The sequence below is a fragment of the uncultured Dialister sp. genome (genome assembly GCF_900541605.1).
GTDB lineage: Bacteria > Bacillota > Negativicutes > Veillonellales > Dialisteraceae > Dialister.
In genome coordinates this window covers 1-41,125 of sequence record NZ_UQKJ01000002.1, presented here as the reverse complement: position 1 = coordinate 41,125, position 41,125 = coordinate 1, and the positions used below count along the sequence as shown (strand labels likewise).

The 41,125-nt window shown below is 54.3% G+C and carries 37 protein-coding genes and 3 other annotated features; of the genes, 3 read left to right on the top strand and 34 right to left on the bottom strand.

Features of this window, described 5'->3' with window-relative positions:
• A partial coding sequence (locus tag QZR21_RS00385) for an aminotransferase class III-fold pyridoxal phosphate-dependent enzyme (RefSeq protein WP_296973149.1) occupies positions 1–1,315 on the top strand: 1,315 nt, incomplete at its 5' end.
• A gap of 127 nt (positions 1,316–1,442) precedes the next feature.
• Here the strand turns inward: QZR21_RS00385 and hypE are convergent.
• From hypE to QZR21_RS00280, 21 genes are all read right to left on the bottom strand, one after another.
• Positions 1,443–2,426 carry a hydrogenase expression/formation protein HypE gene (hypE, locus tag QZR21_RS00380; protein ID WP_296973146.1) on the bottom strand — a complete coding sequence of 328 codons (984 nt, stop codon included), beginning with the start codon at positions 2,424–2,426 and terminating at the stop codon, positions 1,443–1,445.
• A 1-nt stretch (position 2,427) separates the two neighbouring features.
• The gene (gene hypD / locus QZR21_RS00375; protein WP_296097402.1) at positions 2,428–3,462 is read right to left on the bottom strand and encodes a hydrogenase formation protein HypD; all 1,035 of its coding nucleotides are present in this window, start codon (positions 3,460–3,462) and stop codon (positions 2,428–2,430) included.
• Positions 3,459–3,680, bottom strand: a complete 222-nt coding sequence (locus tag QZR21_RS00370; protein WP_296097400.1) for a HypC/HybG/HupF family hydrogenase formation chaperone — start codon at positions 3,678–3,680, stop codon at positions 3,459–3,461. The genes hypD and QZR21_RS00370 overlap by 4 nt, the downstream gene beginning before the upstream one ends.
• A gap of 9 nt (positions 3,681–3,689) precedes the next feature.
• A complete protein-coding gene (gene hypF, locus QZR21_RS00365) occupies positions 3,690–5,921 on the bottom strand; it encodes a carbamoyltransferase HypF (RefSeq protein ID WP_296973142.1) in 2,232 nt (743 codons plus the stop codon).
• A gap of 251 nt (positions 5,922–6,172) precedes the next feature.
• Positions 6,173–6,826, bottom strand: a complete 654-nt coding sequence (hypB, locus tag QZR21_RS00360; RefSeq protein ID WP_296097396.1) for a hydrogenase nickel incorporation protein HypB — start codon at positions 6,824–6,826, stop codon at positions 6,173–6,175.
• The gene (locus QZR21_RS00355; RefSeq protein ID WP_296097394.1) at positions 6,827–7,171 is read right to left on the bottom strand and encodes a hydrogenase maturation nickel metallochaperone HypA; all 345 of its coding nucleotides are present in this window, start codon (positions 7,169–7,171) and stop codon (positions 6,827–6,829) included.
• Complete coding sequence (locus tag QZR21_RS00350) at positions 7,164–8,240, bottom strand: 4Fe-4S dicluster domain-containing protein (protein ID WP_296973138.1); 1,077 nt, start codon at positions 8,238–8,240, stop codon at positions 7,164–7,166. The genes QZR21_RS00355 and QZR21_RS00350 overlap by 8 nt, the downstream gene beginning before the upstream one ends.
• Before the next feature lie 448 nt (positions 8,241–8,688).
• Positions 8,689–9,774, bottom strand: a complete 1,086-nt coding sequence (locus tag QZR21_RS00345; RefSeq protein ID WP_296097390.1) for a nickel-dependent hydrogenase large subunit — start codon at positions 9,772–9,774, stop codon at positions 8,689–8,691.
• Positions 9,774–10,214: an NADH-quinone oxidoreductase subunit C gene (locus QZR21_RS00340; RefSeq protein ID WP_296097389.1), complete on the bottom strand. Its 441-nt coding sequence runs from the start codon at positions 10,212–10,214 to the stop codon at positions 9,774–9,776. The genes QZR21_RS00345 and QZR21_RS00340 overlap by 1 nt, the downstream gene beginning before the upstream one ends.
• Positions 10,211–10,711 carry an NADH-quinone oxidoreductase subunit B family protein gene (gene nuoB, locus QZR21_RS00335; protein ID WP_296097387.1) on the bottom strand — a complete coding sequence of 167 codons (501 nt, stop codon included), beginning with the start codon at positions 10,709–10,711 and terminating at the stop codon, positions 10,211–10,213. The genes QZR21_RS00340 and nuoB overlap by 4 nt, the downstream gene beginning before the upstream one ends.
• Before the next feature lie 10 nt (positions 10,712–10,721).
• Positions 10,722–11,597 carry a respiratory chain complex I subunit 1 family protein gene (locus QZR21_RS00330; RefSeq protein ID WP_296097385.1) on the bottom strand — a complete coding sequence of 292 codons (876 nt, stop codon included), beginning with the start codon at positions 11,595–11,597 and terminating at the stop codon, positions 10,722–10,724.
• Complete coding sequence (locus tag QZR21_RS00325) at positions 11,590–13,491, bottom strand: NADH-quinone oxidoreductase subunit L (protein WP_296097384.1); 1,902 nt, start codon at positions 13,489–13,491, stop codon at positions 11,590–11,592. The genes QZR21_RS00330 and QZR21_RS00325 overlap by 8 nt, the downstream gene beginning before the upstream one ends.
• A 293-nt stretch (positions 13,492–13,784) precedes the next feature.
• Positions 13,785–14,966, bottom strand: coding sequence for a hypothetical protein (locus QZR21_RS00320; protein ID WP_296097382.1), 1,182 nt, complete (start codon positions 14,964–14,966; stop codon positions 13,785–13,787).
• 77 nt (positions 14,967–15,043) lie between these two features.
• Positions 15,044–15,269: a binding site (T-box leader), on the bottom strand.
• A gap of 151 nt (positions 15,270–15,420) precedes the next feature.
• Positions 15,421–15,960 (bottom strand): hypothetical protein, encoded by a 540-nt coding sequence (locus tag QZR21_RS00315; RefSeq protein ID WP_296097380.1) that lies wholly within the window; start codon positions 15,958–15,960, stop codon positions 15,421–15,423.
• A gap of 270 nt (positions 15,961–16,230) precedes the next feature.
• Positions 16,231–16,890, bottom strand: a complete 660-nt coding sequence (locus QZR21_RS00310) for a YigZ family protein (RefSeq protein WP_296097378.1) — start codon at positions 16,888–16,890, stop codon at positions 16,231–16,233.
• A gap of 463 nt (positions 16,891–17,353) precedes the next feature.
• Positions 17,354–18,181, bottom strand: a complete 828-nt coding sequence (locus QZR21_RS00305) for a MetQ/NlpA family ABC transporter substrate-binding protein (RefSeq protein WP_296097376.1) — start codon at positions 18,179–18,181, stop codon at positions 17,354–17,356.
• Positions 18,182–18,246: 65 nt separating this feature from the next.
• Positions 18,247–18,486 (bottom strand) — a binding site (T-box leader).
• 57 nt (positions 18,487–18,543) lie between these two features.
• A complete protein-coding gene (locus QZR21_RS00300; RefSeq protein WP_296097374.1) occupies positions 18,544–18,846 on the bottom strand; it encodes a hypothetical protein in 303 nt (100 codons plus the stop codon).
• 78 nt (positions 18,847–18,924) lie between these two features.
• Positions 18,925–19,857 (bottom strand): homocysteine S-methyltransferase, encoded by a 933-nt coding sequence (gene mmuM / locus QZR21_RS00295; protein ID WP_296097372.1) that lies wholly within the window; start codon positions 19,855–19,857, stop codon positions 18,925–18,927.
• Between the two features lie 12 nt (positions 19,858–19,869).
• A complete protein-coding gene (locus QZR21_RS00290; RefSeq protein ID WP_296097371.1) occupies positions 19,870–20,646 on the bottom strand; it encodes a basic amino acid ABC transporter substrate-binding protein in 777 nt (258 codons plus the stop codon).
• 37 nt (positions 20,647–20,683) lie between these two features.
• Positions 20,684–21,628 (bottom strand): homoserine O-succinyltransferase, encoded by a 945-nt coding sequence (metA, locus tag QZR21_RS00285; RefSeq protein ID WP_296097369.1) that lies wholly within the window; start codon positions 21,626–21,628, stop codon positions 20,684–20,686.
• Positions 21,629–21,668: 40 nt separating this feature from the next.
• Positions 21,669–21,911, bottom strand: a binding site (T-box leader).
• A 643-nt stretch (positions 21,912–22,554) separates the two neighbouring features.
• Positions 22,555–24,366, bottom strand: a complete 1,812-nt coding sequence (locus QZR21_RS00280; RefSeq protein ID WP_296097367.1) for an ammonium transporter — start codon at positions 24,364–24,366, stop codon at positions 22,555–22,557.
• A 332-nt stretch (positions 24,367–24,698) separates the two neighbouring features.
• Between QZR21_RS00280 and QZR21_RS00275 the strand changes: the two genes are divergently transcribed.
• The gene (locus QZR21_RS00275; protein WP_296097365.1) at positions 24,699–24,911 is read left to right on the top strand and encodes a 4-oxalocrotonate tautomerase family protein; all 213 of its coding nucleotides are present in this window, start codon (positions 24,699–24,701) and stop codon (positions 24,909–24,911) included.
• 58 nt (positions 24,912–24,969) lie between these two features.
• Here the strand turns inward: QZR21_RS00275 and QZR21_RS00270 are convergent, their stop codons facing one another.
• The 13 genes from QZR21_RS00270 to QZR21_RS00210 form a co-directional block, all read right to left on the bottom strand.
• On the bottom strand, positions 24,970–25,467 hold the full coding sequence (locus QZR21_RS00270; RefSeq protein ID WP_296973127.1) for a shikimate kinase: 498 nt from the start codon (positions 25,465–25,467) through the stop codon (positions 24,970–24,972).
• Positions 25,464–26,273, bottom strand: coding sequence for a shikimate dehydrogenase (locus tag QZR21_RS00265; protein WP_296097361.1), 810 nt, complete (start codon positions 26,271–26,273; stop codon positions 25,464–25,466). Before QZR21_RS00265 ends, QZR21_RS00270 begins: the two co-directional genes overlap by 4 nt.
• Before the next feature lie 194 nt (positions 26,274–26,467).
• Positions 26,468–27,304: a prephenate dehydratase gene (gene pheA / locus QZR21_RS00260; RefSeq protein WP_296097359.1), complete on the bottom strand. Its 837-nt coding sequence runs from the start codon at positions 27,302–27,304 to the stop codon at positions 26,468–26,470.
• A complete protein-coding gene (aroC, locus tag QZR21_RS00255; RefSeq protein ID WP_296097357.1) occupies positions 27,294–28,394 on the bottom strand; it encodes a chorismate synthase in 1,101 nt (366 codons plus the stop codon). Before aroC ends, pheA begins: the two co-directional genes overlap by 11 nt.
• A 72-nt stretch (positions 28,395–28,466) precedes the next feature.
• A complete protein-coding gene (aroA, locus tag QZR21_RS00250) occupies positions 28,467–29,747 on the bottom strand; it encodes a 3-phosphoshikimate 1-carboxyvinyltransferase (RefSeq protein ID WP_296097354.1) in 1,281 nt (426 codons plus the stop codon).
• Positions 29,748–29,757: 10 nt separating this feature from the next.
• On the bottom strand, positions 29,758–30,825 hold the full coding sequence (gene aroB / locus QZR21_RS00245; RefSeq protein WP_296097353.1) for a 3-dehydroquinate synthase: 1,068 nt from the start codon (positions 30,823–30,825) through the stop codon (positions 29,758–29,760).
• A complete protein-coding gene (locus QZR21_RS00240; protein ID WP_296097351.1) occupies positions 30,812–31,672 on the bottom strand; it encodes a prephenate dehydrogenase in 861 nt (286 codons plus the stop codon). The genes aroB and QZR21_RS00240 overlap by 14 nt, the downstream gene beginning before the upstream one ends.
• A gap of 125 nt (positions 31,673–31,797) precedes the next feature.
• Positions 31,798–32,814, bottom strand: coding sequence for a 3-deoxy-7-phosphoheptulonate synthase (gene aroF / locus QZR21_RS00235; RefSeq protein WP_296097350.1), 1,017 nt, complete (start codon positions 32,812–32,814; stop codon positions 31,798–31,800).
• A 426-nt stretch (positions 32,815–33,240) separates the two neighbouring features.
• Positions 33,241–34,614 carry an MATE family efflux transporter gene (locus QZR21_RS00230; protein WP_296097348.1) on the bottom strand — a complete coding sequence of 458 codons (1,374 nt, stop codon included), beginning with the start codon at positions 34,612–34,614 and terminating at the stop codon, positions 33,241–33,243.
• A gap of 91 nt (positions 34,615–34,705) precedes the next feature.
• Positions 34,706–35,425, bottom strand: a complete 720-nt coding sequence (locus tag QZR21_RS00225) for an SWIM zinc finger family protein (protein WP_296097346.1) — start codon at positions 35,423–35,425, stop codon at positions 34,706–34,708.
• A complete protein-coding gene (locus tag QZR21_RS00220) occupies positions 35,412–38,042 on the bottom strand; it encodes a DEAD/DEAH box helicase (protein WP_296097345.1) in 2,631 nt (876 codons plus the stop codon). The genes QZR21_RS00225 and QZR21_RS00220 overlap by 14 nt, the downstream gene beginning before the upstream one ends.
• Positions 38,043–38,183: 141 nt before the next feature.
• Positions 38,184–38,828, bottom strand: coding sequence for a trimeric intracellular cation channel family protein (locus QZR21_RS00215; protein WP_296973119.1), 645 nt, complete (start codon positions 38,826–38,828; stop codon positions 38,184–38,186).
• Positions 38,829–38,920: 92 nt separating this feature from the next.
• Complete coding sequence (locus tag QZR21_RS00210; protein ID WP_296097339.1) at positions 38,921–39,550, bottom strand: site-2 protease family protein; 630 nt, start codon at positions 39,548–39,550, stop codon at positions 38,921–38,923.
• 209 nt (positions 39,551–39,759) lie between these two features.
• Between QZR21_RS00210 and gltS the strand changes: the two genes are divergently transcribed.
• Positions 39,760–40,989 carry a sodium/glutamate symporter gene (gene gltS, locus QZR21_RS00205; RefSeq protein WP_296973115.1) on the top strand — a complete coding sequence of 410 codons (1,230 nt, stop codon included), beginning with the start codon at positions 39,760–39,762 and terminating at the stop codon, positions 40,987–40,989.
• The last annotated feature ends 136 nt before the right edge of the window (positions 40,990–41,125 follow it).

Below are 41,125 nucleotides of genomic sequence, written 5' to 3'. Positions count from 1 at the left end.
GGCCAGGGATGAAAAAGTGGTAGCTCCCTGCCAACACCTGTCCTATTATCCCTTTGCCGTGGAAAGCGGAAAGGGTGAAATCCTGAAGGACGCCGACGGTAATGAATATATCGATTTCCTCACCAGTGCGTCTTCCCTGAACCTGGGAAGTTCGAACCCCATTCTCACAAAGGCCATTGAGGCACAGCTCAAGAAGTGCACCCAGTACACCGCAGCCTATTCCTACAATGAACCCATGATTTCCTATGCGGAAAAGCTGACTTCCGTATATCCTGGCGGCGTGAAGGCGAAGATCGCCTTCGGCAACTGTGGATCCGACGGTAACGATGCGGCCGTGAAATTTGCCCGGGCCTACACAGGGCGCACGAAGATCATCACCTTCATCAACGGATACCATGGAAATACCTACGGTTCCTGCTCCATGACCACCTGCACCACCCGGATGCATGCAAAGATGGGACCCTTCCTTCCGGAAATTTATCACTTCCCCTTCTACGGTGAAGATGTGCCAGATGAAATCGTAGAAAAGGAAGCCACAAAAGATATCGAAACCGCCTTCCGCACCTACATGCCGGCAGACGAAGTGGCGGCAGTAGTCATTGAAGCCATCCAGGGGGATGCGGGCATCCTTCCGGCTCACCCCATTTTCCTCAAAAAGCTCTACGACCTCTGCAAGAAGCACGGCATCCTCTTCATCGATGAAGAAGTGCAGCAGGGCTTCTGGCGGGCCGGCCACTTCTTTGCCATCGAGAACTACCCCGGCATCATTCCTGACGGCATTATCATGGGCAAATCCATCGGCGCCGGCCTCACCCTCGGTGCTTTCATGGCCCGGGCAGAAATCATGGACTGCCTCCCTGCACCGGCCCATCTCTTCACCTTAGGTGGCAACGCCATCGCCTGCGCTGCGGGCAATGCGGCCTTCGACTACTATCAGACCGATGAGTTCCAGAGTATTTACAAACGGAACTGCGCCCAGATCAAAGAAGAAATGGAAACCCTGAAGAAGAAGCACCCGGACCGGGTAGCCTTCTACCGGGGCCGTGGCATGTCCTGGGCCATCGGCATCGTGAAGAAAGATGAAAAGGGCAATGCTGTCCCCGACGGTGACGGTACGTTCAAAGTCTGCTTCCGTTCCTACGAGAAGGGACTCATCATCATCACCCTGGGCGAGAACCTGCTCCGGGTACAGCCGCCTCTCAACATTTCCTCCGAAAACCTCCACAAGGCCTTCACTATCCTCGATGAATCGCTAACGGAGCTGGAAAAGGGAGAAATTCCGGACGATGTCTTCGATTACCGCCATGGCTGGTAATGCATAAAAAAACAGGGAAAATGAGAAATCATTTTCCCTGCTTTTTTAGTGGCTGAAAATGCGGTATTCCCCATGCGTATGAATGGGGCTGAAGGTGGTGGGTTGGCATCGCTGCGCTCGCTAACCATCAGCAGATTCTCGGCAGTCCTTCGCCCCTTAATGGCAGAAGCCGTCTCCGACCTCCGAAGGCGGTGATGAGGGTGACGCCGGTTCCTTCCTTTATGGTTCCCACGACGGCGGCATCCCTGCCATGGGGATCTTCGCGGAGCAGGGAGAGCGCCCTTTCCGCTTCTGCCGCCGGAAGAACGATGATCATTTTCCCTTCATTTCCCATGGTCAAAGGGTCCAGGCCCAGGATGCCTGCCAGCCCCTTCACTTCATGGGATACCGGGATCTTTTCTTCCCAAAGCTCCATGGCCTTTCCGGAAGAAGCGGCCAGTTCCCCTGCCACCGTGGCCAGGCCGCCCCGGGTGATGTCCCGGATGGTGTGGATGGAAAGGCCCGCGGAAAGAAAACGCTGTACCAGGCCATTCAGGGGGGCGCAGTCGCTCTTAAGATCCGTTTTCATATGGAGCCGTTCCGTCAGAATCGTGGCGTGGTGGTCCCCCATGGTGCCGGTGAGGAGCACCGCGTCCCCCGCTTCCATGGCGGAGGCGGAAATGGAAAGGTCCTTTCTTCTTTCCCCGATACCGGCGGTATTGATATAGAGGCCCCCTTTTCCCTCGATAACCTTCGTATCCCCTGCCACGATGGAGACCCCCGCTTCTTTGGCCGTATCTGCCATGGAGGACACCACCTTTTCCAGGGTTTCCGTTTCCAGTCCCGTTTCCAGGATGAAAGAGGCCGTCAGATACAGAGGCTTTGCTCCCATGGAGGCGAGGTCATTCACGGTGCCGCAGATGGAGAGGCGGCCAATATCGCCGCCGGGGAAAAACAGGGGCTCCACCACAAAGGAGTCGGAAGTGAAGACCAGATTCCCTTCCATCACCGGCAGCACCGCCCCATCCTCCATGCGATTCAAAATGGGATTAGAAAAGTATTTTTCAAAGATTCCATGGATGAGGCGGCCCGTTTCTTCGCCGCCGGATCCATGGCGCAGTTCAATTTTCATGTCAGCCTCCCCGATAGGTAATGGAACAGGTCCCCTCGGAAGATACCATGCAGGCCCCCACTGGATGGTCCGGGGTGCAGGCTTTCCCGAAGCAGGGACATTCTTCCGGCGTCACGGCGCCGGTCAGCACCTGTCCGCAGCGGCAGCCGGCGGGCATCCGGTCTTCCGTAAGGCCATGGCTGCCGGCGTCCAAAGCTTTGTATGTTTCGGAAATATACAGGCCAGACCCGGGAATCTTCCCGATGCCCCGCCACACCGCATCCCCCGGCGTAAAGACTTCAGAGAGGAGAGCCTTCGCCCGTTCATTGCCCTCTTCTCTCACCACCTGGGGGTATTCATTCCAGAGGCCCCGCTTCTTTTTGGAAGCCTCCAGCACCAGCCGGGACAGGGCCCCCAAGAGAAGGGATGCCGTAAATCCGCCGATTACCATGGTTTCCCCGCATTCCTCCGCCAGCCTGCGGAAAGGCCGGGCTCCCGTAATCACCGCCACGTGGCCGGGGCAGAGAAAGCCGTCGATACGGCCGGTGCCGGAGAGAATCTTCATGGCCTCCGGCATGGTTTTCAGGGCCGTGAGGAAGCGGATATTGGAAATCTTTTCCTCATGGCACCGGCGGATCATGTCGGCCCAGATGGGGGCGGTGGTTTCAAAGCCCACGGCTCCCAGGATGAATGTGGTGTTCCTGTCTTTTTCCGCCAGGGTAAAGGCGTCCTCCGGATTATAGAGGAAATCCACGTGGCCTCCCCGGTCCCGGGCACCGGCCAGGGACATCCGGCTTCCCGGCACCGACAGGAGGTCCCCGAAGGCCAGGACTTTATATCCATCCGTCATGGCATAGGACACCAGCTTATCGATATAGGCCGTCGGCGTCACGCACACCGGACAGCCGGGACCGGAAAGGAGGGTAATCTTTGGGGACAGCATCTGCCGGATACCGGTCCTGTACAGGGAAGACGTATGGGTGCCGCAGACCTCCATGAGGCGAAGCGGCGGCCCGTCATAGGAAGAAAGGTAGCGGGCCAGTTCTTTTTCTATCATTCCTTCTCGGTCTCCTCGATTTCTTTAAACAGGGAAATCCAGTCCCTGGCTTCCTTCTTTTCCACGATCTGGATGGCCATGCCCGCATGGACAAGGACGTAATCCCCGATTTTCACGGGCACCATGGCCAGGTTCACCGGCACCACCGTGCCGGAAAAATCCACCATGCCGTGGGTGCCGGATATGCTGACCACCCGGCCCGGATAGGCTACACACATAGTTCCTCCTCACCCCTGCTGCAGGCCGTACCAAGCCTGGCCCAGGGATATGCCCCCGTCTCCGCAGGGGCCTTTTTCATTTCCATAGACCCTGAAATGCTTCTTTTCCAGGGCATTTCTTGTTTCATTCCATAAGATACTGTTGTGGAAACAGCCTCCCGTGAAGATAACCTGTTCCACGCCCAGAAGCTCTGCGCTTTTCACCACCATTTCCACGATGGCCCGGTGAAAGCCCAGGGCTCCTTCTTTTATTTTACCATCCGCCGCCACCAGGCCATGGATGAGGTCCGCCCTGTTCCAGATGAGCATGCCCTCCTGTTCTGCCAGCGTGAGATGGAGGGGAAGGGGCGCCCGCCCTTCCTCCAGCGCTTCCCGGGCCGCCTTCTCCAGGGCCATGGCACATTCCCCCTTGTACCGGTTTTCATCCTTCAGGTGGAGAATGGCTGAGGCGCTGTCAAAGAGGCGGCCCATGGAGGAATTATTGACGCAGTTCATGCCCTGCCACACGGCATTTTCCACCACCGGGAACCGGGGATCGTCGGATTTCTCCCCGCTGGCCAAGAGGCTGCAGAAGGCGCTCTTCCAGGCCTGGGCCATGGACAGGTCGCCGCCGATCATAGGAATGGCGTCCAGGTGCCCTGCCCGTTTCCACTCCATCCCCTCCAGGAGAAGTATCTCCCCGCCCCAAATGGAATAGTCCGTGCCGCAGCCGGTGCCATCAAAGACAAAGGCCGCCGCCTTTCCCCTGAGCCCATGCTCCGCCATCACCGAAAGGGCGTGGGCATGGTGGTGCTGCACGGAAATGCAGGGAATCCCCCGGTTCCCCGCCATTTCTTCCGCCATAAAGGCGGACTCGTACATGGGATGGAGGTCGCAGAGAATCTTCTCCGGATGGATGCCCAGCATGTGCTCCCAGTCCTGTTCCATATGGAGGAAAGCCTCTTTCGAGGAGCCGTAGAGGAAATCGCAGGGCAGTTCACCGGGATAGAGACGCCCTCCGCCGGTGAGGCAGAAGGAAGGCTCCATATCCGCCCCCATGGCCAGCAGCTGTCCCTCCGGCCCGTTGCGGATCACCGGTTCCGGCAGGAATCCCCGGGTCCGGCGCACCATATCCACATGGGAACCTTCCGCCTTCATGACGCTGTCATCGGCGGGGCGGAGGATGTCCCGGTTATTCGTAAAAAGTCCGGATACCCGGTGCTTTTCGAACCAGTCCCTGGCTTCCCCATCTCCATAGAGCACCGGCTCTTTGGACAGGTTGGCGCTGGTCACGATAAGGGGTGCCCCCACGCCTTCCGTGAGAAGGTCATAAAAACCATTGGACGGAAGAAACAGCCCCAGCCGGGGTACCCCCTCCGCCACGGCAGGAAGGGGCTCTTTCTTCGGCCGGCAGAGCACGATGGGGCAGGCCGGCGATGTAAGGAGATGCCGGTCTTCCTCCGTAAGCTGGCAAAGGGTTTCTGCCTCCTCCAGGGAATGGACCATGAGGGCAAAGGGCTTTCCTTCCCGATGTTTCAGCTGCCGCAGGCGGAGGGCCGCATTTTCCAGGTCCCCCCGGCACACCAGGTGGAATCCTCCCATGGACTTCACCATGATGATATTCCCTTCCTTCACCAGGTATACCGCCTTTTCCATGGCCTCCTCCCCGGACAGGGGATGGCCGTCCTTCAGGTCCGCCGTGAGAAGGGGCCCGCAGGCCGGGCAGCTGATGGTTTCCCCGTGGCAGCGGCGGTCCTTTTCGTCCTTATATTCTTTTTCGCAGTCCGGGCAGAGGGGGAAATCGTCCATGGCCGTATGTTCCCGGTCATAGGGAAGGCGGCGGATGATGGTATACCGGGGACCGCAGGCAGGACAGGATATAAAGGGATACTGGTAGTGCCGGTCCTTCGGATCATGGAGCTCCTTCCGGCAGGTGGGACAGATGCCGATGTCCGCCGGAAACAGGGGCTCCACCGCCTGTCCCCCGCTTTCGATGGCAGAAAATCCATCAAAGGCGGTATAGGGTACCTCATCAGCCCGGATGGATTCTACAAAGATGGGATAGGGCGCTCCTTTCAGGGCTTTTGCCAGCGAAAAAAAGGCTTCCCTTTCCCCGGAAGCCCTGATTTCCACGATGCCGCCCCAGTTCTTCACCCATCCCGTAAGACCCAGGGCCTTCGCCGTCCGGCACACAAAGGGACGGAACCCCACGCCCTGTACACGTCCGGTGGCGGTGAGGCGAAATGTGACAAGATCTGACATAAGGCACCTCCTGATGGTTCTGATGGATGACTAAGTGTCCAATCCTATGGATGGGGCTAAAGGTGGTGGGTGCTTCGCACCGGGGGCATAAGGTAGGCCATCCACCTTTAGCGGCTAATCCACCTCATGCCCCCGCTTCAACGAGCAAGGGGAGTTGAAGCCACCACCCGGTTGGCGAGCGTAGCGATGCCAACCCACAACCCTTATAAACCATTCACGCGATTGGTCCATACATACGCTGCCTGCCCCACTCAGGCCTTTCCTGCAGCGCTTTCAATCCACTCAGCCGCTTCTTTATATCCTTCTCCCGTCTTGCCGCTGACCTTGAAGACCGGGGCGTGCTTATTCAGGTGCCGGAGGCCCTTCATGAAGAAATCTTCATCGAAATCAAGGTACGGCAGGAGATCCACCTTGTTCAGAAGGATGATATCCGCCTTTTCAAAGGCCAGGGGATACTTGTAGGGCTTGTCGCTGCCGTCGGCCACACTGACGATGAGCATCTTGATATTTTCGCCGATATTCAGCTCTGCCGGGCACACCAGGTTTCCCACGTTTTCAATGAAGAGGATGCCCCCTTCCTCGAAGTCCATGGTGTGCACCGCATTGTGCACCAGCGGCGCATCCAGATGGCAGGCGCCGAAGGTATTGATCTGGGCCGCCGTCACATGCTCCTTCCGGAGCCGTTCCGTATCGATATCGGACTCAATGTCCCCTTCGATGACGTAGACTTTGGACTTCATGTGCTTCATGAGACGTTCCAGGGACGTGGTTTTTCCCGTGCCCGGTGCTCCCATGACGTTGATGGTGTATACATCCCGTTTCATCAGGTATTCTCTTACATGTTCCGCAATGTGATTGTTATGGGCATAGATATCTTCCATAACCCCCGCTTTGACCATATGCATTTATGGGACCTCCAGATCTATGGATTCTATATAAAATTCCTTTCCCACCTCCGTAGGCGAACCATCGCCGCCGCAGTAGGGGCAGGTAAAGGAGAAACGTTTTCTTTCAAAAAGGCGGCCGCAGCTGTCGCACTTCATTTTCGGCCGGATATCTTTAATGGTGAGGAGGGCGCCCTCACAGAGGGTGCCCTCGGAAATCACATCAAAATACATCTGTATGGACTCCCCGATGAAGCCGGAGTCCTCTCCCACCACCAGATGGATAGCTTTAACGAGGCCTCCCTTTTCCCGGGCCGTATTTTCTGCAATCCGTACAATTTCCAGGGTTACCGGGTACTCATGCATGGGAATCATCCTTCCCCTGGGCCGGTGGGGTGCCTGTCGGCCTTCTCGGTGGCCGCCGCAGCGCCTTGCCCTGGTAGGTCGCCGGGGTCTCTTTCTTTTCTCCCGCTTCCCAGGCATCCGCCAGGGTCAGGCAGTGGGCCGGGCAGCCGTCAGCGCAGACGCCGCAGGTGATGCACTTCTCCCGGTCGATGGTCCAGGTCCGGTTCTTCCGGTCCAGTGTAATGGCGCCCACGGGGCAGTTGTGTTCGCACTTTCCGCAGAACAGGCACTTCTCCGCCTCCATTCGGATGTGGGCATCCGGCAGGTCTATAACTTTAGAGCCTTCCGGACCCTTTGGAACGGAAACCCCTTTCTCTTCTGCGGCACCGACCGGCTCCTTAGAAACTGTTTCTGCCGGTTTGGCTCCCAGCGGTTTGGCAGGCCTCCGGATAGGCGGCATGGATCCGTGCAGCGTAATTTCACTGGGACTGCCGAGGTAGCATCCCAGGGACAGGCATTTCCGGGGGCAGTTGTCGATGCAGGTACCGCAGTTCACGCAGGCCTCCAGGTTAATGCGCCAGGTCCTGGCCCGGCGGTCCACCGTAATGGCGCCGGAGGGGCAGTTCCGCATGCACTGGCCGCAGAAAATACATTTGATAATATTATTGACGATCTTGCTCCTGTCATCCATGGCATTTCTCGTCATGGCAATGGCCGCCACTTTCCGCTCTACCCGGGCCGTGCCTTCTTCCTGGTGGACGGACAGGATGATTTCTGATTTCTTCACATCCGGCGATGCCGCTTCCGGGTCCATGTGGAGGCACTTTTTCGGGCACACTTCCACACACCCCGCACACTGGACACAGGCAAAGGGATTGATGGTCCAGGTCCCGGTCTTCCGGTCCACCGTAATCGCACCAGCGGGGCAGGTCCGCATGCACTGGCCGCAGAGGATGCACTGGCTGATATCGTTCACCACCCGGCCCCGGTCGCCGGGCAGGAAATGCTTCGGCTTCAGGGGATAGGAGGTGGTGACAGGCGGTTTAAAAAGGTTGGACAGCGCCTGTTTCATGTAGATCAGAAAACTCATAGATCCTCCTTAATAGATGAAATCAGCAACGAAGTAAAATAAGCACACCCTAATCGTTTGGATGGGTTGTGGAAAAGGCTATGACTGCGTCAAGGCTCTGCCCTTTGGGCGAAGGGGTGTACCGCATGATCCCATTAATCCATCCTGCGCCTTTGGCGCGGCCCTTCTCCAAGGGCCTGCATATTTACGGATTATCTTATCATGGGCAGCTTGCCATTACGGAGATTTCAGCGGCTTTGCCGCAAAATACATACTCCGCGGCGCTTCCGGATTTTGTGCGCCGCTCCTTCCCCTTGGCCGCAGGCCATTCCCCCTGCGCCGTCCGAATACCAAAAGGAAGGCACCTTGATGGGCAGTATAGGCGCCAACTTATTCGGATTCGGAGGGTCCTATACAGGACACTCCGCCTCGCCGAAGGCGTTACCCCTGAGCCACCTTGCCGCAGGCATTATCTCTCACAGCAGCTGATGCAGGGATCGATGGTGAGGATGATATTCGGCACGTCCGCCAGTTCACAGCCCTTGAGCATTTTCACCAGGGCCGGAAGGTTGGCATTGGTGGGCGTACGGAGGCGGAAGCGCTCCAGGTTCTTCGTGCCGTTGCCCTTTACGTAGTAGAGAGCTTCCCCCCTGGGCTGTTCCACCCGGGTGAAGAATTCCCCCACCGGCGGAAGGCCCCGTACCGGCGCCTCGATGGCTCCGTCCGGCAGGTTTTCCAGGCACCCCGTAATGATATCGATGGACTGTTCCAGTTCTCCCAGCCGCACCTTCACCCGGGCCAGGCAGTCTCCTGCGGTCTCGGTGATGGGATGGAAATGGAGTTCTTTGTAGGCCCCTTCATCATCGGCCATGCGGTAGTCCACAGGAAGGCCGCTGGCCCGGGCCATGGGACCTACGCAGCCCAGTTCCACGGCGTCGTTCATGGAAAGGGTGCCTACCCCCTCCAGCCGGCTCTGGATGGTATTGTCATAGAGGAAGACGATGGCCATCTTGTGGATTTCCTTCTTCAGTTCCTTCATTTTAGCCAGGATTTCTTTCCGCATGGCGTCCGTAATATCCCGCCTGACACCGCCGATTTTGCAGACCGAGAAAATAACCCGGCCCCCGGTGGTGGCTTCGAAGATATCCAGCACGATTTCCCGGATCCGCCAGGCGTTCATGAAGAGGCTCTCAAATCCCATGGCGTCTGCCGCCAGCCCGCACCAGAGCAGGTGGCTGTGCATGCGGGACAGTTCATGCCACACGGTGCGCAGGTAGCTGGCCCGCTTCGGGATTTCAATATCCATGAGCCCTTCCACCGCCTTGGCGTAGCCCCAGCCATGGCCGAAGGAACAGATGCCGCACACCCGCTCCGCCACGTAGATGAACTGCTTGAAGTCCCTCTTTTCCACCAGTTTTTCCAGTCCCCGGTGCACATAGCCGATGGAAGGCACCGCCCTCACCACGGTTTCGTCTTTCAGTTCCAGGTCCAGGTGGATCGGTTCCGGGAGCACCGGATGCTGGGGCCCAAAGGGTACTGTCGTTATTTCAGCCATCAGTGATCCTCCTTCCCGTTCTTCGATACGGAAGCGTCGATGCCAAGGCCGCTCCGAAGATTGACCTTCACCGCCCGTTTCGCATGGACCGCGCCCGACAGGTCGTGCCAGGGGGTCTTCTGGGCCAGGTGGTAGAAATGGCCGCCATAGTCCACTTCCGGCACAATAAACCGAATGTCCAGGCCGAAGAGGTCATGGATTTCATTTTCCCACACAAAGGCATACCAGTAGAGGCCGGTGATGCTCATGACGGACCCCGTGAGGGGTACCACGAGGCGGAGGTGGTACAGGAAATAGTCCTTATCAAAGGTGTAGGTGAGCTCGTAGCCCTCCTCCACCCGGGTACAGAGAATCTGGACCAGCCGGCACCCTTCTTTTTTGAAGCGGGCCGTCCGTTCCAGCAGGTCCTCCGTGCCGATGACAATGATCTGCTGTTTCATGACTTTCTCCCTTCTTCCGTAAATCCATCAAACTCCTTCGATGGTTCTTCCGGCACCCCATGGTTTCCGGAGGCCTTCAGTTTCCTGTGTTTTTCTTCCAGCACCGAAAGGCCCTTCACCACGCCGGCGATAATAGATTCCGGCCGGGCCGCACAGCCCGGTACATACACATCCACGGGGATGGCTTTGTCCATACCCCCAAGCATATTGTAACATTCCCGAAAGACGCCGCCGGTGCAGGCACAGGTGCCCACGGCAACGACCACCTTCGGTTCCGGCATCTGTTCATAGATCTGCCGCACCACCGGAAGGTTCTGGGCATTCACGCCGCCGGTGACGAGGAAAATATCCGCATGCTTCGGGTCCCCCGTATTCACGATGCCAAACCGCTCCACATCGTAGAGCGGCGTCAGGCAGGCCAGCACTTCAATATCGCAGCCGTTGCAGGAAGAGCCGTCATAATGAATGAGCCAGGGTGATTTCTTTTCAAATCCCATAACGGCCTCCTTATCTGAAATACATGAGAAATGCTACATTAATGAATCCCGCCAGGAAGGAAAAGAGCCAGGTAGAAGCCAGCATCTTTTCCCATTTCATCCGGGCACAGCTGTTGTCCACCAGGATGTCCAGAAAGAATACCAGGGCACATATAAAGAGTCCCAGCGCCAGGGTCCAGGGGGAAGAGGACAGGAAGAAGAGGAGCACCAGTCCCAGAAGAAACACGTCTTCATACCATTCCGCCAGCTCCACCATGCCCAGGGTACGGCCGGAAATTTCCGTCTTCACCCCGCCGATCAGTTCCTGGTGGGCCTCGTGGCTCATGGAAATATCGAAGGGAGATTTCCGGAATTTAATGAGAAGAATATAGCAGAACCCCAGGAATATGCCGGGCATCCGGAGGATATTCATGGTGTCCGAGCGCATGATGTCTCCAATGGTGAAGCTCCCGCAGGACAGGTAGAACCCCAGGGCCACCATAAGCAGCATGGGCTCATAGGCCATGGTCTGTGCCAGTTCCCGTTCCGCCCCTACCTGGCTGAAGGGAGAGTCCGTGGCATAGGCGGCGATAATAAGGCACACGCTGGCCATGGTCAGCGTGAAGACTACGAGGAGAATATCCCCACCGGCAAAGAAGAAGGCCCCCGACAGGAGAACGAAAAGGAGAAATCCGAAGACGTAAAAGCCCTCGGCCTTATTGACGGCAATGGGCTGCTTATCCCAGAGCTTGGCAAAATCGTAGAAAGGCTGCAGGATGGGAGGCCCCACGCGCCGCTGCATGCGGGCGGAAATGATCCGGTCCAGTCCCGAAAGGAGACCGCCGATAAGGGGCGCCAGGACCAGGAAAAGCAGGGCACCCGCTGCATTCATGGTGTAATCAGACATGGAACATACCTCCCGCCGCCAGTGACAGCTCCATGAGCACACAGGCCAGGCAGGCCGTGTAGCCCCAGAGGGTCATCTTCTTTTCACCAAACCAGGATTCCAGATACCAGTTGCGAAGCTGCACCGGCACAATACGGCCGCCGGCGCCGCGGTAGGCCACATCGCTGCCCAGGTTTTCGCCGGACAGGTTCGTAATGACCTGTTTCTTCCTGCGGCTCTTGCCGAAGCGGAGGGGCAGGATAATGATAAGGAATACCATGACCGACATGATCCACAGGTTGCTCTGGGCAATGACGTCATTGATATTCCGATACATCAGTGCCAGATACGGGATAACCATGTACTGGGAAATCAGGGGGAACAGCACGCACACCACCAGGGTCAGGGCGGCCAGGGATTTCAGGGCTGTCCACTGGACGCCGAGAATGCCTTTTTCCCTGTTTTCATTGGTGGGAATATAGGTGGTAATCTTGCCGAGCCACTTGGTCCAGTAGAACAGGGTGGTGGCGGAGCCGTAGACCAGGGCCAGGAGCAGCAGGGGCTGTCCTGCATCCACAAAGGCCTTCATGGCGGCCCACTTGGAAATCAGCATGCCGAAGGGCGCCAGGAACATACCGCAGATACCGATCACCATGCACAGGGACAGGCGGGGCATGGAATTGAAAATGCCGTCGAAGCTTTCCAGGTTCCGGCTTCCCAGCTGCTGTTCCGCCGTTCCCACGGTGAGGAAGAGGAGGCTCTTCGCCACGGCGTGGAAAATGACGATCATAATGGCCGTCCAGGCCGCTTCATAGGACCCGGTGCCGGCGCAGCAGACGATAAGGCCCAGGTTGGAAATGGTAGAGTAAGCCAGCACCTTTTTCCCGTCGGACTGGGAAATGGCGGCGCAGGAAGCAAAGAAGAACGTAATGCCGCCTACCAGCATGGCCATGATACCGGCATGGTTATTGCCGAGAATCGGCGCCAGCTTGATGATGAGGAACACGCCGGCCTTCACCATGGTGGACGAATGGAGAAGCGCCGATGTAGGCGTAGGTGCCACCATGGCCCCCAGAAGCCATCCGGAGAAGGGCATCATGGCGGATTTCGTAAATCCGCAGAATACGAGGAGCGCCACCACCGGTTCCACCGGCATCTGCTGCATGCCCAGGGACAGGAGCTGCGACAGTTCCAGCGTGTAAAAATGGGTACCCAGGTAGGCGATGGCCATGGCAAAAGCCAGGCCCCCCAGCAGGTTCATCCACAGGGCTTTGAAGGAATTATGGATGGCCTCATTGGTTCCCGTATACCCGATAAGGAGGAAAGAACAGAGGGATGTGATTTCCCAGAACGTATACATATAGAGAAGGTTATTCGACATGACCAGGCCGAACATGGCGGACAGGAAGAGGAAGACCACGAAGAAGAAGAAAGACCGCCGGTCCTTCACATCCAGATGCTTCCGGTGGAATACGGCCATGTACCCCAGGGAGTAAATGGCAATGAGGCCGCCGATGATGCCGGCAATGAGGATCATAATGATAGCCAGGTTATCGATGCTGAAATCCCATACGGACCGGGCGTAGCTGCCGGCGTGGAACTCAAAGGCCACGATGAGGCCGAACTGGAGGATACCCAAAAGGGCCGTCAGGTACCGCCGGTACCGGGCGCAGTAGTAGAGCACCGTCAGCGCCGCCAGGCCATCCACCCCCATCATCACCAGCCGCACCAGGGGAGAATCAATGCTGATCTTATAGGGGTGCCCGAAGTACAGGAACCCTGCCGCCACAGAAAGGGCCATGATCAGCACCGCCGACACCCGGACCACCATATTCCGGATGGCCGGACTCCGGTTCATCAGAAGAATCACCGCCGTCACCAGGGGCAGTGCAAAGAGCAATGCCGGTATAGCCATACGCTTCCTTCCCTTCTCTTTTCCTTCCCTCAATGTACACATTAAGTATACATTATATTGCAGATTTTTCGTGTATTAATATATACTTTATCGCAAAAGTTGGATTCCCGCAAGATATAAAATAGAAAAACCGGCAATCATCGATTTTTTCTATAAATATAAGAATATATAATGCATCGGAGGAACAGGAAAACCGGCCACATAAATCCAGGGAAGCACTTCCCCGGTTTTCCCTGTAAAAAAGCCTCCCCGGGAAAAAATCCCCACGGAGGCTTTTCGTAACTTTCTTACATTTATTTTGCAATCACCATATCCGGTGCATCTTCTTCTGCCGTCTTTTCTTCTTTGGATTTCCTGTAAATCTTATAAACCCCTACGGTGAGGAGTGGTACCAGATACAGCAGGATGAAGGCATAGGCCAGGGCGTTGTACCCCTTGGCAATAAGATCAATAATGCCGATCTTGGCAAAAGCCACCGAAACAACAAGGACAGCAATGGTCAGCATGCCGCGGTGTTTCCGGGAAAGCGGCCGGCGGCCCGTATCCTTGAGGCCCGTATCAATCCGTTCCAGCATGGCATGGATAATACCGGTAGCCGTTTCAATCAGGGTCCAGCCCATGACGATGCTGAACAGGAGCAGCAGCCAGCCCGGCGCATTGTCTGCCTGCATCATAGCCACCCAGGGAACCGGGGATGCCAGGACCGCCTTGTCCGGGTAGAATGCCATGACTGCGTAATAGGTCATGAACCAGGGAATGATCATGAGAAGTCCGGCAATAATGCCGCTGATAATCGTATCCTTCCGGCTCTTCTGGGCCCTGATGGTAAAGAAGGATGCAGGGAATACGACCAGGTTATAAGCCATATACAGGATACCGGTCCACAGGGCTGCCCCTACCGTAGCATCAGGGACAAAGGAATGATCCCCAGTTGCCATGACTTCGGAAATATGGGCACCACCGTGGCTGATAACCAGGATGGAAAAGGAAATATAGCCGATATAGAGCAGCACCGTACCGATAGTTTCAAAATAGGAAATAATCTTTTCCCCGTAGTAGTTCAGGATGCCCACGATAATGGTGATGGCTCCTACGCCATACCAGTAATTGAGCCCTGTCATCTGCTCCACGACGGCGCCGGTGGCCGAAGACATGACGGCGATAATGATGACCATGAACAGCAGGTACACCACATCGAATACATGGTACAGCGGTCCAATGAGCTGCTTCAAAAAGGACTTGAAATCATACACTTTGTAGAGGCGGATCAATTCAAACGACAGGATAGCCACCAGGGCAAATCCCACAAACGTAGCAAATCCGGAAAGCCATCCCATGGCACCATACTTGGCCCCGTATTCCACAATTTCACGGCCTGTGGCATAGCCGCCGCCAATCAGGACGGACTGCAGGATAATTCCCGGGAGGATAAGCCTTCCCAGGGCTCCACTGAAAATACCTTTTTTCTCTTCCATACTTCTTCACTCCTTTGCGTGAAACACATCCTGCACCGGTACCGGGAAAATAAAAGCGCCCATCAGAAAATTCATTTCTGAAGGGCGCATCTTTGCGCGGTACCACCTTGTACTTATCACTCCGCCGCATCAATGATCGGAAAACCATGACTTTGGCTTATCCATAACGGGGATATCCGCCCGTCCTACTCGGTTCGGCCGGGATGCTCGCGAGTGAGTAAAATAACAGCTCCTGCCGGTTTCCACCATCCACCGGCTCTCTGAAAGGGTTTCCATCATTTCTGTCTCGTTCCATGCAGGTAATTCTTTAGTTATGAAGCAGTATATACTTATCTGCCTGACTTGTCAACAGGAAAAATGGTGGAGTAGGCAAAAATCCCTTCTTACCCATAGAGCTATTCTCCCAAGAATCCCGGTTTCCCTGCAAATGGCTCTATCCGGATTCACAGTCTCCCTAAAAGAACAGGCGGATCATGTCACCGGCCAGGTTCTTCCCGCCCCGGCCGGAGTCACTGCCGGTGGCGGTCATGGTGACCGTGTACCGGGGATCATCAAAGTAGGAAAGGAGAAAGTGCTTCCGATGCTGCTCATTGCCTGTGATTCCCAGGGCCCGGAGTTTCTTTCTGATTCCCTCGTCCATACCCCGGTATCCCTTCAGAATCACCTTCACCTGGGATGCCCTTTTCTTTGGCTCCCCATTCGTGGGATTCGCAGCCAGCAGATCATCGATGACATCGGCCCGCCGGGAACCATCCTTGAGTCCCTTTCGGGCGTCCTGCAGCACGTCCACCAGAATTTCATGGCGCTCGCTGGGATAGAAATCCCTTTCCTGTCCATCATTCAGTATGGCCGAACTGCCCGAAGCCCCATTGCTTCTGGCATTCCGGACCATCTTCTTCAAAGCTTCATTCTCATCGGTCAGTGCCGACAGCTTCGCCTCCAGCTCTCCGATGCGGTTCGCATATTCCGTTACAATTTCCTGTGCAGTTTTCATCGGTTCCTCCAATGAATATTGTTATTATTGCTCTCCCATCATGAACAGGGTGGGAAAGCTATCCGCTTTCTGCTTACCGCTGTCCGTTTACAGTTTATCGTCTTATGAAAAGATTTGATTGGTTAAGGAAGCACTGATTAAATCGTTGTCAGATTTCATTCTAAGATTTTTATGCAATGCGAGGAATAGCTCGACCCGATTAGCGAGCTATTTAAGGAAAGTTATGACGAAGCAGTGCATAAAAATCCTTATGAAATCTGACTCTGCGAATTAATCAGCGCTTCCCTGACTCCTGATTTTCCTCTCCATCTTCACATACTCTTCCCCCAGTTCCTCTATATCCGCTTTGCCTGCGGTGAGGTCCGTGAAAAAACGGCGGTGGGCATCCTCTTTTTCCGGAAGGCACAGGAAATCCATCACCGCCTTATCCGTGAAGGATCGGTCTTTCACGATGATATCCGTACCTTTAATATAATTTTCAAATCCTCCCACCCCGTTGTAGGGGATGGTGAGCCGCAGGTGTACATGGGGCGTATAGCGGACAATGGGCGCCTCCTTCACCGCTTCCGAGAGAGAAGAACTATAAGCCCTCGTCAGCCCACCGGCTCCCAGTTTGATACCGCCGAAGTACCTTGTCACCACGGCCAGCACATTGGTAAGCTCCTGCATCTGCAGTACATGGAGCATGGGATGACCCGCAGTTCCCTGAGGCTCCCCGTCGTCCCCGGACTTTTCCAGGATCCGGGTGGTCCCAATGCGCCAGGCGTAACAGTTATGGGTGGCATCTTTATACTGCTTTCGGAAGCCTGAGAGCGCCTCCTGCGCTTCCTCCTCCGATGATACAGGTACCAGATGGGCAATGAAAATGGATTTTTTGATTTCCAGCTCCCTGTGAAATGGCTCCGCCGGAGCCGCATAGGCGATAAGCATAGTAATCTCCCCTTATACAAACCAGTTTTCTCCTTGTTGTATTGTAACATAGCCCCATGAAGGAAGCGATGAAGGTATGGAACCTGTGTATCCGGACAGCGCTGTTTTGCATGCCTCGGATAGAATCATTGGCATCCTCGCCTGTTCGCACATCCCCAGCCACGCAGACGCCGCAGGCGGATCCGTTTCCCAGGCGGCTGGAAGCTCCGCGCCGGTGACTCTACCCATTCCCATGCAAAAGCCAAATAAAAAACTGTGAAAAATGGATTTCCACTTTTCACAGTTTTTTATATTCTGCTTTTAGGGAAGCGCTGATTAATTCGCAGAGTCAGATTTCATAAGGATTTTTATGCACTGCTTCGTCATAGCTCTCCTTAAATAGCTCGCTATTCGCGTCGAGCTATTCCTCGCATTGCATAAAAATCCAAGAATGAAATCTGACAACGATTTAATCAGTGCTTCCTTAGAACGCCGGTACCAGACCGTCGCTGAAGTTATCGTTGATATACTTTCTCACAGAATCGCTCTGGAAGATCTTCACGAATTTCTGGTAAGTGGGGTTGTCCTTGTCCTGTTCCCGGGCTGCAATAATATTCACATAGGGAGATGTATTGTCTTCGGTAGCCAGGGCTTTCTTCGTATCCAGGCCGGCGGACTTCGCATAGCCTGCGTTGATAACGGCAATGGATACGTCATCCAGGGACCGGGGCAGCTGGGCTGCTTCCAATTCGATAATCTGCAGGTTTTTCGGATTTTCTGCGATATCTCCCACCACAGCCTTCGTGGGATCCGTGCCTTCCTTCAGCTTCAGCAGGCCCTGGTGGTCCAGGAGAAGAAGTGCCCGGCCGCCGTTGGATGGATCATTGGGGATAGCCACCTTGGCTCCGTCTGGTACGTCCTTCACATCGGCCACTTTATTGGAGTAAATACGGAGCGGTGCGAGATAGGTATTGCCGATGGAAACGAGCTTTGTACCATTCTTTTCATTGAAAGCGTCCAGGAACGGGCCATGCTGGAAAGAGTTCAGGTCGATGTCTCCTGCGGCCAGGGCCTGGTCCGGAGTCACATAATCGGAGAAGGACTTGATATTGACCTTCAGCCCCTGTTTCTCCGCTTCCTGTGCTACGTATTCCATGACCTTTTCGGAGTATCCCGGAGTGATACCTACGGTGATTTCCTTCTTTTCCGCCGGAGCTTTGGCATCTTTCTTATTGTCGGAGCCGCAACCGGAAATGGCACCCACAACGGCAAGGGCTGCCAGGGACAGAGCTAATGTTTTTTTCAGATTCATAATAATACCTCCTGCAGATACATATAAAATAAAAATATTTCCATAAACAAAAAGTCCCCCATCCCGAAAGGGACGGAGGACCGTGTTACCACCCAATTTTATTTCCACGTCACCGTGAAAACCTTGTAAGGTACGCCGGCATAGCCTTGATACCCTGACTCTGTAACGGGAGTTCCCGGGCCGCTTCATGATTCAGCGCACCAGGCTCAGAGGCCATCTTCCATCAAACCTGCCGCTCTCCTTTTCACCACGCGGAGCTCTCTTTGCCGGCTCATTTCATGTACTCTTCTCTTCACTGCCTTTATGAAGTTGCATCTACTATATCATTGCCTTTACAGCAAGTCAAGAAATTTTTTACTTTTTTACCAGTCGATCCAGGTCAGTGCCTTTTCCAGTTCGTAGAAGGTCTTGCCGTCCCACAGGATGTCTTCCGTGAGATGGTCCAGTACCTCATCAGCGTCCTCCGATTCATAGTAGTAGACCAGTTCCATGAATTCCTCAAAGGGTTCCCTGGAAAAGCGGTACTTTTCCACGCTGATGCTGTAGGTATTCCGACCGGGGTGAAATTTCAGTCCCGAAAAACGGTATACATAGCCCCGGTGCCGGACCGAAGCCTCTCCGTCATTCATATAATCAATAAATTCATCTGCATCGCCGCCCTGCATGGTTTTCCAGCTCCTTCAAAAAATCCAGTTACACTGCCATGATTATACCCAATACAGCCGGTTTTTACAACGAAACCTTCAAAGCTCCAGAAGCTCTTTCCTGTATTCCGCCACTTTACGGATATCCGCAGGCGTAGTACGGCAGCAGCCGCCGATGAGCCGGGCTCCGGCAGCGTACCAGGTACGCACATAGTCCGCATACTCCGCAGAAGCGCCGTTCCATGTCTTACTTCCTGCATCGTAATGTTCCCCGGAATTTGGGTACACCACCACCGGTTTATCCGTATGCTTCCTGATTTCCCGAATCAGGGACTCCACATATTCCGGCGCCGTACAATTCACCCCTATGGCCTTCACCTGGGGAAATTCATCGAGGGCTTCCGCACAATCTCCGATAAGGTCGTCACCACAGGTATGGAATTCATCTTTGCAGGAGAAGGAAATCCAACCGGAGGCACCGGGAATTTCGGACAGCACATCCGCCTCCGCCAGGGCCTCCACCAGGGAAGGAATGGTTTCACAGGCAAAGAGATCCGGCCCCGCTTCCGCCAGTACCTGCATCCGCTCCCTGTGGAAATCTGCCAGCTCCTCTCGAGTCTTTCCATAGTGCCCTTTGTACTCGCTGCCATCTGCCAGATATGCCCCATAAGGACCGATGGACGCAGCCACGAGGGGGGCCGGCCGCTTTTCTTCCGGCGCGGACGAAAGATACTCATCCCGAGCTTCCTGCACCAGTTCCACCGATTTCCGGAGAAGTTTCTTCCCCTCGTCCCTGGTAAACCCCTTCTTTTCAAAGCCCTGTAAAGTGGCCTGGTAGCTGGCGCTGGTAACGATGTCGCTGCCGGCCCGGTAATAAGAAAGATGCACCGCCTTCACCATGTCCGGATTCTTGTAAAGGGCAATGGCGCTCCAAAGGTCATCGTTGATGGAAAAGCCCTGACGTTCCAGTTCTGTAGAGAACGCGCCATCAAGGACGATGAATGGATAGGTTTTGAGGATTTCCGTAATCATATATGCCTCCCGCTACTTCATGATTTCTTCCGGCGGTTCTTTGCCGAACCACTTTTTGTAGATTTTCGCAAATTCACCGTTTTTCTTTATTTTAGCAAGGCCGTCATCCAGTCTGGCAAGGAGATCTTTGTTGCCCTTCCTGACCGCAATGGCCAGGTCCTCCGTAGACAGGGCCACCGGCGCCGTCTTCACGGAGTGGTCTGCCGTTTTGGCTACGTAGTATTCATTGGTGGGAATATCATTCACCACGGCATCTACGGCCCCCTGTTTCAGGTCCAGGAATGCGTCGCTCAGGGTATTGTAAACTTTTACATTGGCTCCGTCGATTTTGCGGGCTGCCTCTTCCCCGGTGGAACCGATGGTAACGCCAAGGGTCTTCCCTTTCAGGTCTTCCTTCGACCGGATCGTAGAATCATCGCCTTTCACCACCACGCCGAGTCCGGCAATATAGTAGGGTTTCGTGAAATCCACGGACTTCTTCCGGTCCTCTGTGACAGTGATATCGTTGATAGCGGTGTCCAGATCTCCGGACTGGAGCGCCGGAATGAGACCATCAAAATTTACATTGTGGATATCCGCCTCCAGGCCTTCTTCCTTTGCAATGGCTTTGATAATGTCCACATCAAAACCTTCATAGGACTTTGTTTCCATGTTCTGGAACCCAAAGGGAGGATAGGCAGCATCCATGCCCACCCGGAGAGTCTTTCCGCCGGAAGAGGAACTCCCGCATCCGGAAAGGCCCAGGGTAAGGCCGAAAAGCAGTACAACAAAGAGTAACAGTTTCTTCATAGAAATCCTCCTTAAAGCATAATGACAGCTGCCCTTTTCACACATGCAGTGGATTGTGCACGTTGAAGGGCATGAGATCATCCAGACTGTAAGGGGTTTCCTGGTATACGAAGTTCAGCCAGTTATGGTAGAAAAGGTGGGCATAGCTGCACCATACAAACCGCGGTTTTTCCTGGGGATCATCGTAGGGATAGTAGTTTTCCGGAAGGCGGATAGGAAGCCCCTTCTCCCGGTCCCTTTTGTATTCCCATTCCAGGGTGCGGAGATCATATTCGAAGTGGCCCAGCACGAAGATGCGGCGGGATTCCTTATCCGTCACGATGTTGATCCCGTTTTCCTCAGACCTCGACAGGACCGTAAGCTCCGGCGTTTCATCCACCTTCCTGTCATCAATGGATGTATGGCGGGACTGGGGAATGAAATAGCGGTCATCAAATCCCCGGAGCAGGGGATGGTAGGCAAGAGTCAGGTTGTACTGGTAAATGCCGAAGAGCTTCTGGGGTAGGATTCGTTTCTGCACCCCATAATCCCGATAAAGTCCGGCCTGGGCAGCCCAGCAGAAGTGAAGGGTAGAAAATACGTGGGTATCGGCCCAGTCGAAATATTTCAGCATTTCCGGCCAGTAATCCACCTGTTCGTAGGGCATTTTTTCCACCGGCGCCCCGGTAATGATAAAACCATCGTACCGTTTGTCTTTGATATCATCAAAGGTCAGGTAATTTTCATCAAGGTACGATTTATCGGTGTGGGTAGTCTCCCGGGATGCAATGCGGGCGAAATCCACATCCAGCTGCAGCGGCGTATCTCCCAGAAGCCGGAGCAGCTGCACCTCCGTAGGCTTTTTGATAGGCATAAGATTCAGGATGAGGATTTTCAGGGGACGGATATCCTGGGTCCGTGCCCTTTTTTCACCAATAGTGACAATTCCCTCTTTTTTCAGTTCAGAAATGGCTTCAATACCGTCAGCAATTTTAATAGGCAAAGTAAAACCTCCCGATTTGTAATAAAAAAATCCCGTCCCACCAAGGGACGAGATACTCGTGTTACCACCCAATTTCGTTTCCATGTCGCCATGAAAACCTTATAAGGTACGCCGGCCTGCGCCTTGATACCCTGTCTCTGTAACGGGAGAAACCCGGACTGCTTCACCATTCGGCAGTGCAAGCTCAGAGGCCATCTTCCGCAGGCTTTCCTGTACTCCTTTTCACCGACCGGAGCTCTCTTTGTCATTCTTTCCTGCGTACTCTTCTCTTCCCAGCTTCTTTGAAATTAAAGCTATTTTAAACTGAAATCCCCTAAAAGTCAATAGGGAAACATTTTATTTTTTCTATCTGTGCATTCCATCCTGTGAAATTGTGAAATACGCTGGCGTATATACATTATCCTGTCCTCCATTCCCATGAAATGAGCTGACTATTCTTATATTTACCTTTATCTTTCTACTGGAAATGGACATCCCTTCATTTCAATTTTTATCTGTTTTCTCTATTTTTCTCAGATTTTCACCATCATTACTTCCTTTTACCGTTCTTTGACAGACTCTTTTCCCCGTTTTTTCAAAAGGCCCTGCTTCCTGTGAAAGCAGAATTCACAGGAACTCCGTCTGTGGATAAGTGAGATATCCCTGTACCATGGGATATTCGGCACTCAATTCCAAAGTTTTCCCCAGCCCACTTTTCAATTATTCACAGTTATTCACAGATTTTTGTGTATATCTCGAGAGGACACCTGTCATTTTTTCCATGGTTTCTGAATTCCCGATTCTCAGTATCCATTTATCCACAAGCTGTGAATAACCATGTGAAAAAGTCCATTTGCGCTGCAGGTGCTATTGAAGTATACACTTATAAAATAAAAAAAGACCGGGAAAATGATTTCTCACTTTCCCGGCCCATAAAATGGAGGCCTTTATTTATCTTCGATAGGATAATCCTGGAGAGCATCATACCCTTCTTCTCCGGTGCGGATCTTGACAGCGTTGTCCACGGTGGTGACAAAGACTTTACCATCGCCGTACTTGCCGGTGTAGAGGGCTTTCTTTGCCACTTCAATGACGGTTCTCGGGGAAATCTTGGATACCACAATGTCCACCCGCACCTTCGGCAGCAGTTTCGCAGAAACCGCGGCGCCGCGGTACATCTGGGTCTGTCCTTTTTCGAGGCCGAATCCCAGGGCCTTGGTAACGGTCATGCCGGTGATACCGATGGCTTCCATGGCAGCCTTCAGGATTTCAAAGCGCTTGTCGGAGGTAATAATGGTGACGCACCAGAGCCGGTGTCCGTCGGCAGGCACTTCCTTCGGTGCCACAGTTTCCGGTACTTCCTTATCCATCGGAACTTCCACCGCATTGGCAGGGGCCTTGCCGGCTTCGATTTTTTCTTCCGTCGTTTCCGGAACCATCATGAAGTCTGCATAGGCGGAAGCCAGGCCGTGTTCTTCGAAGTCCAGACCGTTGATTTCTTCTTCCCGGCTCACCCGGAGGCCGATGGTGGCACGGATGATGCGGAATACGATATTAATGGCAATAAATACGTAAATAGCAACAACTACGACACCCAGGATCTGGATGAAGAGGAAATGGGGATTTCCAGTATAGAGGAGGCCGCTTTCTTCAGAGAAGAAGCCGGTGAGGATGGTGCCCAGGGCACCGCATCCGCCGTGGGCCGCAATGGCGCCGACGGGATCATCAATTTTCAGTTTCTGGTCTACAAATTCGACAGCATACACAATGAATACGCCTGCAATGAGGCCGATCCAGAAGGAACCCGGTACCGTCACCGCATCGCAGCCGGCGGTGATGGCTACGAGTCCTGCCAGGCCGCCGTTCAGGGTCATGGACACATCAGGTTTGCCGTATTTCACCCAGGTCACCGCCATGGTGGTGCAGGCAGCAACTGCTGCCGCCAGGTTCGTGGTAATCATAATGTGGCCGGCAGATTCGATGACCTTATCGCCGGTCATGGAGACCGTGGATCCGCCGTTGAAACCGAACCAGCCCATCCAGAGAATGAACATGCCCAGGCAGGCCAGGGTGATGCTGTGGCCGGGGATAGCGTTTACGGTGCCGTCCTTATTGTACTTGCCGATTCTGGGTCCCAGGAGCCAGGCACCGACGAAGGCGCAGACGCCGCCGACGAGGTGGACACAGGTGGAACCGGCGAAATCGTGAAAGCCCAGCTGGGAAAGCCAGCCGCCGCCCCAGATCCAGTGGCCGGAAATGGGATAAACCAGGAGGGAAATGATGATGGAGTAAATGCAGTAAGCGGAGAACTTCGTCCGTTCTGCCATGGCACCGGATACGATGGTGGCGGAGGTAGCACAGAACACGGTCTGGAAGAAAAGGTAGGCCAGTGTGGTGTACCCCGCATCATCGGGTACCTGGAAATGGGTGACGAAAAGATCCGGCGTACCAATGATGCCGCCGATATCGGTGCCAAACATGAGGCCAAAGCCCAGGAACCAGAACACCACGGTGCCAAGGGCAAAGTCCATGAAGTTCTTCATGACAATGTTGCCCGCATTCTTCGCACGGGTGAGCCCCGTTTCCACCATGGCGAATCCCGGCTGCATAAAGTACACCAGGATGGCCCCCAAAAGGACCCAGATCGTGTCCACCGACGAATACCGGCCTTCCGGCTCCGCAGCCAGAGCCACCGACGGCAGGGCCACTGCCGCCAGGAGCAGGGGCCACTTGCCTTTCAGCACTTCCATTTTTTTCATACCAATCCTCTCCTTTTACTTTGGGAAAAAGAAAAGTCTGACCGGAATAGCGGCTTTTCCAAAGACAAAGAGCCCGGGATATCCCGGGCTCCATTGTCCAAAAGAAAAAGCCTGACATGAACCATTCATGATCAGACATCTTTGCCAAAGTATGTAATTGTTCCCCGAAGGGTAAATGATTATGAAAAAATCATACACCCACCGACTCATTCCGTCAAGGGGTAATGGGAATTATTTCTGTTTGATGCAGATGGCTGCCCGCTCTTCCTTTTTCCCTATTGTTTTGCTACAATCAGGAAAACCCCGGATTTTTTAAAGCAAGGAGGTCCATCATGCCTTATGTCAACATCAAAATCACGAAAGAAGGAAATGTGACTCCGGAGCAGAAAGCAAAGCTCATCAGCGGCGTCACAAATCTTCTGGCCGACGTGCTCCACAAGAACCCCGCCACCACGGTGGTGGTCATCGATGAGGTACCCCTGGAAAACTGGGGGCTCGGCGGCGACCCGATTCTTCTGGCCCGGGAAAAGAGAAAGGGCCGGTAAAAAAGAAAGGCCGAATCCCCATGCCCGGCAGGGGACGGTTATAAGACAACCGTCCGTATTACCCCTGCTCCTTCAGGGCTTCCACCAGGTTTTCCAGCACCTCTTCTTCCCTGCCCCGGTTGGCAACGGTGATATCCGCAGCTTCCCGATAAAGAGCTATCCTCTCTTTATACAGCGCAAAGACCCGATCGGGCCCCTCCCTCAGGAGGGGCCTTTTTTCGACTTCCACATCCGTTACAATATCCTCCGGAAGGCGGTCCAGGAAAATAATGAGCCCTCCTTCATGAAGCCGGTCCACATTGGCTTTTCTTTTTATCACACCGCCTCCGGTGGCGATAACAATCCCCTCCATCCGGGATAAGTCCCGGATGGTCCTTTCCTCCGCATCCCGGAAAGCCTTTTCACTTTCCGCGAAAAAGCTTTGAATAGTCTGGCCTTCCTTCTTTTCCAGATAATCATCGGCGTCCACAAAGGGGCAGCAGAGGACTCTGGCAAGTCCTTTGCCGAAGGTGGTTTTCCCGGATCCCGGCATGCCGATGAGCGCTATATTCTTCATATTTCCATTTCCTCCGCAATTTCTTCCGCCAGGGCCGGGGAAATATCCCGGTCCATCCAGATTTCTTCTGCCGCCATGGCCTGCATGACCAGCATGTACATACCGTTGGATTTGTCTTTGGCTGCCGCATCGTGGAGCAGTCTGGTTTCCTTCGGATTGTAAATAATATCCACCACCTTTGGGAAAGAAACGGCCTCTGCAGCCGATACGGGAGATACGCCGGTCTTCGGGTACATGCCCACAGGAGTCGCATTTACCAGGAGATACCGGTCCTTCATGGAAGGAAGGCTGTCGTAACCTTCGATATCCACATGCCGGGCTTTGGCGAAGGAAAGGAAATCGGGATCCACCTTCTCCGGATGCCGGCTGATGACATGGATGGCAGAAGCCTTTTCATCGAAGAGGCATTGGATGATGGCCCGGGACGCACCGCCATGGCCCAGTACCACGGCTTCCCTACCGGAGACCTGGCAGCCGATGCGGGCAAGGGTTCTCTGAAAACCGGTATAGTCCGTATTGTATCCCACGAGACGGCCGCCTTTATGGGCAATGGTATTCACGGCGCCGATGGTCTTCGCCTCTTCTGACAGCTCATCCAGGAAAGGAATGACCGCCACCTTATAGGGAATGGTCACATTGAGGCCATCATAGTCCGACAGGATGCGGGGCAGGTCCTTTTGGAACCGGTCCTTTGGAATTTCTATAAGTTCATAGGAAGAGGAAATGTCCAGTTTTTCAAATAATATACGGTGAATTTCCGGGGACAGGCTGTGTCCCAGGACTTCCCCCAGAAGACCCAGTTTCATAATGACTCCTTTCTGCTGAACGCGCTTTGGATAGAGTCACCGGTGCGGGAGCTTCCAGCTGGCAGGAAGGCTGATTCGCCTGCGGCGCGTTTCAAATGCTGCTGCCAATGGCTGCCTCTGCCGCAGGCTGTTGATGTTTCCTGACAGCCAGAGGCTCCCATACCAATGCCTCTATCCGCCACCGTACTACCTTACTACCTTTTACAGGACGGATAGTTGCCGAGGATTTTAAAATAGGTGCACATGGATTCGAGGCCCTTCAAGGTCTGGGCGTTCGCCGGATCTTCCAGCCGGCCCATGACATCAATGTGGAAGAAATACTCAAAAGGCCGTCCTTCCATGGGGCGGGACTCCAGATGGGTCATATTCATTCCGCCGTAGAAGAAGTAACCCAGCACATGGTACAGGGCCCCCGGTTCATGGCGCACAGAAATGACGAGGGTAATCTTATCGGCTTCCGGTTTGATCTCCATTTTCGGCCCGATAATAAAAAATCGGGTATAGTTGCTGCTGTTGAAGAAAATATTTTCTGCCAGCACCGACAGGCCATAGAGCCTTGCCGCTGTGCGGCTCGCCACGGCGGCCTGGTTCTTTTTCCCGTCCTGGGCCACCTTTTCCGCGCTTCGGGACGTAGAAAAATAGGGCTTTAATGTCCAGTTCCGGTGCTTGTTAAAAAATGGACGGCACTGGGCAAATCCCTGGGGATGGGAAAAGACCGTATCAATATCCTCCAGCTTCGCGCCGGGAAGGCCCAAAAGATTATGTTCGATTTTCACCATCTGCTCCCCCACCACGGCACAGCCGTAGCGCTGGATGAGGTCATAAACTTCGGTAATGCCGCCGGTGGAGGAATTCTCAATGGGCATGACGCCGTAGTCGATATCCCCCTCCTGCACCGCCTTCACCACATCTTCGAAGAGGGGAAAATAGAATTCCTCCCGTTTTCTGTCACCAAACTGCTTCTCCATGGCCTCGTAGGTATAGGAGCCCTTAGCACCGTAGCAGCCGACCCGAATCACTCTATCTGACATAGGAATTCCTCCTGTCCGTAAGAAGCAGGTCCAGAATCACCAGAGCCGCCGCATTTTCAATAACCGGGATAGCCCGGGGAATAATGCAGGGATCGTGGCGGCCGCCAATGGAAAGATCCGTATCCTCTTTTTTGGAAATGTCAATGGTCCGCTGCCGCCGTCCGATGGACGCCGTTGGCTTTACAGCCAGCCGGAAAAGCACGGGGCTGCCGCTGGAAATACCGCCCAGCACGCCGCCGTTATGGTTGGTGAGGGCCACCGGCCTCCCCTGTTCATAATGGAGGCTGTCATTGGCTTCCGCCCCGAAAAGGGAAGCAAAGCCGAAGCCCTCCCCGAATTCGATGGCCTTCACCGCGGGCACGGAAAACATCATATGAGCCATCTCACTTTCCAGGGAATCGAAGAAGGGATCCCCCAGCCCCACGGGAAGGCCGGTCACTATGCACTCCACGATGCCTCCCACTGAGTCCCCTGCCTTTTGGGCAGAGAGAATAATATCTTCCATGGCCTTTCTTTTTTCCTCTTCGATTACCGGGAGTTTCATGGTATCCAGGTAGCTGTAGAGGTCCTCATCTTCTCCTAAGGGGTCAAAGGCACGGTCCCGGATGCCATGGATTTCCAGGGCATGGGCACCGATGATGATATTGTCCTTTTCCAATACCTGCCTTGCCAGGGCGCCGGAAAAGGTGAGGGGCGCCGTAATACGGCCGGAAAAATGGCCGCCGCCCCGGTAGTCATTGAATCCGCCATACTTCACATGCCCCGTATAATCCGCATGGCCCGGGCGCATGTGATCCTTGAGGATATCATAATCTTTGGAATGCTGGTTTGTATTCCGGATTTCCATGGCCAGGGGCGTACCGGTGGTATGGCCGTTAAAATAACCCGAAAGGATTTCAAAACTGTCCTTCTCCTTCCGGGGGGTGGCCAGGTTTGAGTTTCCCGGCGCCCGGCGGGCCATTTCCCACCGCACCTGTTCCCAGTCAAAGGAAAGGCCGGGAGGGAGGCCGTCAATGACAGCACCGATGGCGGTGCCATGGGATTCGCCAAAAATAGTAACCTGTACCGTTTTTCCAAATGTATTGCTCATAAGATACTCCTCATGGTGAATGTCAGGGAAATAAACAGGGGCCGTAAAAAGGCTGCAGCTCTGCGGCTTCCTCTATCCGCCAGCTGCACTGATGTTTCCTCCCAGCTTCCGGAAATCATCCCAGAACCGGGGGTACGATTTTCTGACGCTTTCCGCTCCCTCAATGGTGAGAGGACCTGTAAGCTTCGGCGTAATGGAGGCCAGGGCCATGGCAATGCGATGGTCATTCCAGGAAGACACGGTACCGCCGGAAAGGGATGGTCTTCCATGAATCACCAGTCCCTCCGGTTTTTCGGTGATACGGGCTCCCAATTTTGCCAGTTCCACAGCCATGGCATGGAGGCGGTCGCATTCCTTCAGCCGCACCCTGCCGGCATGGATGATTTCCGTAGTGCCTTCGCTCACCGCTGCCATGGCTGCAAAGGCAGGCACCAGGTCCGGCACGTTTTCCGCATCCATGGTAATGCCGTGGAGGCGGCCCGTTTCCGCCGTCAGTCCCTTCGGTCCCTTTTCTATAAATCCTCCCATCTCCCGGTACAGGGAGACAATGGCCTTATCCCCCTGGAGAGATGTATCGGACAGGCCGGCGAGGGTAATATGGCCTCCGGAAAGAGCAGCGGTAAGCCAGAAAGCAGCCTGGGAATAGTCTCCCTCCACCGCAAAACTGCCCGTTTTATAGGACTGGCCACCGGGAATCTCATAACTTCCTTCTCCCCGGGTGTGAATGGTAATACCATGGCGGGCCAGGGTGTCCACAGTCATATCTACATAACTTTTGGATTCCAGAGGCGTAGTACTGGCCAGAAGGGAGTCCCCATCCGCCAGAGGCAGGGCAAAGAGGAGTCCCGTAAAGAACTGGGAGCTCACATTTCCCGGCAGTTCGTAGTGCCCTCCCGGGAGCTTTCCTTCCACTTTCAGAGGGAGCCCGCCTTCCGTGGTATAGGAAATCCCTTTTTCTTCAAAAATCCGGTAATAGGGGGTAAGGGGCCTCTCCGAAAGACGGCCGTGGCCCGTGAAAACAACCGGATTCCCGGAAATGAGGGCCAGGGGGATAAGGAACCGGAGTGTAGAGCCCGACTCACCCGCATCGGCGGTAAGAAGGCCCGTCTGCTTTCGAAGTCCCCCTTCGATATGAAGCGTGATGCCCTCCGGGCTTTCCAACTTTTTCATGGATGCCCCCAGAAGGGTGAGTATACGACAGGTGGCTTCGATATCCTGGGACCAGGAAATCCCGGTAACTTCAGTCTGTCCTTTGGCCAGGGCAGCAGCAATGATTTCCCGATGGGTCATGCTCTTGGAAGAGGGCACCCGCAGGGATCCTGAGAGGGGGCCCGGTGTGATGGTGATATTCATGGATTTTTCCTCAGCCGGTCACAATATATTTCGGAAGTTCCGATGTATCGATGGTAAGAAGTTCCGCTTCCCCGATGCGGCGCAGTACCACCAGGGTGATCTTCTTTCCCCGCCGCTTTTTATCATGCATAATCTGGGGAATGAGTTCCTCCGCCGGAACGGCAATGGATGTAGGGAGAGATAGTTTATGGAGTACCCGGATAATGCGGCTGGCAGTGCCTTTTTCCGTGATTCCCATCTTCTCCGTCTGTTCCGTCATGAGGCACATGCCTATAGCCACTCCTTCGCCATGGGTAAAGGTGGAGTAGTGGAAATACCGTTCCACCGCATGGCCTATGGTGTGTCCGAAGTTCAGAACCTGCCGTTTTCCCGTATCAAATTCATCTTCCTCCACCACCTTTGTTTTCTGGAGTACGCTGTGGAGGATGATTTCTTCTATATGCCTGTCCAGGTCTTCTTCTGTTTCCAGGGATTCAAAGATTTCAAAAAGCTCCCGGTCCCCGATGCATCCGTACTTCACCGCTTCCGCCAGGCCGTCATGGATATAGCGGGGCGGCAGGGTCTTCAGGAGATCCGGATCGATAAAGACACCCTTCGGCTGGTAAAAGGCACCGGCCAGGTTTTTACCGCCTGGCAGGTCCACGGCCACCTTGCCTCCCACGGAACTGTCAATCTGGGCCAGGATGGTAGTGGGAATCTGGAAAAAAGGAATCCCCCTCATATAAGTAGCTGCTGCAAAGCCGCCCAGGTCCCCCGGTACGCCGCCGGACAGGGTAACGATAGCATCGCTCCGGGACATGTCAAATTCCGAGAGCCCATCGTACACATCAGAAAGGACCTGAAGGTTCTTGCTCGTTTCCCCCGCCGGAATGGCAATAACCCGCACATCAAAGCCCGCCTTCGTAAGGACCGTACGAATCGTATTCCCATAGAGAGGCTCTACGTGATCATCAGTGATGACTGCGATTTTTTCTGCCTTCGTAAGGGCCCGGATTTTCTCGCCCACCCTATGGATAAGACCCCTTTCAATTTCAATGGTATACGAATCTTTTCCCAAATCCACATTAATGGCTGCCATGATCTATCATTTCCCTTCTTCTTCTGCCGGCTTCCTTCAAAAATTTTCGGATATCTTCCTCGCTGCCTGCGGCAATGGCTTCCCTCGCCCTGTCCAGGGCCTCACGGAACCGGTCAATTTCTTCCACCAGTTTTTCCCTGTTCGACAGGAACAGGGATGTCCAGAGGTCTTCATTAATATCGGCTACCCGCGTCTCATCCCGGAAAGAGCCGCCAATGAAATACTTCGTTTCCTCTGAATAGGACCGGCTGTTCATGAGAGATGTGGCTACCACATGGGGAAGATCGCTGGTATAGGCAATGGCCCGATCATGTCCCTCCGCCGTCACTACCGGTACGTGGGCACATCCCATCTCCAGGGCCAGCTTTCTCACCAGCTCCAGATGCTCCTTCCGGTTCCAGGGCTCCGGAATGAGGATATAATTGGATCCCTCAAAAATCCGGCCATCGGCCTGGGAAAGTCCTGCTCCTTCCCGGCCGCACATGGGATGGCCGGAAATAAAATCCACATCCTTTGGGAGTATGGCCCTGAGTTCTTTGGCAAACCCGTTTTTGACTCCCGCAATATCTGTGAGCACCGCCCCTTTTTGAAGGAGAGACAGGTGCTCTTTGATAAAGGCCAGTGTTCCCTTTTCAGGAGTACAGAAAATGACAATTTCCGCCTTTTTCAGATCTCCCGGGTCAATAGTATCTACGATTCCCATGGAGAGGGCCTCTCTGGCCACACTTTCCGTCCGGTTGATGCCAATCACCGGGTGCCCCAGTTCTTTGAGCCGTTTGGCAAAGGAGCCCCCCATGAGGCCCAGTCCGATGACGGCCACGGGAATCCTGCTAAAGTCACTGTTCATAATGATATCCTTTTCTATGATATGCAAAGGGGCAGGAATCATTTCCTGCCCCGCCCATGGTAAAGAAACAGGCAGGGCTCCCGGCTTTGGGGGAATTCCCCCAGAGCCGGGACAGCCCGGAAACCTCAGAGTTCCCGTCCCACAATGGGTGCCAGCTGTTTCAGCCGTCCCATGAGGTCCCCAAAGGTTTCCGGCGTAATGGATTCTGCACCATCACACCATGCATGTTCCGGATCATTATGAACTTCACACATAATACCATCTGCCCCGGCCGCAATGGCAGCCATGGCCATGGCCGGCACCATTTCCCGATGCCCCGTTGCATGGCTGGGATCTACAATGATGGGAAGATGGCTCTTTTCTTTCACCACTTCCACCGCCGACAGGTCCAGCGTATTTCTGGTGGCCTTTTCAAAAGTACGGATTCCCCGTTCGCAGAGAATCACATTATGGTTCCCTTCCGACATGATGTACTCTGCGCTCATGAGCCATTCCTCGATGGTAGCAGACATGCCCCGCTTCAGGAGCACCGGTACATTAAGCCGTCCCACCGCTTTCAAAAGGTCAAAATTCTGCATATTCCGGGCACCAATCTGGATGATATCCACACCTTTTTCCAGGAACATGCCGATCTTGTCAGCGCTCATAAGCTCCGTCACCACGGGCATATGATTCTGCCGGGCTGCGGAAATCAGCATATCCAGTCCCTTTTCCCCAAGACCCTGGAAAGAGTACGGCGAAGTTCTCGGTTTGAATGCGCCGCCCCGAAGCACCGCAGCCCCCGAAGCCTTTACGGCCTTCGCAATGCCACCGATCTGTTCCGGCGTTTCAATGGAACAGGGACCTGCCATGACCACCAGCTTCTTGCCGCCGATCTTCACGCCCCCCGCTTCCACGACTGTGTCCGCCGGATGAAATGCACGGCTGGCCCGCTTGTAAGGTTCCTGTACCCGCATCACCTTTTCCACCCAGGGATTAGAAAGGAAATCCCTTTCGTCCAAAGCCGATGTATCACCGACAAGGCCCAGGACCACCTTGCTGGATCCCCGGCTCCGGTCCACCTGGAATCCCTTTTCGTGAAGTTCTGCCTCCAGCGTTTCAATAGCGGTGAGCGGTGCATTCTGTTTCATTACAATAATCATAATTTCCTCCTCTGCCCCTTCGGGCTTCTCCAATCCTTCCGGAAATCTTCATTTCCGCGGTCTTCTAACTTCCATTCTCCTATACTCCCGAGAAAATAACGCCGTTATTTTCTAAAAAAAGAAGGACAGGCTCCCATGAGTCTGTCCTTCTTGACGGAAATCCTTTTATCTGGAAAGGGCACGGGACTCATGACGGGATGCATGGCAAAAATAGCCGAAGCCATAATAATAGCCCCAGCCCATAAAGCCGTAATCCCGATTCATGAAATGCTGTGCCATCGTGCCCTCCCCTTTCGTTAGAAGTTAGCTTAGTATAGGCTCACCGCCCCGATTTTGTCAAGGGAAGAAGTGGAAATTCCCATAAAGATCCGGAATTGGATGAAGAGTCGAGGTTTTGCAGCTTCGCCGCCAGCGGGCAGGGCCTTCTCACTTCAGAGAGCGCCCTGCCTTTCCGGATGGGTCCGCCGTTCCCCGGATTTTCTTCCATTCCCACCAGAGCAGGATAAGGAGCCCCGCCGCCGTGATGGCCCAGGAAAGGGGATACACCGCCATGAGCACAGGGAACGTGGATATCCGGGTAAAAACCGTGGCCACATAGAGAACCCGGGAACCGCAGATGCCGGTAACCACGATGACCGCAGGGGCAAAAGAAATGCCAAATCCTCGGAGAAACCCGGAAATCATTTCAATCATGAGATTTAAAGGCTCCGCCAGGAGAATGTACCGGATACGGATAATACCATACGAAACGACCGATTCATCGGTCGTAAAGAGATGCATCAGGGGGCGCCCGAAATAAATGATGAGCCCGCCCAGAAGGATGGTAAATGCCAGGTTCTGGAACGTGGTAATCCTGGCCACCCGGAAGCAGCGGTCCCTCTTTCCGGCACCGTAATTCTGGCCCACGAAGGTGGTACAGGCCTGGCCGAAGGCATTCACAAAGATATAAGCCAGGATTTCCAGGTTGAACGCTGCCGCCGACGCTGCCATAACATCGGAGCCCAGGCTATTGATTGCGGCCTGGATAACAATATTAGACAGAGAAAAGACGGCGCCCTGCATGCCTGCCGGCACGCCGATGCGGAGGATTTCCGCCAGCAGGGACCCGTCAATTTTCATGAGGCCCGGACTGATGCGCACTGCCATTTTCGTGTGGGACAGAAGGCACAGGAGAAGGCCCGATGACAGAAGGGTAGCGCAGGCCGTAGAAATAGCCACGGCTGCCACGCCAAAGTGGAAAAACACCACCAGGCTGAAGCTAACGATGACCTTCAGGATGCCAGCAATACCAAGGCATACCATAGGCGTCCGGGTATCTCCCTGGCTTCGGAATATGGCAGATGAGAAATTGTACAGCAGCACCCCCGGCAAAGCTAGGAAAATAATACGCAGATACAGGAGAGAAAGGGGCATGAGTTCTTCCGGCACCATAAGAAGGCCCAGTATGGGCTCGGCCAGGATTTCCCCCACCACCAGCATGGACAGGCCCGCCAGCAGGGCAAAGAAAAGGGACGTATGGACGGCGGCGGTAATCTTTTCCCGTTTTCCCGCCCCCGTGAGCCGGGCAATCACCACATTGGCCCCCAGGGAGATGCCGATAAAGAAAGTAATGATAAACGCCACCAGGGGCACACTGCTCCCTACGGCTGCCATGGCTTCCTTTCCCACAAACTGTCCCATAATGACCGCATCGATGGCATTGAAAAGCTGCTGCATCATGCCCGTGGCAGCCAGAAACAGGGCAAACTTCATGGTTTTGCCTGCTATGGGCCCATGGGTCATATCCACGGAGCCTTTCATAAAAATCACCTTCCGTTATAGTACCTGCATGAAAACAATGGTGGAAGCCCTGTGCCGGCGCCTTTCTGTCAGCCCGGAGATCTCCTCCCTATCACTTCAGATGGAAGAGATTCTCCACCTCTTTATCATCAATAATCCGGTCATTCTTCACATCTCCATGGGACAGCATGGACTCCACCCGGCTGTCCAGTGTTTTTTTGACAAGCCGCTCCACATCTATGCCCCGGAAAATAAAGAAATAAAATGGATTTTCATCGAGTCTCACACCAATACCATACATGGCAGCAGCCACGTGCTTGCACATGTGGGCACTGTCCGGGCATGTACAGTAAAACTCAATTTCTCCGGGCGTGGGAAACAGGGTCCCCCTTTCCGTAAGCAGCGATTCCAGGGATTTTGGAAAATGGCCGGCAATCAGTTCTTCCATGCTGTCAAGTTCCCGACTGCAGAGGCGGGAAATTTTTTCCATCCGCTCCCGGGGAAGGGGATCCACCAGGATAGTCACTTTATAGGGCCGCCATTCACTTCCCTGCACCAGGGCCTCCGCTTTTCCTTCCCTGATGGAAAGGTCTATAACGGCACCATTCCTGACGTAGGACCGGCCCCGGGGCAGGCGGTTTGTGTAGTCCAGATAAGTTTCCATGTTCCGGCACCAGGCCTTTCCCCACCAGCTCCTGCAAATGGTGCGGCTGGTGACGGTCACCGGGGTAAGGTGTCCCCCGGACCGCTCTGCATCGGCCAGGGACCGTTGTGCTTTCGCTTTGAGTTCCTCCACACTCATGGAGGGATACATGTCCTTATACCAGGCCATGGGAATCATCCCCCTCTCCCCCATCCAGTTTCAGGAGGTCCAGCAGCTCTTTGTCCGAGAGTTCTGTAATCCAGGACACCCCACTATCTATGATCTCCTCGGCCAGTTGTTTTTTGTCTTCCATCATATCGTTGATTTTCTCTTCAATGGTCCCCTGGGAAACGAATTTATAGACCATCACATGCTGCTTCTGTCCGATGCGGTAAGCCCGGTCAGTGGCCTGGTTTTCCACGGCCGGATTCCACCAGCGGTCAAAATGAATCACCGTTCCTGCCTTTGTCAGGTTCAGTCCCGTACCGGCGGCTTTCAGGGAAAGCACCATGAAGGGAATGTACTTTTCACCGTTGAACTCATCCACCAGTTCCATCCGCTTTTTCACCGGCGTCCCACCGTGGATGGAAAGTCCCGGCATGCCAAAGACGGATGCAAGAAAATCACAAAGGGGCCCCACCATTTCCCGATACTGGGTGAATACAAGGACCGGCTCCCTCTTCTCATAGAGGGCCTCGCAGATTTCCCGAAGCCTGATGAACTTCCCGCTGTCCTCCGGCCTGAACCGGGAGGATCCCAGAAATTCATCAGGATGGTTGCAGATCTGCTTCAGTTTGGAAATAGCCGTGAGCACGAGGCCCTTACGCTGTATGCCATCGGACTTTGTCTCTCTGAGGGACTGGGCCAGGAGATCCAGCTCCTTTCCATAAAGGGCAGCCTGCCGGGCAGAAAGGGGGACATACTCCACGATTTCTGTCTTCTCCGGCAGATCATTGATAATGGATTTGTCCGTCTTCAGGCGGCGGAGAATGAAGGGCGCTATCATTCTCTTCAGCGGTTCATAGCCGGACTCCCGATTCGCCAGTTCCCGCACAAAGCCGGTGAAATGGAGGCGGCTGCCAAGAAGGCCGGGATTCAGGAAATCGAAGAGGGACCACAGGTTGGACAGGCTGTTCTCCACGGGGGTGCCTGTCATGGCCAGACGTATGCGTGCCGAAATGGCCTTCACCGCCCTGGCCTGCCTGGTACCGGGATTTTTGATAGCCTGGGCTTCATCGAGGATTTCCATATCCCAGGTCCCCCTCTTCAATCCCTCCAACCGGAGAGCCATGCCATAGGTGGTGATGGTGAGAAATGTGGAAGGCTGGGAAGCCATCTCTTCCATGGCCGCTTTCTTCTGTCCATGAAGAAGGGTAAAAGGCAGGGACGGTGCAAATTTCCGGATTTCTCTTTCCCAGTTTCCAAGAAGCGATGCCGGTACCACCAGGAGCGCCCGGGCTGCCGGATGTTTCTCCCGCACCTTTTCCAGATACGCCAGCACTTCTATGGTTTTACCAAGACCCATATCATCGGCCAGACACATGCCAAAGCCCATGGATGCCAGTGTATAAAGCCAGCGGAATCCCACATTCTGGTAGGGACGGAGAGAAGCTTTCAGTGTTTTCGGCACCGCCACAGCCCGGATAGAAGCGGGGTCCTTCATGGTATGAAGAATTCTCTTCATCCAGGCCCCCGGCAGGTAGGTCAATTCCCCATTTTCCGAGGATGCGGACAGTTTCAGGGCCTCCCGGAAAGACACCTTATCGCCGCCCTTTTCCATGAACTTCAGGAGTTTCGTAAGCCTGTCATGGTCTACTTCAATCCATTTGCCCTTCAGGAAGGCCAGGCCCTCTGATTGGGCGAGGAGTTCCCGGATTTCCTTTTTTGTAAGTTTTACACCGTCCACGGTAAGCTCAGGCCGCAGGGACAGGATGGCATCGAGTCCCAGGCCCTCCGGCTTTCCGGCGCCCATGGAAATAGTAACAGATGGACGGTGCCTTCCGTTTTTCCACCAGTTCGGGATACGGCAGTAGATGCCCTTCTCCTCCAGCGCCGGTACAGACTTCAGAAAATCATAGGCCTCATCTGCCGTGACGCCAAAGGGATGAAGCATGGTTCCGTCTTCCACAAATTTTCCCAAAGGCGGCAGCACGGAAGCCGCTTTGTCCAGCGACGAAAAAAGGTGAAGCAGTTTGCTCCTGTCCCCTTTATATTCCTTCAGTGCGTAGCTCAGCGGCATCTGCCGTGCTTTCCCATTTTCGTCAAACGTAGCATAGGTAGCAAGGAAAGCAAAGGGATAGGCTCCATTCTTTGTATCCTCCACCAGGTGAAAATAGATACGATCCGGTATCTTCGCATCCTTCCGCCGACTTTTGAGATAGTCCTCCGGACTTTGGCCGGACCCATCAAAATCCCTGTGAAATGCCCGGTTCAATTCGTCTACGCTCTGCTGTATCCATGATTCGTCCACCCATTCCACGCCAGGTCCATAGGGCAGAGCCTGCAGAATCCTTTCCACATCCTCCTCCGGAATAGATACGTCCATCTTCCCCTTCAGGAAGGGAAACAAAGGAGACGTCAGGAGTACATTCACAAAAGCAGATGCCAGGCGGTGAAGGAACAGGAAGGACGGACTGCCGGCAGAAATATTCTCGAATCCCAGAAAATATAAAGTTTCCCACCGATCTTCATCAAACTGCTTTTTCCATTTCCGATCCTCCGGGGAAAGCTCTGCCTTCCCCGCTTCATCGGTGGAAAATCCGTGGGCCGTAAATATAAAGGATAACTGTCTTCTGGCTGTTGTCATAATTGGAACTCCTGATGAAAAAATATCCGGGCTCCTGGCTTTGAAGGACGTATGCCGGGCCCTATAGCGGCTTCGCCGGGGATATGCGCCGCGGCGCCAGACCATTCCGGCGCTTCCTATCACCATTCCCGATTCATGATCTTACCTTCTCATTCTCCTGTGGGGATGGTACAGTTGCCAGCCGAAGTGGATGGCGGCCACCCGAAGAAAGAGGACGAAGGAGAAGGCAATCCAGGAGACCAGGGACAGGGACATCCGGCCATGGAGAATGCACATGAGGAGGCCGCCGGCTACGGAGGCAATGGCATACACATCCATATAGAGGACCACCGGCATCCGGCGGGCCATCATGTCCCGGATGATACCGCCTCCCACAGCCGTAATGAGTCCCAGCATGGCAGGAAGTACGTAATGGTAGGCGGGCCAGGTATAAAAAGCAGTGAGCACACCGGTCACCGTAAAGGCAGCAAGGCCAATGGTGTCGGAAATATGGTACAGGAAAGAAATCAGGATTTTCCCTCTTTTGGGGATACGGAAAAAGGGATATAAAAAGCTCACCACCAGGGCGGTCCCGATGGATACGAGAAGGCTGTCCGGATGGGTGAGGGCTGTAGGCGGCGTGATGCCGCAGAGCACATCCCGGATCATGCCACCGCCTACGCCGGTCATGACGGCCAGCACCGTAATGCCGAATATGTCCATCCGGCGGTACAGGCCTACCCCGGCGCCGGAAAAAGCAAAAGCCACGGTGCCAAGAATTTCAAAAATCAGCCAGGTGATGGACATGGGTATCGCCTCTTAAGGGAAGAATGACTGCGTTGAAATGCGTTTCCTGTGTATCCATGCGGTATATCGCTAAGGGAAGCACTGTGGTACCCTCAAAATACCAGATACACCAGCCCGGTGCAGAGGGAGATGAAACCGTTGGCCAGGGGGTTGATGATCCGGTTGATGAATCCGCTGAAGACCACCACCATGAGCAGGATGAATCCGTACCGGGCATTGAAATTCTCATATTTAAAGGAGAGTTCTCCCGGCAGGAACATGGACAGAATCTTGGAACCATCCAGCGGCGGTACGGGAATGAGATTGAAAAAAGCAAACCATACGTTGTACAGCATGATCCAGTTCAGAAAACGGCTGCTTTCCACAGACAGCATGCCGAGACGGTAAAGAATGGCGGAGAGAAGGATGGAAAGGAACCCGAGAAACAGATTCATGCCGGGGCCTGCAAAGGAGACCTTCAGTACCCCTGATTTGTAGTCGTCGTAATACCTTGGATTGATCATGACCGGCTTGGCCCAGCCGAAGCCGCAGAGTACGAGAAGGATGGTGCCCAGTACATCCAGGTGGGCCAGGGGATTCACCGTGAGCCGGCCCATGGCCCGGGGCGTGGGGTCACCCAGGGCATCTGATACCGCGGCATGGGCGTATTCGTGGAAGGAAAGAGCAATGAGAAGGGCCGGCACCCGATACAGCAGGGTACCTATATCCAGAAGGTCAAACATACCATACTCCTTATACCGTTAATAAAGGAAACGTCTTCACTATCATTTATTATACATGGTTTGCGGAATCTCTCATAGGGAAAAGCCCACTTCTTCAGGTTCATTTGCATGAGTGCAAGTAATTGTTTCTTGATTCTTCTATGCCATTCCCTTATACTTGATATTATATGAATTTTCTCCTTCGGGAGAAAGAAATGGGAGCTAACAGCATGGACATCAATCTCAATATGTACCAGACACTGGCAGCCGCGGTGGCTGTCTTTTTTCTGGGCGGTTTTCTGAAAACAAAAATCAAATTCCTCCGGAAATACTGCATTCCGGCGCCGGTCATCGGCGGTACGATTTTTTCCATCATCAACTGCATTCTGTACACTAAAGGCCTGTGGACCTACAGCCAGGATACGGTGATGCAGAACTGGTGCATGATGCTCTTCTTCACCAGTATCGGCTACATGGCCAGTGTGAAACTCATCAAAAAGGGCGGCATCCTTGTCATCAAAATGGCGGTGCTCGTGGGTATTCTCATCATCATCCAGAACTGCATCGGCATTTCCCTTTCCCATGTATTCCATGAGAACCCCCTCATGGGCCTGGCGGACGGTTCCATCCCCCTGGTCGGCGGCCACGGCACCTCCGGCTCCTTCGGTCCGGTGCTGGAAAAGCTGGGACTTCCGGATGCCACCACCATCGCCTTTGCAGCGGCCACCTTCGGCCTGGTGGCAGGCTCCTTCATCGGCGGTCCTATCGGGGAGCTGCTGATCCGCCATTTCCACCTGTTCTCTACGGAAACCGATGAATCCTCTTCCACCCTGGACGGCGGAAAGATAAATAAGCATCCGGAGACAGAGGACGATGAAGATGCGGCAGCGAACTACCTGAACATGGATAATTTCATGTACGCCTTCGGCCAGCTTCTCCTGGCCATGGGCCTTGGCACCTACGTGAGCCAGTTCTTCGTGGACATCGGCCTCGTATTCCCGGGGTACATCGGCGCCATGATTGTGGCGGCGGTCATCCGGAATGTAGCGGAGGGAACAAAGCTTTTCGGCATTTACCAGAAGGAAAGCGAAGTTCTTGGGGGTATGTGCCTCAATATCTTCCTTTCCTGCGCCCTCATGAGCCTGAAGCTCTGGCAGCTGGCAGACCTGGCGGTGCCCCTCATCGTCACCCTTCTCATTCAGACTGTAGTAATGGCCCTCTTTGCGTATTTCGTCATTTTCCGTGTCATGGGCAGAAACTACGAAGCCGCTGTCATGGCTTCCGGCACCTGTGGATTCGGTATGGGTGCCACGCCAAACGCCATCGCCAACATGAATGCCATGTGTGAACGGTTCGGCCCGGCCCACACGGCCTACTTCGTCATCCCCCTCATCGGCGCCTTCGTGGTGGACTTCCTGAATGCCTCCATACTGATGGTCTTCATGAACCTGCTGAAGTAAGAAGCGGTTCGGGATGGTTACGGATAGAGCTGCTTGGATGGGGGGCTGCCCCACTCGAGTGTTTCTACCCATCAGCACGTAAAAGAGAAACCCACCAGCTTAGCTGGTGGTTCTTCTTTTGCGGCCCAAAGGGCCT

Excerpts from the sequence above, each read along its gene's own strand:
- hypE (WP_296973146.1), bottom strand. The coding sequence starts at position 2,426 with ATGAAAATTGAACTGCGCCATGGATCCGGCGGCGAAGAAACGGGCCGC.
- hypD (WP_296097402.1), bottom strand. The coding sequence starts at position 3,462 with ATGATAGAAAAAGAACTGGCCCGCTACCTTTCTTCCTATGACGGGCCG.
- QZR21_RS00370 (WP_296097400.1), bottom strand. The coding sequence starts at position 3,680 with ATGTGTGTAGCCTATCCGGGCCGGGTGGTCAGCATATCCGGCACCCAC.
- hypF (WP_296973142.1), bottom strand. The coding sequence starts at position 5,921 with ATGTCAGATCTTGTCACATTTCGCCTCACCGCCACCGGACGTGTACAG.
- hypB (WP_296097396.1), bottom strand. The coding sequence starts at position 6,826 with ATGCATATGGTCAAAGCGGGGGTTATGGAAGATATCTATGCCCATAAC.
- QZR21_RS00355 (WP_296097394.1), bottom strand. The coding sequence starts at position 7,171 with ATGCATGAGTACCCGGTAACCCTGGAAATTGTACGGATTGCAGAAAAT.
- QZR21_RS00350 (WP_296973138.1), bottom strand. The coding sequence starts at position 8,240 with ATGAGTTTTCTGATCTACATGAAACAGGCGCTGTCCAACCTTTTTAAA.
- QZR21_RS00345 (WP_296097390.1), bottom strand. The coding sequence starts at position 9,774 with ATGGCTGAAATAACGACAGTACCCTTTGGGCCCCAGCATCCGGTGCTC.
- QZR21_RS00340 (WP_296097389.1), bottom strand. The coding sequence starts at position 10,214 with ATGAAACAGCAGATCATTGTCATCGGCACGGAGGACCTGCTGGAACGG.
- nuoB (WP_296097387.1), bottom strand. The coding sequence starts at position 10,711 with ATGGGATTTGAAAAGAAATCACCCTGGCTCATTCATTATGACGGCTCT.
- QZR21_RS00330 (WP_296097385.1), bottom strand. The coding sequence starts at position 11,597 with ATGTCTGATTACACCATGAATGCAGCGGGTGCCCTGCTTTTCCTGGTC.
- QZR21_RS00325 (WP_296097384.1), bottom strand. The coding sequence starts at position 13,491 with ATGGCTATACCGGCATTGCTCTTTGCACTGCCCCTGGTGACGGCGGTG.
- QZR21_RS00320 (WP_296097382.1), bottom strand. The coding sequence starts at position 14,966 with ATGGAAGAGAAAAAAGGTATTTTCAGTGGAGCCCTGGGAAGGCTTATC.
- QZR21_RS00315 (WP_296097380.1), bottom strand. The coding sequence starts at position 15,960 with ATGAAAACTGCACAGGAAATTGTAACGGAATATGCGAACCGCATCGGA.
- QZR21_RS00310 (WP_296097378.1), bottom strand. The coding sequence starts at position 16,890 with ATGCTTATCGCCTATGCGGCTCCGGCGGAGCCATTTCACAGGGAGCTG.
- QZR21_RS00305 (WP_296097376.1), bottom strand. The coding sequence starts at position 18,181 with ATGAATCTGAAAAAAACATTAGCTCTGTCCCTGGCAGCCCTTGCCGTT.
- QZR21_RS00300 (WP_296097374.1), bottom strand. The coding sequence starts at position 18,846 with ATGCAGGGCGGCGATGCAGATGAATTTATTGATTATATGAATGACGGA.
- mmuM (WP_296097372.1), bottom strand. The coding sequence starts at position 19,857 with ATGATTACGGAAATCCTCAAAACCTATCCATTCATCGTCCTTGATGGC.
- QZR21_RS00290 (WP_296097371.1), bottom strand. The coding sequence starts at position 20,646 with ATGAAGAAACTGTTACTCTTTGTTGTACTGCTTTTCGGCCTTACCCTG.
- QZR21_RS00280 (WP_296097367.1), bottom strand. The coding sequence starts at position 24,366 with ATGAAAAAAATGGAAGTGCTGAAAGGCAAGTGGCCCCTGCTCCTGGCG.
- QZR21_RS00275 (WP_296097365.1), top strand. The coding sequence starts at position 24,699 with ATGCCTTATGTCAACATCAAAATCACGAAAGAAGGAAATGTGACTCCG.
- QZR21_RS00270 (WP_296973127.1), bottom strand. The coding sequence starts at position 25,467 with ATGAAGAATATAGCGCTCATCGGCATGCCGGGATCCGGGAAAACCACC.
- QZR21_RS00265 (WP_296097361.1), bottom strand. The coding sequence starts at position 26,273 with ATGAAACTGGGTCTTCTGGGGGAAGTCCTGGGACACAGCCTGTCCCCG.
- pheA (WP_296097359.1), bottom strand. The coding sequence starts at position 27,304 with ATGTCAGATAGAGTGATTCGGGTCGGCTGCTACGGTGCTAAGGGCTCC.
- aroC (WP_296097357.1), bottom strand. The coding sequence starts at position 28,394 with ATGAGCAATACATTTGGAAAAACGGTACAGGTTACTATTTTTGGCGAA.
- aroA (WP_296097354.1), bottom strand. The coding sequence starts at position 29,747 with ATGAATATCACCATCACACCGGGCCCCCTCTCAGGATCCCTGCGGGTG.
- aroB (WP_296097353.1), bottom strand. The coding sequence starts at position 30,825 with ATGGCAGCCATTAATGTGGATTTGGGAAAAGATTCGTATACCATTGAA.
- QZR21_RS00240 (WP_296097351.1), bottom strand. The coding sequence starts at position 31,672 with ATGAACAGTGACTTTAGCAGGATTCCCGTGGCCGTCATCGGACTGGGC.
- aroF (WP_296097350.1), bottom strand. The coding sequence starts at position 32,814 with ATGATTATTGTAATGAAACAGAATGCACCGCTCACCGCTATTGAAACG.
- QZR21_RS00230 (WP_296097348.1), bottom strand. The coding sequence starts at position 34,614 with ATGAAAGGCTCCGTGGATATGACCCATGGGCCCATAGCAGGCAAAACC.
- QZR21_RS00225 (WP_296097346.1), bottom strand. The coding sequence starts at position 35,425 with ATGGCCTGGTATAAGGACATGTATCCCTCCATGAGTGTGGAGGAACTC.
- QZR21_RS00220 (WP_296097345.1), bottom strand. The coding sequence starts at position 38,042 with ATGACAACAGCCAGAAGACAGTTATCCTTTATATTTACGGCCCACGGA.
- QZR21_RS00215 (WP_296973119.1), bottom strand. The coding sequence starts at position 38,828 with ATGTCCATCACCTGGCTGATTTTTGAAATTCTTGGCACCGTGGCTTTT.
- QZR21_RS00210 (WP_296097339.1), bottom strand. The coding sequence starts at position 39,550 with ATGTTTGACCTTCTGGATATAGGTACCCTGCTGTATCGGGTGCCGGCC.
- gltS (WP_296973115.1), top strand. The coding sequence starts at position 39,760 with ATGGACATCAATCTCAATATGTACCAGACACTGGCAGCCGCGGTGGCT.